General features: G+C 59.9%; 57 protein-coding genes, 2 tRNA genes and 1 pseudogene (1 of these 60 running past the window's edge). 36 read left to right on the top strand and 24 right to left on the bottom strand.

The genetic code is table 11. The annotated features are described in order from the left end of the window. The 7 genes from AKV04_RS08850 to AKV04_RS08820 all read left to right on the top strand — a co-directional run. On the top strand, positions 1-606 hold the 3' portion of the coding sequence (locus AKV04_RS08850; RefSeq protein ID WP_054006090.1) for an alpha/beta hydrolase. It extends 54 nt beyond the left edge of the window; only the last 606 of its 660 coding nucleotides appear in the window; its start codon lies beyond the left edge, outside the window; the stop codon is at positions 604-606. After that, positions 607-867 carry a hypothetical protein gene (locus AKV04_RS08845; protein ID WP_054006089.1) on the top strand — a complete coding sequence of 87 codons (261 nt, stop codon included), beginning with the start codon at positions 607-609 and terminating at the stop codon, positions 865-867. Further along, a complete protein-coding gene (locus AKV04_RS08840) occupies positions 864-1448 on the top strand; it encodes an HD domain-containing protein (RefSeq protein WP_054006088.1) in 585 nt (194 codons plus the stop codon). Before AKV04_RS08845 ends, AKV04_RS08840 begins: the two co-directional genes overlap by 4 nt. Positions 1449-1544: 96 nt before the next feature. Beyond that, on the top strand, positions 1545-2759 hold the full coding sequence (locus AKV04_RS08835; RefSeq protein WP_054006087.1) for an NADP-dependent isocitrate dehydrogenase: 1215 nt from the start codon (positions 1545-1547) through the stop codon (positions 2757-2759). A gap of 97 nt (positions 2760-2856) precedes the next feature. After that, positions 2857-3459 (top strand): YitT family protein, encoded by a 603-nt coding sequence (locus AKV04_RS08830; protein WP_054006086.1) that lies wholly within the window; start codon positions 2857-2859, stop codon positions 3457-3459. 75 nt (positions 3460-3534) lie between these two features. Beyond that, positions 3535-5352, top strand: coding sequence for a translational GTPase TypA (gene typA, locus AKV04_RS08825; RefSeq protein WP_054006085.1), 1818 nt, complete (start codon positions 3535-3537; stop codon positions 5350-5352). Between the two features lie 103 nt (positions 5353-5455). After that, positions 5456-6316: a glycosyltransferase family 2 protein gene (locus tag AKV04_RS08820; RefSeq protein WP_054006084.1), complete on the top strand. Its 861-nt coding sequence runs from the start codon at positions 5456-5458 to the stop codon at positions 6314-6316. A 15-nt stretch (positions 6317-6331) separates the two neighbouring features. Here AKV04_RS08820 and AKV04_RS08815 read toward each other — a convergent pair whose 3' ends face one another. The 6 genes from AKV04_RS08815 to AKV04_RS08790 form a co-directional block, all read right to left on the bottom strand. Further along, positions 6332-7162, bottom strand: a complete 831-nt coding sequence (locus AKV04_RS08815; protein WP_054006083.1) for a class II glutamine amidotransferase — start codon at positions 7160-7162, stop codon at positions 6332-6334. A gap of 106 nt (positions 7163-7268) precedes the next feature. Continuing rightward, positions 7269-7562, bottom strand: a complete 294-nt coding sequence (locus AKV04_RS08810; protein WP_054006082.1) for a DUF1330 domain-containing protein — start codon at positions 7560-7562, stop codon at positions 7269-7271. Position 7563: 1 nt separating this feature from the next. Further along, positions 7564-10218, bottom strand: a complete 2655-nt coding sequence (alaS, locus tag AKV04_RS08805) for an alanine--tRNA ligase (protein ID WP_054006081.1) — start codon at positions 10216-10218, stop codon at positions 7564-7566. Positions 10219-10353: 135 nt separating this feature from the next. Then, positions 10354-11421, bottom strand: coding sequence for a recombinase RecA (gene recA, locus AKV04_RS08800; RefSeq protein WP_054006080.1), 1068 nt, complete (start codon positions 11419-11421; stop codon positions 10354-10356). 212 nt (positions 11422-11633) lie between these two features. Next, on the bottom strand, positions 11634-13805 hold the full coding sequence (locus AKV04_RS08795; protein WP_156317439.1) for an ATP-binding protein: 2172 nt from the start codon (positions 13803-13805) through the stop codon (positions 11634-11636). 236 nt (positions 13806-14041) lie between these two features. Next, entirely contained in the window at positions 14042-15196 is a 1155-nt protein-coding gene (locus AKV04_RS08790) for an RsmB/NOP family class I SAM-dependent RNA methyltransferase (protein ID WP_054006078.1), read from the bottom strand. 124 nt (positions 15197-15320) lie between these two features. Here AKV04_RS08790 and AKV04_RS08785 point away from each other — a divergent pair, with 124 nt between their 5' ends. Then, on the top strand, positions 15321-15929 hold the full coding sequence (locus tag AKV04_RS08785; protein ID WP_054006077.1) for an exopolysaccharide biosynthesis protein: 609 nt from the start codon (positions 15321-15323) through the stop codon (positions 15927-15929). Between the two features lie 47 nt (positions 15930-15976). Here AKV04_RS08785 and guaB read toward each other — a convergent pair whose 3' ends face one another. Beyond that, complete coding sequence (gene guaB / locus AKV04_RS08780) at positions 15977-17425, bottom strand: IMP dehydrogenase (RefSeq protein ID WP_054006076.1); 1449 nt, start codon at positions 17423-17425, stop codon at positions 15977-15979. Between the two features lie 138 nt (positions 17426-17563). Here guaB and AKV04_RS08775 point away from each other — a divergent pair, with 138 nt between their 5' ends. Next, positions 17564-18259, top strand: a complete 696-nt coding sequence (locus AKV04_RS08775) for a type 1 glutamine amidotransferase (RefSeq protein WP_054006075.1) — start codon at positions 17564-17566, stop codon at positions 18257-18259. 178 nt (positions 18260-18437) lie between these two features. On the opposite strand, the gene AKV04_RS08770 is transcribed toward AKV04_RS08775, so the two are convergent. Continuing rightward, positions 18438-19442 (bottom strand): TDT family transporter, encoded by a 1005-nt coding sequence (locus tag AKV04_RS08770; RefSeq protein ID WP_054006074.1) that lies wholly within the window; start codon positions 19440-19442, stop codon positions 18438-18440. 163 nt (positions 19443-19605) lie between these two features. Next, positions 19606-20391, bottom strand: a complete 786-nt coding sequence (locus tag AKV04_RS08765) for a phytanoyl-CoA dioxygenase family protein (RefSeq protein WP_054006180.1) — start codon at positions 20389-20391, stop codon at positions 19606-19608. Between the two features lie 87 nt (positions 20392-20478). Between AKV04_RS08765 and AKV04_RS08760 the strand changes: the two genes are divergently transcribed. From AKV04_RS08760 to AKV04_RS08750, 3 genes are all read left to right on the top strand, one after another. Then, positions 20479-21399, top strand: a complete 921-nt coding sequence (locus tag AKV04_RS08760; protein WP_156317428.1) for a LysR family transcriptional regulator — start codon at positions 20479-20481, stop codon at positions 21397-21399. A 151-nt stretch (positions 21400-21550) separates the two neighbouring features. Next, positions 21551-22585: a LacI family DNA-binding transcriptional regulator gene (locus tag AKV04_RS08755; RefSeq protein WP_054006179.1), complete on the top strand. Its 1035-nt coding sequence runs from the start codon at positions 21551-21553 to the stop codon at positions 22583-22585. A gap of 39 nt (positions 22586-22624) precedes the next feature. Beyond that, positions 22625-23599, top strand: coding sequence for a glucokinase (locus tag AKV04_RS08750; RefSeq protein WP_162232847.1), 975 nt, complete (start codon positions 22625-22627; stop codon positions 23597-23599). On the opposite strand, the gene AKV04_RS08745 is transcribed toward AKV04_RS08750, so the two are convergent. Continuing rightward, positions 23596-24255: an alpha/beta hydrolase gene (locus AKV04_RS08745; protein ID WP_054006071.1), complete on the bottom strand. Its 660-nt coding sequence runs from the start codon at positions 24253-24255 to the stop codon at positions 23596-23598. The genes AKV04_RS08750 and AKV04_RS08745 overlap by 4 nt on opposite strands. After that, entirely contained in the window at positions 24252-24881 is a 630-nt protein-coding gene (locus tag AKV04_RS08740; protein WP_202905589.1) for a DNA-3-methyladenine glycosylase family protein, read from the bottom strand. Before AKV04_RS08740 ends, AKV04_RS08745 begins: the two co-directional genes overlap by 4 nt. Before the next feature lie 83 nt (positions 24882-24964). Here AKV04_RS08740 and AKV04_RS08735 point away from each other — a divergent pair, with 83 nt between their 5' ends. Continuing rightward, entirely contained in the window at positions 24965-26170 is a 1206-nt protein-coding gene (locus AKV04_RS08735) for an MFS transporter (protein WP_054006178.1), read from the top strand. Between the two features lie 3 nt (positions 26171-26173). After that, complete coding sequence (locus AKV04_RS08730) at positions 26174-26626, top strand: GNAT family N-acetyltransferase (protein ID WP_054006069.1); 453 nt, start codon at positions 26174-26176, stop codon at positions 26624-26626. Positions 26627-26695: 69 nt separating this feature from the next. Here AKV04_RS08730 and AKV04_RS08725 read toward each other — a convergent pair whose 3' ends face one another. The 3 genes from AKV04_RS08725 to cysS are packed head-to-tail and all read right to left on the bottom strand — an operon-like array spanning position 26696 to position 30491. Beyond that, positions 26696-27457 (bottom strand): squalene/phytoene synthase family protein, encoded by a 762-nt coding sequence (locus AKV04_RS08725; RefSeq protein WP_054006068.1) that lies wholly within the window; start codon positions 27455-27457, stop codon positions 26696-26698. Beyond that, positions 27454-29076, bottom strand: coding sequence for a citramalate synthase (gene cimA, locus AKV04_RS08720; protein ID WP_054006067.1), 1623 nt, complete (start codon positions 29074-29076; stop codon positions 27454-27456). The genes AKV04_RS08725 and cimA overlap by 4 nt, the downstream gene beginning before the upstream one ends. Continuing rightward, positions 29073-30491 carry a cysteine--tRNA ligase gene (cysS, locus tag AKV04_RS08715; protein ID WP_054006066.1) on the bottom strand — a complete coding sequence of 473 codons (1419 nt, stop codon included), beginning with the start codon at positions 30489-30491 and terminating at the stop codon, positions 29073-29075. The genes cimA and cysS overlap by 4 nt, the downstream gene beginning before the upstream one ends. Positions 30492-30723: 232 nt before the next feature. Between cysS and AKV04_RS08710 the strand changes: the two genes are divergently transcribed. From AKV04_RS08710 to AKV04_RS08700, 3 genes are read left to right on the top strand one after another with little or no spacing between them, the layout of a single operon-like run. Beyond that, positions 30724-32109, top strand: a complete 1386-nt coding sequence (locus AKV04_RS08710; RefSeq protein WP_054006065.1) for a pyridoxal phosphate-dependent decarboxylase family protein — start codon at positions 30724-30726, stop codon at positions 32107-32109. Further along, the gene (locus AKV04_RS08705; protein ID WP_054006064.1) at positions 32110-32967 is read left to right on the top strand and encodes a TPM domain-containing protein; all 858 of its coding nucleotides are present in this window, start codon (positions 32110-32112) and stop codon (positions 32965-32967) included. It begins immediately after the preceding gene. 25 nt (positions 32968-32992) lie between these two features. Continuing rightward, a complete protein-coding gene (locus tag AKV04_RS08700) occupies positions 32993-33463 on the top strand; it encodes a hypothetical protein (protein WP_156317426.1) in 471 nt (156 codons plus the stop codon). Here the strand turns inward: AKV04_RS08700 and AKV04_RS08695 are convergent. Together AKV04_RS08695 and AKV04_RS08690 are read right to left on the bottom strand one after the other, a co-directional pair. Then, on the bottom strand, positions 33460-35271 hold the full coding sequence (locus AKV04_RS08695) for an ABC-F family ATP-binding cassette domain-containing protein (protein WP_054006062.1): 1812 nt from the start codon (positions 35269-35271) through the stop codon (positions 33460-33462). The genes AKV04_RS08700 and AKV04_RS08695 overlap by 4 nt on opposite strands. Before the next feature lie 110 nt (positions 35272-35381). Next, complete coding sequence (locus AKV04_RS08690) at positions 35382-36131, bottom strand: GNAT family N-acetyltransferase (protein ID WP_054006061.1); 750 nt, start codon at positions 36129-36131, stop codon at positions 35382-35384. Positions 36132-36236: 105 nt separating this feature from the next. On the opposite strand from AKV04_RS08690, the gene AKV04_RS08685 reads away from it, so the two are divergent. Continuing rightward, on the top strand, positions 36237-36827 hold the full coding sequence (locus tag AKV04_RS08685; protein WP_054006060.1) for a fused DSP-PTPase phosphatase/NAD kinase-like protein: 591 nt from the start codon (positions 36237-36239) through the stop codon (positions 36825-36827). A gap of 18 nt (positions 36828-36845) precedes the next feature. Here AKV04_RS08685 and AKV04_RS08680 read toward each other — a convergent pair whose 3' ends face one another. Beyond that, positions 36846-37328, bottom strand: coding sequence for an outer membrane protein assembly factor BamE (locus tag AKV04_RS08680; RefSeq protein ID WP_054006059.1), 483 nt, complete (start codon positions 37326-37328; stop codon positions 36846-36848). 234 nt (positions 37329-37562) lie between these two features. On the opposite strand from AKV04_RS08680, the gene AKV04_RS08675 reads away from it, so the two are divergent. From AKV04_RS08675 to AKV04_RS08600, 16 genes are all read left to right on the top strand, one after another. Beyond that, entirely contained in the window at positions 37563-38135 is a 573-nt protein-coding gene (locus AKV04_RS08675; RefSeq protein ID WP_054006058.1) for a YceD family protein, read from the top strand. Positions 38136-38309: 174 nt separating this feature from the next. Then, positions 38310-38513: a 50S ribosomal protein L32 gene (rpmF, locus tag AKV04_RS08670; RefSeq protein WP_054006057.1), complete on the top strand. Its 204-nt coding sequence runs from the start codon at positions 38310-38312 to the stop codon at positions 38511-38513. Between the two features lie 17 nt (positions 38514-38530). After that, complete coding sequence (gene plsX, locus AKV04_RS08665; RefSeq protein WP_054006056.1) at positions 38531-39661, top strand: phosphate acyltransferase PlsX; 1131 nt, start codon at positions 38531-38533, stop codon at positions 39659-39661. After that, positions 39658-40629: a beta-ketoacyl-ACP synthase III gene (locus tag AKV04_RS08660; protein WP_054006055.1), complete on the top strand. Its 972-nt coding sequence runs from the start codon at positions 39658-39660 to the stop codon at positions 40627-40629. Before plsX ends, AKV04_RS08660 begins: the two co-directional genes overlap by 4 nt. Positions 40630-40729: 100 nt before the next feature. Next, complete coding sequence (gene ihfA, locus AKV04_RS08655; RefSeq protein ID WP_054006177.1) at positions 40730-41029, top strand: integration host factor subunit alpha; 300 nt, start codon at positions 40730-40732, stop codon at positions 41027-41029. A 12-nt stretch (positions 41030-41041) separates the two neighbouring features. Continuing rightward, positions 41042-41803, top strand: a complete 762-nt coding sequence (locus AKV04_RS25450) for a MerR family transcriptional regulator (RefSeq protein ID WP_082351577.1) — start codon at positions 41042-41044, stop codon at positions 41801-41803. 63 nt (positions 41804-41866) lie between these two features. Continuing rightward, positions 41867-41944, top strand: a tRNA-Pro gene (locus AKV04_RS08645). A gap of 61 nt (positions 41945-42005) precedes the next feature. Further along, on the top strand, positions 42006-43088 hold the full coding sequence (locus tag AKV04_RS08640) for a 2'-deoxycytidine 5'-triphosphate deaminase (protein WP_054006176.1): 1083 nt from the start codon (positions 42006-42008) through the stop codon (positions 43086-43088). A gap of 2 nt (positions 43089-43090) precedes the next feature. Further along, positions 43091-43531 carry a hypothetical protein gene (locus tag AKV04_RS08635; RefSeq protein ID WP_054006054.1) on the top strand — a complete coding sequence of 147 codons (441 nt, stop codon included), beginning with the start codon at positions 43091-43093 and terminating at the stop codon, positions 43529-43531. Positions 43532-43627: 96 nt separating this feature from the next. Further along, complete coding sequence (locus AKV04_RS08630; RefSeq protein ID WP_054006053.1) at positions 43628-44005, top strand: cupin domain-containing protein; 378 nt, start codon at positions 43628-43630, stop codon at positions 44003-44005. 36 nt (positions 44006-44041) lie between these two features. Then, complete coding sequence (locus AKV04_RS08625; protein WP_054006175.1) at positions 44042-46075, top strand: ASKHA domain-containing protein; 2034 nt, start codon at positions 44042-44044, stop codon at positions 46073-46075. A gap of 32 nt (positions 46076-46107) precedes the next feature. Continuing rightward, entirely contained in the window at positions 46108-46647 is a 540-nt protein-coding gene (locus tag AKV04_RS08620) for a sigma-70 family RNA polymerase sigma factor (RefSeq protein ID WP_054006052.1), read from the top strand. Then, the gene (locus AKV04_RS08615) at positions 46644-47297 is read left to right on the top strand and encodes an anti-sigma factor (protein WP_054006051.1); all 654 of its coding nucleotides are present in this window, start codon (positions 46644-46646) and stop codon (positions 47295-47297) included. Before AKV04_RS08620 ends, AKV04_RS08615 begins: the two co-directional genes overlap by 4 nt. Positions 47298-47442: 145 nt before the next feature. Further along, a complete protein-coding gene (locus AKV04_RS08610; RefSeq protein WP_054006050.1) occupies positions 47443-48003 on the top strand; it encodes a fasciclin domain-containing protein in 561 nt (186 codons plus the stop codon). A 194-nt stretch (positions 48004-48197) separates the two neighbouring features. Then, on the top strand, positions 48198-49859 hold the full coding sequence (locus tag AKV04_RS08605; protein ID WP_054006049.1) for a vWA domain-containing protein: 1662 nt from the start codon (positions 48198-48200) through the stop codon (positions 49857-49859). 65 nt (positions 49860-49924) lie between these two features. Continuing rightward, positions 49925-49998 (top strand) — tRNA-Gly (locus AKV04_RS08600). Positions 49999-50190: 192 nt separating this feature from the next. On the opposite strand, the gene AKV04_RS08595 is transcribed toward AKV04_RS08600, so the two are convergent. Beyond that, positions 50191-50640, bottom strand: coding sequence for a hypothetical protein (locus AKV04_RS08595; protein ID WP_054006048.1), 450 nt, complete (start codon positions 50638-50640; stop codon positions 50191-50193). A 248-nt stretch (positions 50641-50888) separates the two neighbouring features. Between AKV04_RS08595 and AKV04_RS08590 the strand changes: the two genes are divergently transcribed. After that, positions 50889-51239 carry a RidA family protein gene (locus AKV04_RS08590; protein ID WP_054006047.1) on the top strand — a complete coding sequence of 117 codons (351 nt, stop codon included), beginning with the start codon at positions 50889-50891 and terminating at the stop codon, positions 51237-51239. A 78-nt stretch (positions 51240-51317) separates the two neighbouring features. Here the strand turns inward: AKV04_RS08590 and pgi are convergent, their stop codons facing one another. The 5 genes from pgi to AKV04_RS08565 form a co-directional block, all read right to left on the bottom strand. After that, a complete protein-coding gene (gene pgi / locus AKV04_RS08585; RefSeq protein ID WP_054006046.1) occupies positions 51318-52919 on the bottom strand; it encodes a glucose-6-phosphate isomerase in 1602 nt (533 codons plus the stop codon). 14 nt (positions 52920-52933) lie between these two features. Beyond that, positions 52934-53605, bottom strand: coding sequence for a 6-phosphogluconolactonase (gene pgl, locus AKV04_RS08580; protein WP_054006045.1), 672 nt, complete (start codon positions 53603-53605; stop codon positions 52934-52936). Further along, on the bottom strand, positions 53602-55056 hold the full coding sequence (gene zwf, locus AKV04_RS08575; RefSeq protein WP_054006044.1) for a glucose-6-phosphate dehydrogenase: 1455 nt from the start codon (positions 55054-55056) through the stop codon (positions 53602-53604). The genes pgl and zwf overlap by 4 nt, the downstream gene beginning before the upstream one ends. Before the next feature lie 135 nt (positions 55057-55191). Then, a complete protein-coding gene (locus AKV04_RS08570; protein ID WP_054006043.1) occupies positions 55192-55884 on the bottom strand; it encodes an MgtC/SapB family protein in 693 nt (230 codons plus the stop codon). Between the two features lie 71 nt (positions 55885-55955). Beyond that, positions 55956-56450 carry a hypothetical protein gene (locus AKV04_RS08565; RefSeq protein ID WP_156317425.1) on the bottom strand — a complete coding sequence of 165 codons (495 nt, stop codon included), beginning with the start codon at positions 56448-56450 and terminating at the stop codon, positions 55956-55958. A 164-nt stretch (positions 56451-56614) separates the two neighbouring features. Here AKV04_RS08565 and AKV04_RS08560 point away from each other — a divergent pair. Further along, positions 56615-56893: pseudogene (locus AKV04_RS08560) on the top strand (transposase); the annotation flags it as partial. Positions 56894-56929: 36 nt separating this feature from the next. Here the strand turns inward: AKV04_RS08560 and istB are convergent. After that, entirely contained in the window at positions 56930-57652 is a 723-nt protein-coding gene (istB, locus tag AKV04_RS08555) for an IS21-like element helper ATPase IstB (RefSeq protein WP_235815583.1), read from the bottom strand. Positions 57653-57671 lie beyond the last annotated feature (19 nt).

Here is a 57671-nt window from a genome sequence, read left to right as displayed (position 1 = left end):
CCGCAAAAAGAGCGTGATGCGCCGATCGCCATCGTGCTGCACCCGCATCCCGCTTACGGCGGCACGATGAACAACAAGGTTGTCTACAACCTGCATTATGCGTTCTACAATCTTGGCTTCACCGTGATGCGGTTCAACTTCCGTGGTGTTGGGCGTAGCCAAGGCGAATATGACATGGGCATCGGTGAGCTGTCGGATGCAGCCAGCGCTTTGGATTACCTGCAAAGCATGAACCAAAACGCCAAGCATTGCTGGGTGGCTGGCTTTTCGTTCGGTGCGTGGATCGGCATGCAACTGCTGATGCGCCGCCCGGAAATCACCGGCTTTATCTCGGTCGCCCCCCCGGCGAACCTGTATGATTTCAGCTTCTTGGCACCCTGCCCAGCTTCTGGCTTGATCATCAACGGCACCGCGGACAAGGTGGCACCGCCGAAAGATACCGTCAATCTGGTGAACAAACTGCACGAGCAGAAGGGCATTACCGTCACCCATACCCAGATCGAGGGTGCCGATCACTTCTTCAAGGATGAGGAAGCCCATATGAAGCCGATGATCGACACGGTTTCTACTTATGTGAAGCGTCGTCTGACGGAAGTGACCCGCTAAATGGGCGTCGTCGAGGATATGGGCGATGCGCTCGCCCGCGACGTGATCGCCGCGATGGAAGAACTCGACGACCACCGCCTGCCCGATAAGGTGTCCAAAGTGCTGCTGGATGCCTCGCCCACCATGCAAGAGGCGTTCCTGACCGCCTACCGCGTCCGCGTCGCTGAGCAGCGCGGCCGCAAATATATTGATGCTTTGCTGAAAGCCAAACGCGAAGGCACCGCCCCACCGCCCGGCCCCCATATGCAGAGCGGCCATTGAGCCCGCGGCTGGAAGCGCAATTCGCGTTTCTGAATGAGGCCGATCGCCTGAAATCGGTGCTGCGCGCCACCACCTTGTGCGATGGCTCGCGGGTTGAAAATTCCGGCGAACATAGCTGGCACCTCGCACTTTACGCGCTGGTGCTGGCCGACCAAGCCGCCCCCGGTGTCGATATCTCCCGCGTGATCAAGATGTTGCTGGTGCATGATCTGGTGGAAATCGACGTCGGCGACGTGCCGATCCATTCCGCCAATGGCCTCGCCCATGCGAGCACCGCCACCCAAGCCGCCGAATCCCGCGCCGCAGATCGGATCTTCGGCCTGCTTCCCGCCGATCTAAGCTCCGATCTCCGCGCTATCTGGGACGAATTCGAAGCAGCCGAAACCCCCGACGCCATCTTCGCCAAATCGCTGGACCGCGTGCAGCCCGTGATGGCCAACCTGCAATCGGGTGGCGGCACTTGGATCACCTACAACGTCACCGCCGAACAGTTGCAAACCCGTGTTGGGGCCAAAATCGCCAAGGGCGCGCCGAGGCTATGGGATTGGGTGCGCGAAAAGACCCACAGGTTCTTCAAATAACCCGCGACATTTCGGTATACCGTCGCATACCATCTTTCCTTTTACCGCATTTTCACATACACCCAGCATAAGCGAATCCAACCATAAGGGGCCGACATGACCAAGATTAAGGTAGCCAATCCCGTTGTCGAACTCGACGGCGACGAGATGACCCGGATCATCTGGGACTTCATCAAGCAAAAGCTGATCCTGCCCTACCTCGACATTGATCTGAAATATTACGATCTGGGCATTGAAGAGCGTGATCGCACCAACGACCAGATCACCATCGACTCGGCCCACGCGATCCAGAAATACGGTGTCGGCGTCAAATGCGCCACGATCACCCCGGATGAGCAGCGGGTTGAGGAATTCGGCCTGAAACAGATGTGGAAATCGCCCAACGGCACCATCCGCAACATCTTGGGCGGCGTGATCTTCCGCGAGCCGATCATCTGCAAAAACGTGCCCCGTCTGGTGCCCGGCTGGACCAAGCCCATTGTTGTGGGCCGTCATGCCTTTGGCGATCAGTATAAAGCCACCGATTTCCGCTTCCCCGGCGCGGGCAAACTGACGATGAAATTCGTCGGTGACGATGGCACGGTGATTGAGAAAGAAGTCTATCAGGCGCCGTCCTCTGGCGTGTTCATGGGCATGTACAACCTTGACGACTCGATCCACGACTTCGCGCGCTCGTCGTTCAACTATGGTTTGCTCAAAGGCTGGCCGGTGTATCTGTCGACCAAGAACACCATTCTGAAAGCCTATGATGGCCGCTTCAAAGACATCTTCGCAAAGGTCTATGCCGAGGAATTTGAAGACCAATTCAAAGCCAAAGGCATCCATTACGAACACCGCCTGATCGACGATATGGTCGCATCGGCAATGAAATGGTCGGGCGGCTATGTCTGGGCTTGCAAGAACTATGACGGCGATGTGCAGTCCGATACGGTTGCCCAAGGCTTCGGCTCGCTCGGCCTGATGACCTCAATCCTGATGACCCCCGATGGCCAGACGGTCGAGGCTGAAGCCGCGCATGGCACCGTCACCCGCCACTTCCGCGAGCATCAGAAGGGCAAGGCGACCTCGACCAACTCGATCGCCTCTATCTTCGCTTGGACTGGTGGTCTGAAGCACCGCGCCAAGTTGGACAGCAATGAACAACTGATGCGCTTTGCCAGCACGCTGGAAAAAGTCACCGTCGATGCGGTTGAAGATGGCTGGATGACCAAGGATCTGGCTTTGCTGGTCGGCCCCGATCAGAAATGGCTGACCACGATGGGCTATCTGGAAAAGGTCGACGAATATCTGAACAAAGCCCTGCAAGGTTAAGCTACAAGGGCCCGGACGATGGTTCCGGGCCTTTTTCTTACGGCAATTATAGGTCAGCATTATTGACACAGATGCCGCAGCTGCATTACAAAGCGACATGACCGACGCCAACCACCATTCCGCCATTGAGGACGCCCAAGGCATCGCCTTCGGCGTCTGCATGGCTGCGGTCGGGATGCACATCCTCACGTATATGGGTTTCATCGCAGGCCAAACCACCGGAGTCGCAGCCCTGATCAGTTATGCCACCGGATGGCCGTTCTCGGCGGTGTATTTCAGCATATCCTTGCCGTTCCTTTGGTTCGGCTACAAGCGCATGGGGCTGGAATTCACCCTGAAAACCTTCCTCTGCGTCGCCCTGCTATCCCTCGCCATCGCCATCCTGCCACGTTGGCTGTCGTTCTCGCACATCCAGCCCGCCTTCGCCGCCGTCCTCTTTGGCATCCTGTTCGGCATCGCCGCCCTCGCCGTCGTGCGCCACGGCGGCAGCTTTGGCGGCATCTCGATCCTCTGGCTAATCCTGCAAGACCGCACCGGGTTCCAAGCAGGCTACGCGCAGCTGATCTTCGACGCGGTCCTATTCACTGTCTCACTGCTGTTTCTTGATTGGCATATTCTGGGCTGGTCCTTCCTCGGTGCCGCCGTTTTCAACATTTTCCTCGCAATCAACCACCGCCGCGACCGATACATCGCAACCTGACAAGGTTCCTCTGGCCTTTCCGGCCTATCTAGGCTATCGCCGCGCCAAAGCTGACAAAAGAAAGAGACCTCCCCGATGGAGCTTCGCAACATCGCCATTATCGCGCACGTCGACCATGGCAAGACCACCCTCGTTGATGAATTGCTGAAACAGTCCGGTTCGTTCCGCGACAACCAAGCGGTTGCCGAGCGCGCAATGGACAGCAACGACATTGAACGCGAGCGTGGCATCACCATTCTTGCGAAATGCACCAGCCTGGAATGGGGCGGCGCGCGCATCAACATCGTCGACACCCCCGGTCACGCCGACTTTGGTGGCGAAGTCGAACGTATTCTGTCGATGGTTGACGGTGTTGTACTGCTGGTCGACGCTGCAGAAGGCCCGATGCCGCAAACCAAATTCGTCACCGCGAAAGCCCTCGCCTTGGGTCTGCGCCCAATCGTGGTGCTGAACAAAGTTGACAAGCATGATGCAGAGCCCTCGCGCGCACTGAACGAAGTCTTCGATCTGTTCGCCAACCTCGGCGCCGATGATGATCAACTCGATTTCCCGGTGCTTTACGCCTCCGGTCGCTCTGGTTGGGCCGATGTTGAACTCGACGGCCCGCGCAAGGATCTGAACGCGCTCTATGAGCTGGTGATCAAGCACGTCCCCGAGCCAAAACAAATCGCCCGTCGCGCCGAGCCTTTCCAGATGCTGGCAACCACTCTGTCGGCTGACCCGTTCATCGGCCGTATCCTGACTGGCCGGGTTGAGGCTGGCACCCTGCGCGCGGGCGAAACCATCAAAGCTCTGTCGCGCGATGGCACCAAGATCGAGCAATTCCGCGTCTCGAAAGTGCTGGCCTACCGTGGTCTGGTAATGACGCCGATTGACGCCGCAGAGGCCGGCGACATCGTGACCCTGTCGGGCATGACCAAAGCCACCGTGGCTGACACGCTTTGCGCTTTGGAAATCGAAGCCGCGATCCCGGCACAACCGATTGATCCGCCGACGATTTCGATCACCTTCGGCATCAATGACTCGCCACTGGCTGGCAAAGAAGGCTCGAAAGTGCAGTCGCGCATCATCCGTGAGCGTCTGATGAAAGAGGCCGAGATCAACGTCGCGATCAAAGTCACCGACACCCCCGGCGGCGACGCCTTTGAGGTTGCCGGTCGCGGTGAATTGCAGATGGGCGTGCTGATCGAAAACATGCGCCGCGAAGGCTTTGAGCTGTCGATCAGCCGCCCGCGTGTGCTGTTCCAAGACATCGACGGCGTGAAATCCGAGCCGATTGAAGAAGTCACCATCGACGTCGATGATGAATACACAGGTGCCGTGATTGAAAAACTCACCGGTCCCCGCAAGGGCGATCTGGTCGAGATGAAGCCAGCAGGCGTTGGCAAAACGCGTCTGATCGCGCATGTGCCGTCGCGCGGCCTGATCGGCTATCACGGTCAGTTCATGACCGACACCCGCGGCACCGGCGTTTTGAACCGCGTGTTCCATGATTGGGCACCACACAAGGGCCCGATTGAGGGCCGCCGTCAGGGCGTGTTGATCTCGATGGAATCCGGCATTTCGGTCGCCTATGCGATGTGGAAACTGGAAGATCGCGGCCACTTCTTCATTGGCGTGCAGGAACCCGTCTACACTGGCATGATCATTGGCGAACACTCCCGCGATAACGATCTGGAAGTGAACCCGCTGAAGGGCAAACAGCTGACCAACGTCCGCGCCTCGGGCACCGACGAAGCCGTCCGCCTGACCACCCCGGTGAAACTCAGCCTTGAGCAATGCATCGCCTATATCGACGATGATGAGCTGGTCGAAGTGACGCCAAAATCGGTGCGGATGCGCAAACGCTACCTTGATCCGAACGAACGCAAACGCAACTCGCGCTCGGCCTAAAGAAAAACCCGCCGCAAGGCGGGTTTTTTCATTGTCAGAGCCAGCCACCTCAAAAGTTGATTATTGTTGCGTCACCTCACCCCAGATGTAAAATATTTGGATCATGTCGATTGGGAAATCACGCTTGCTTGCACGGCTGAAGAACACGCTTCGCAGTTGGAACCGCAATCGCATTGAACGGTTGCGCAACAAACGTGAATCCCAAACCGCATATGGTTTCAACTTGGGTGTTCTCGGCATCATGAAGAATGAAGCGATGAACATCGACGAGTGGGTGCAGCATTATCTGTCGATGGGCGCTGGGAAAATCTTTCTAATCGACAACGGCAGCTCCGATGACACTGTCCGCAAAGCCAATGCTTGGGTCGCCAAAGGGGTGGTCGAGTTGGTGGAATACCCCGAACGCTATCGCCAACGCCAACATTATTGGACCGCCTTCAACCAGTTGAACATCGCGCGTAAGTGCCAGTGGCTTGTCGTCGCTGATCTTGATGAATTTTGGTTCTGCCCCTCGGGCCAAACCCTTGCCGAACAGTTGAAGGGTTTTCGCGACATTGACGTGATCTATGGCAACTGGCGGATGTTCGGCAGCAGCGGCCACGAAATGCATCCCGCCAGCGTGCGCCAAGGCTTCACCTTGCGGGAACCGCATCTATATTCTCATGGCTTTCGCAAATATATCTGCCGCACTGCCATTGTGAAAACCCGCCGCAGTTTGGGTATACATGTGGTGACGGGTGCGCGATCCGAGCGCACGGTGTCAGATAATGAGCGGTTTCATCTCAACCACTACCCGATCCAAAGTCTTGAGTATTTTCAAAAGGTCAAAATGACCCGTGGCGATGCCACCAAAAGCAGCAACGATTTGGTCCGGGATATGCAATATTTTCACCGCTATAATGCAGATTGCAGCCAGCAAGATCAACTCTTGGCAGATTTGGTGGCCAGCGGCAAAATAGACTAGGCCCCGCTTCAGCCGTTACTCTGCCGCCAGATGGGTTACAGCCGCGCGGGAAGCATAGTGCGGCACCAGTTTGCAGGGCATGAATGCATCCACTTTCACATCTGCGCCGTCAAAGGTGCAAAAGGTGTTCGATGCAATTTCGTTCCAACCGCCCTCCTCCGCCTCCAAGGGCTCCGAGACCACCGCCATGCCGCCGCGCGTCTCGGACCAGCGGTAATACAGCGACGGAGCTGCATCGTCCGTCGCATAGCGCACCGCATACAGCCGCTTGCCATCCGACAAAGCCGCAGTCATCCGCAGATGTGGCAGCGCGCCCTTCGCCTTGGCCACCGCGATAAACCGCGCCGAGGCCCGCTCTAAAGCGGCCCTCGGATCCGCGTCCATCCCTTCCGCCAAAGCCACCAAAAACAGCGCCTCGGAATCCGTCGCACCCTTGCGCGCCGCATAGAGATTGTCTGGAATCATCATATCGGCATCACGGCGAAACTGCTCATAGCCACCGACTTGCCCGTTGTGCATGAATGACCACACGCCATGTACAAACGGATGACAGTTGTTGCGGCTGGTCGCGGTGCCAGTCGAGGCCCGCACATGCGCCAAAAACAGCCCCGATTTCACCTGCGCCGTCAGACTGCGCAGGTTCGGATCACTCCACGCGGGCAGCACATCGCGGTACAGCCCCGGCTCGGGTCGATCACCATACCAGGCCACGCCAAACCCATCGGCATTGATGGTTGAGTGGCACTGCGTCGCGCCATGACTTTGATGGATCAACGAATGCCCCGGACGGCTGATGATCTCATCCAAAAAGATCGGTGCGCCCGCGTAAGCTGCCCAACGGCACATAATCCGCCCTCACATTCCCGGACCTGACTGGCCTCTTAAGGAAAACATACCACAAAATGCACCGACTGCAGCACATTTTTCCGTCAAATTTACGCGAGGCAAAACACTATTCGCCCAGCTCCTCCACCACCACCAGATCGCGATGCGAGGCACCTTTGGCATGAGACAGTGCGGCCTGATAGGCAGGTGAGTGATAGCACTCCACCGCCGCCTCAACGCTGGGAAAGCGAGCCACCACATTGCGCGCCCGGTCGTTGCCCTCAAGCTGAACATAACGCCCTGATCTGGCAAGGAAATTGCCACCGAAAGAGGCCAAAATCGGCCCTGCCAGCACGGCATATTTGCCGTAAGCCTCGGCGTCGATCACCTCAACATGCGCAATCCAAAGTGCCGTCGCCATGTCACACCTCCAAAGCGGCATGCACCGCCGCAATCGCCGCATCGGCCAGCGCAATATCCGCGCCGCCGCCCTGCGCCATGTCCGGGCGACCACCGCCACCCTTACCACCCAAAGCCTCAACGGCCGCCTTTGCCAAAGTCACCGCAGAAATCCGGCCGGTCAGATCCGCCGTAACGCCCGCCGCCACCGCAGGTTTAGCCCCGGTATCGGCAATCAGCACAATTGCACCCGAGCCAATCTGCGCCTTCATCTCATCAATCAGCCCCGGCAAATCCTTGCCCGAAACCCCGAAAAGCACCTGAGCAATCAGCTTTACCCCGTTGATTTCCTTGATCTCTGGTCCACCAGATTTGCCACCCATCGCCAGCTCCCGCCGCAACTGCGCGACTTCATTGACCAAAGCCCGGCGTTCGTCCTGCAGGGCCTTCACCCGATCCAAAACATCGCCCGGATGGGTTTTCAAAGCCACCGCAACAGTCGCCAATCGTTTGTCTTGCTCAAGCAGATGGTTCAGCGCCGCTTGCCCCGTCAAAGCCTCAATCCGCCGCACCCCCGAGGACGAGGCTGAATCGCTCAGCAGCACAAACGCGCCGATATCCCCTGTCCGCCCGACATGGGTGCCGCCGCAAAGTTCCAGCGAATAGGTCCGCCCCTCGCTGCCCTTACCCGAACCGTCCAAGCTGCCCATCGAGACAACCCGAACCTCATCGCCGTATTTCTCACCAAACAACGCCTGCGCGCCCAGGGCCCGCGCATCATCCGGCGTCATGATCCTTGTATCAACCACCGAGTTTTGTCGAATGAATTCATTGACCTCCGCCTCAACAGACGATTGCTCAACCTCAGACATCGCCGCCGAATGGCTGAAGTCAAATCGCAACCGATCCGCCGCATTCAAAGACCCGCGCTGTGCGACATGATCGCCCAAAGCCCGCCGCAACGCCTCATGCAGCAAATGCGTCGCCGAGTGATTGGCCCGGATCGCCCCGCGTCGCCCATGCGACACCTCCAGTTTCGCTGGTTGGCCACGCAAAATCGTGCCCTCCAGCACGGTGGCGATGTGCATGAACACTCCCGCCGATTTCCGCGTGTCGGTCACTTCCGCAAGGCCCGTCTGGGTGCGGATCAGCCCAGTATCGCCGACCTGCCCGCCACTTTCGGCATAAAACGGCGTCTGATTCACCACGATCTGCACCGAAGTCCCAACCTCAGCCGCCCCAATCAGCGCGCCGTCGCGCACCAAAGCATCAATCTGGCCCTCGGCGGTTTCGGTATCATAGCCGAGGAATTCCGTCACGCCATGCGCTTCGGCAATCTCAAACCAGATCTTCGCGTCCGCCGTGCCGCCCGCGCCCGACCAAGCCGCCCGCGCTTTGGTTTTCTGCTCCTGCATTGCGGCATCAAAACCAGCCACATCCACCGCACGCGCCTGTTCGCGCAGCACATCTTGTGTCAGATCCAGCGGGAAGCCATAGGTGTCGTAGAGCTTGAAGGCCACGCCGCCTGGTAAATCGCCGCCTTCCGGCAGGCGATCCAATTCGTCATTCAGCAGCCGCAAGCCCCGATCCAGTGTGGTTTTGAACCGGGTTTCCTCCAGCAACTGGGTTTCTTCGATCAGGCTTTGCGCCCGTGCCAGTTCGGGATAAGCCGTGCCCATCTGCTGCACCAGCGCCGGAACCAGACGGTGCATCACCGGATCTTGCGCGCCCAACATATGTAAGTGCCGCATCGCCCGCCGCATGATCCGCCGCAACACATAGCCGCGCCCCTCATTGCTGGGCATCACGCCATCGGCAATCAGGAACGATGTCGAGCGCAAATGGTCGGCGATCACCCGATGGCTGGTTTTGCCCGGACCATCCGGGTCGGAATTGGTTGCATGCGCCGAAGCCTCGATCAGACTGCGCATCAAATCCGTGTCATAATTGTCGTGCTTGCCCTGCAACAGCGCCCCGATCCGCTCGAGCCCCATGCCGGTGTCGATCGACTGCATATCTAAGGGGCGCATCGTGCCATCGGCGAACTGTTCGTTCTGCATGAACACATTGTTCCAGATCTCAATGAAGCGGTCGCCATCTTCTTCGGCCGAGCCCGGAGGGCCGCCCCAGATATGATCGCCATGGTCATAGAAAATCTCGGTGCAGGGTCCGCACGGCCCGGTCGGCCCCATCCGCCAGAAATTGTCATCGGTCGGAATGCGGATGATCTTGTCATCAGAAAGGCCTGCGACGTTTTTCCAGATCGACGCCGCCTCATCATCGGTATGATACACCGTGACCAGCAGCTTGTCTTTGTTCAGCCCAAAGTCTTTCGTCAGCAATTCCCATGCAAAAGCAATGGCTTGATCTTTGAAATAATCGCCAAAGCTGAAATTTCCCAGCATCTCAAAGAACGTATGGTGCCGCGCAGTGTAACCAACGTTGTCGAGGTCATTATGCTTGCCGCCCGCGCGCACGCATTTCTGCGCCGTGGTCGCACGTTTGTAATCCCGCGTCTCAACCCCGGTGAAGCAATTCTTGAACTGCACCATACCGGAATTGGCGAACATGAGCGTCGGATCGTTGCGCGGCACCAAGGGCGAGCTGTCCACCCGTTTGTGACCGTTGCGCACGAAGAAATCGAGATAGGTTGAGCGGATGTCATTCAACGAAGCCATAGGCTTGGGCCTCCAAAAAGCGAGAAAAACTGGTCCCGCCCCGTTTATCCGCCCCTGCGCGGGCTGTCCACTAGGGATGCAAAAAGGCCGGAAACTTGCTGTTTCCGGCCACATTTTCAACTGCTTGGTCAAAGATCAGTCGTCGAGAACCGGGCCCGCATCTGGGCTGACCGAGAAATCCAAGCCATTGGCGGCGCGGATCCTGTCTTCAATGTCCAGCGCCATCGCCGGGTTTTGTTTCAGGAACGCCTTGGCATTCTCCCGCCCCTGCCCGATCCGCTCATCCTTATAGGAATACCAGCTGCCGGATTTCTCAACCACCCCGGCCTTCACGCCGATATCGACCAGTTCGCCGACCTTGGAGATGCCCTCGCCATACATGATGTCGAATTCAACTTCCTTGAACGGTGGGGATACTTTGTTCTTCACCACTTTCACCCGAGTCGCGTTGCCGACAACCTCGTCGCGGTCCTTGATCGCCCCGGTGCGGCGGATATCCAGACGCACAGAAGCGTAGAACTTCAGCGCATTGCCGCCGGTGGTGGTTTCGGGTGAGCCGAACATCACGCCGATTTTCATCCGAATCTGGTTGATGAAAATCACCATGCAGTTCGATTTGCCGATGCTGCCAGTCAGCTTGCGCATCGCCTGAGACATCAGACGCGCTTGGCTGCCCATCTGCATATCGCCCATATCGCCTTCAATCTCGGATTTCGGCACCAGTGCCGCCACCGAATCGACCACGATCAGACTGACAGCGCCAGAACGCACCAGCGTATCGACAATCTCCAGTGCCTGCTCACCTGTATCGGGTTGGCTGATCAACAGCTCATCGAGATTGACGCCGAGTTTCTTGGCATATTGCGGGTCCAGCGCGTGCTCGGCATCGACAAAAGCGCAAACCCCGCCTTTTTTCTGCGATTCCGCCACCACATGCAGCGAGAGCGTGGTTTTGCCCGAGCTTTCCGGCCCGTAAATCTCAATAATCCGGCCCTGCGGCAAACCGCCAATGCCCAAAGCGATGTCCAGCCCCAGCGATCCGGTCGAGGTCGCCTCGATCTCCATCACCGGATTGTTCTGGCCGAGCTTCATGATCGAGCCCTTGCCGAACTGCCGTTCAATCTGTGCCAGAGCGCTTTCCAGCGCCTTTGCCTTGTCCATATCGCGCTTCCCGTTCAACTCGATCAGATTTGCCGCTGCCATTGCTTTGCCCTTATCCCATGGTTGTCTTCAGGCGGCAATCGCCCAAGATGTTCTGTGTTTGTTTACCCTGTATGAGGGTAAAGCGGGAACATTTCAATCAAATTGTCGCAAGCCCAGTTTTTCGCAACAGGATTAAGGATTGGTTACCAGCGAACGGAGGCAGAACTTTTTTTTCAACCCGCACTCAGCCGCGGCAAAAGAATCGCCCCGGTTCAATGCAACTGGTCCTGCACCGTCGCGGTCAGATCGCTGAGCGAAAACGGCTTTGGCAGGAAGGTCGAATTCGGAATCCGCGCCTGGCCCTCCGACAAAGCCTCTTCAGCATAGCCCGAGACGAAAATCACCTTCACATTCGGCCGGGCTTTCAATGCCTCGCGCACCCAACTCGGGCCATCCATACCCGGCATCACCACATCGGTGACGAAAATATCAACCTCCAAGGCAGGGTCTTCCAATTGTTTCAGCGCATCCTCGGCATTTTCGGCCTCTAGCACCGTATAGCCGCGCATCCGCAGTGCCCGGCTGGCAAAGGCGCGCACCGGGGCTTCATCCTCGACCAGCAGCACCACGCCCTCGCCTTGCCGCAGCACGACTTTTTTCGGCAGCGTGGCCACAACCTCACCCGGTGCAGCACCTGCGAAGATCGGGAAATACAGCTGAAACACCGAGCCTTCGCCTTCGGTCGAATCGACGAAAATAAAGCCGCCCGATTGTTTGACGATGCCGTAAGCCGTCGACAGACCCAGACCCGTGCCCTCGCCCACCCGCTTGGTGGTGAAAAACGGCTCAAAAATCTTCTGCAACCGTTCAGGCGGCATCCCCACCCCAGAATCGCTGACCCGGATCAAGGCATATTCCCCCGCAGGCACAATCGCCCGATCGCGCCGCATCTCGTCGCGCAGGGTCAGCGCCTCGGTCTCAATCCGAATGGTGCCACCCTCGGGCATCGCATCGCGGGCATTGACCACCAGGTTCATGATCACCTGTTCCAACTGCCGCTTATCGGCCCGGATCGCCCCCAAATCCGGCGCATGTGCCAGCCGCAAGCGCACCCGTTCGCCGACCAGACGGTTGAGCAGATGCGCCAGATCTGACAGCACATCCTGCAACTCGATCCGTTCCGGTTTCAGGGTTTGTTTGCGCGAAAACGCCAGCAACTGCCCGACCAAGGCCGCTGCGCGATTGGCATTCTGATGGATCTGGATCAGATCGGCATAGGCGGGATCGGTGCTGTTATGGCGCAACAACAGCAGATCGCAATGCCCAGAAATAGCGGTCAGCAAATTGTTGAAATCATGCGCAACCCCACCTGCAAGCTGGCCAATCGCCTGCATTTTCTGGCTTTGCACAAACTGCGCTTCAAGCGTTTTCAACTCCGTCGCGTCCTGCAATACCGCCAGCACGCCGGGGCGCCCCAAATCGACGATGCGGCGCAGGGTCACCTGCAAGAACACCTCACCCCCCAGACGCCGCGCGCACAACACCTCGGCCCCGCCGGGGATACGCTCATTCACCACATCTGACAGCCAATCCGAGACCGGGCGGCCCAGCCCTTCGAACAGATCGTGCAGCATCTCGGGCGCATCATCCAGATGCAGCAGGTCGCGTGCCGCTTTGTTGGCCTGCCGCAATGCGCCATTCACCTCAAATTTCAGCAGCGCCACCGGCACATGCTCAAAATCCGCCGACATGCTGGCGTCATTCGGATGCCGCGCCACCGGCAACAAGTATATCTCGCGCCGCTCACCCAAGCCCTCAACCTCAGCCAGAATCGCCCGTACCGGCCCGGTGGCAGCCGAAACCTCAACCTCCTCACCCGAATGTAGAATGGCCGAGGTGAACACCCGGTCCAGCCGCTTCGGTCGCCCGCCCAAAAGCCTGCGCATCGCGTCATTGGTGAACAGCACCACGCCCGCCTTGTTGGCGGTCAACATCGGCAGGCTCAGCGTTTCTGCGCCACGCGCCGCCGTCGCGCGATCCTGAAATTCTTCCAGCCGCCACAAATAGCGCGTCCGGGTCAGCCGATGCACCGACAGCCGCAGATGACCGCGCCGTGTCGCCACATCTTCGCGCGCCGAGCCAGAGTGACTGGCGCGGGTCTGCAGCCGATACAGCACCGCCGAGGGGGCGGCAAAATGGTCTTTCAGCACCGAAATCAAGCTGCCGCCGCTCACAGCGCCAAAGCGCGCGCCGGTGGCCGCGTTTTGGTAGCCGATTTGACCATGGGCATCGCTGGTAAAACAGGGGGTTGCATCCAAGCCCACCAGCGCAATCAACCGCGCCTCAAGCTGACTTTGCGCCCGTTCCGCCCACCAGCCAGAGCTTTGCTGCAACATCGCCAGTGCGGCAAAGGTCAGGCCCGCCGCCAGAAACATCAGCTGCATCACCAGTTGCGCCGACAACAGAATGCCCACCGCACAGCCACTGGCGGCAGCGATCAGCACCCAGAGGCCAAAATGCTGCTGTCTTGGGGCAAATACCTTGGCCAAGCTTATCGTCGAACTGGCCACTCTGTCCTCCGATCCGGGATTCGTTTCGCCCCATTTGGCGGGCAAAGTGTTAAGAGGCGCTTAACCGCCTCACAAATAAAGCGAAAATCACGCTTAAGTTGTGTACGAATTCAAACTTCGCGCGTCAACAGCGCCACAAAAAATCCATCCGCGCCCTGCAGCGGTGAAAACCGCCGCTGCAAGCGGTTACTCCAACCGGGATGACGGGCGAGAAACGCCGCAATTTGATCCTCATTTTCGGCGTTCAGCATCGAACAGGTGGCATAGGCCAGCGTGCCTTTGGGGGCCAAAAGCCCGGCCACATCGTCTAAAATCTGCGCTTGAATCTGGCACAGCGCTGCCAGCCGCGCCTCGGTCAGCGCCCATTTGCCCTGCGGATCGCGCCGCCAACTGCCCGAGCCAGAGCAGGGTACATCCGTCAGGATCACATCGTAATCCGTTCCAATCGCTTGGGTTTCCGCCACCGTGATCTTAACCCCAGCCCGCGCCGCCCGCGCTGGAATATCCCGCATCCGGCGCGGATCGACATCATGCGCCGCCAGCTTGACCTGCGCCTGCGCCGCCATCGCCAAAGCCTTGCCGCCGCCACCGCTGCAATAATCCAGCACGCGCTGACCATCCGCCAAGGGCAAGGCTTCAATCACCGCTTGGCTGGCGGCATCCTGCAATTCCACCAAGCCGGAGAGATAGGCCTGAGAATTCTGTATTTTTCGTGCGTTCTCTGTAACTTCTAAGGCAGTCTTCGCAAGTTGGTTTAACGCGCACACAATACCTTCCGCCGCCAAAGCCGCTATGGCAACCGCAACCGTGCCCTTCGCCAAATTCACCCGCAAAAACACCGGAGCCCGCCGCCGCAGCGCCTGCATCACGGCGGCAAAATCATCGCCCAATGCCGATTGCAGCGGCCCCGCCAGCCACTCTGGGCAATCCAAGGCCACATTGCCCGCGGGCGTAAAGCCTGCATCGGCATCGCTTAAAGCTCCGGGCGCATGGCCCTCCCCGGTAAACCACTCCGCCGGGTCCAAGCCGCGATCCCGCAGCCCGCCGAGAACCAGCCCGCGCCCCGTTAAAGCCCCGCCCAACGCCGCATAAGACCGCTTGCAGCGCAACGCATCAAACACCAGATCGCGCACAGCCGCCCGGTCGCCGGAGCCTGCAAAGCGACTGCCACGGCCCCAGTTGGTCAAGGCCTGCTCGGCTGGCGCCCCCGCCAAAATCCGGTCCAGCACGTCAATCGCGGCAGAAAGCCTAGCTTGCGGTGTCATATGCTGCCCCTTTTGCCCCGACCCGCTATTCCCTACAGCGCGCGCGGAAATCCCGCAACCAAGCCCCGGCGCTCTGGCAATTTTCCCCCTCACGCCCCATCTTCAGCCAGAGCTAAGAGGTGACATGACAGCCCCCATCCCACTTTCCCAACAACTGCTGCGCCTTGTCGAAACGGGCGACAGCGAGCGTGTCAGCCTCGGCGATTTGGTGAACGGCATCAAAACCCACGCCCGCGCCACCCTGCTGATCTTGTTCGCGCTGCCGAACCTGTTGCCCGGCCTGCCCGGCACTTCGGCAGTGACCGGCCTGCCCTTGGTTTACCTCACCTTGCAAATGATGCTCGGTCGCCCGGCTTGGCTGCCCGGTTTCATCGCCAACCGCTCGCTGTTGCGCGCCAACCTCTTGGCGCTGCTGACCCGCGCAGCACCCTATCTCGCCCGCGTCGAGCGCATCCTGCACCCGCGCCTGCCCGCCTTAAGCAGCGAGAACGCCCAGCGGATCATCGGCGCCATCGGCATGCTCCTGAGCCTGCTGGTGATGTTGCCGATCCCCTTGGGCAACTTCCTGCCCGCCTTGGCGATCCTGATCGCCGCCCTGGGACTACTGGGCAATGACGGCGCTTTCATCATTGCCGCCGCCGTCATCGCGGTAAGCGCCGTGATCGTCTTGGTCGGCGTCTATTGGGCAGTGATCACCGCCGTGATCTATATGGCGTTCCGCACCAGAGCCTGAATGCAAAATGGCCCCACGCGGGGGCCATTCCATCCGATCTAACCGCCTCACCCGACCCGATAATTCGGGCTTTCGCGGGTGATCTGCACATCATGCACATGGCTTTCCTTCAGCCCCGCCCCAGTGATCCGTACAAACGTACAGTTCGCCCGCATCTCGGCCACCGTCGCACAGCCCGTATAGCCCATCGCCGCGCGCAGCCCGCCGACCATCTGGTGAATAACCTGCGCCGCCGTGCCCTTATACGGCACCTGACCCTCGATGCCCTCCGGCACCAACTTGTCGCTCGCCGCATCCTTCTGGAAATACCGATCCGCCGAGCCGCGCGCCATCGCCCCCAAAGATCCCATGCCACGGTACGATTTATACGACCGCCCGTTGAACAAGATCAGCTCACCCGGAGACTCGTCCGTCCCCGCAATCGCCGAGCCAACCATTGCGCAAGACGCCCCCGCTGCAATCGCCTTGGCGAAATCGCCCGAGAACTTAATCCCACCATCGGCGATAATCGGCACATTCCCAGCAGCCCCCGCCGCATCCATGATCGCCGTCAACTGCGGCACACCGACGCCCGCAACAATCCGCGTCGTACAGATGCTTCCGGGACCAATCCCGACCTTCACCGCATCCGCGCCAGCCCCGATCAGCGCCCGCGTAGCCTCCGCAGTCGCCACGTTCCCGGCCACCACCTGCACCTTGTTCGAGGCCTTCTTGATCCGCTCCACCGCAATCGCAACGCCCGCCGAGTGGCCATGCGCGGTATCAATCACCACCATATCGACGCCCGCTTCAATCAAAGCCATCGAGCGTTCAAACCCGGCATCCCCAACGGTCGAGGCCGCAGCCACCCGCAGCCGCCCCAACTCGTCCTTGCAGGCCTGCGGGTTCAGAACGCTTTTCTCGGTGTCCTTCAGCGTCAACAACCCGGTCAATTTGCCCGCGCCGTCGGTCACCAGCAGCTTCTCAATCCGCCGCGCCTTCATCAAAGAAATCGCCTCGTCGCGATCAATCGGCTCGCGCAGCAGCGCCAGATTTTCAAACGACATCATCGCATGCACCGGCGTTTTATCATCCGACGCAAACCGCATATCGCGGTTGGTCACGATGCCCAGCACCCGGCCTTCTTTATCCACCACCGGGAACCCGGTGATCTGATAGCGCTCCATCAGCAGCTTGGCATCGCCTAGGGTCTGATCTGGCGTCAACGTGATCGGCTGATACACCACGCCAGACTCAAACCGCTTGACCCGCGATACTTCCCGCGCCTGCGCCTCAAGGTCCAGATTGCGATGAATAACCCCAATTCCGCCCGCCTGCGCCATAGCAATCGCCATCCGGCCTTCGGTCACCGTGTCCATCGCGGACGACAGCAGCGGAATGTTCATCCGAATGGACTGGGTGACAAAAGTGGAGGTATCAGCCTCCGACGGCAGCACCGAGCTTGCAGCTGGCACCAGCAAAACGTCATCAAATGTGAGCGCCTCGCGAATCTCCATGTTCACCTCCAACGGGGTCTAAGGGGAGTGTTCGTTTGACACGTCCCACTTTCACGGGTGACGCGGAATGGCAAGGCCGAAACGGCGCTTGCACACAAAATCCCAACATGCAGACTGCGCCAAAACCGAGGGGCCTTCATGCGCGTCGCCATCATCGAAAATACCGCCGTCACCCATCACGGCCAAGTCGGCGTAGCACTGCACGAGGCCGCCGCCACCATCGACCTCTATAAACCGTGGCTCGATGGCAAACTGCCCGCGCCCTCCAGCTTCGACGCGCTGATTTCCTTTGGCGGCGAGCAGACGGCTTTATCCGATCACAGCCACCCCTACCTGCCCGATCTCGCCGCCTTGCTCTATGATACCGCGCTATCGGGCAAAGCCACCCTCGGCATCTGCCTTGGCGCGCAAGCCCTCGCACGCGGCGCAGGCGCTGAAAACACCATCGGTAGCAATCCCGAGTTTGGCTGGTGCCAGATCGAGCTTACCGATCAAGGCCGCGCCGATCCGGTGTTAGGCCTGTTGCCGCAGCAATTCCCGATCTTTGAATGGCACTCCGACCATTTCACCCTGCCACCCAAGGCGGTGCATCTGGCGACCAATCCTAGCGCCCAAGTGCAAAGCTACCGTATCGGTCGCGCGGGCTACGCCACCCAGTTCCACTTCGAGGCCAGCCGCGCCGTCGTCGCCGATTGGATGCGCCGCTTTCCAGACGTGATTGAGCAACAAACTCCCGGCTTCACCGCCACCCTCGCCGCTGAAGCCGAGCGCCACGGCCTCGCCGCCGACGCCCACGGCCTTGCCATCGCGCGGGCATGGGTGGCGCTGATCTAGCCTTGAACCGAAGGAAAACGCTCCAGTGGAGCGTTTTCCGGTTCGTTGCTCAAAAGGCTGAAGGCCGTTGAGCAAGGGGCGTTGTGCAGCAAACTGTCGCTATGGAGATCGGGGCGCGCCTGACTGGACTGGCGCGAACTCGCGCCTGTCAAGGAGCAGGCAGGCGCTGCCCCCAACCTCACGCCTCCGCCGCGTTGGTCTTGGCCGCCAATTTTCCCGTCGGCCACATCGCAAGCACCTTCCAGGCAATGCCTACGACCACCACCGCGGCAGCCGCCAGCAGCCCCAGCCCGATCTGCTCAACCTGACCGCCCAACCCGATCAGCGCCGCCGCAAAGCTGACCAACGGAAAGGTAAAGCTGCCCCACAAAGCCGAAAACCCCGCCGCCGTCACCCAACGCAACCCCAGCAGCAGGGCCAAAAAGATCACAGCACCAAAACCTGCAAAACTCTGCGCCAGCACATCCTGCCCCAAGCCGGTCGCCACCAGCGCAAACAAAGCCGCAGGTGCCAGATGGATCACCAGCAAAGGCCGCAACGGCGCAGGTGGTATCCGCCCGATCAGTTGCGCCAGCGAAGCCCCCCAGATCAGCCCCGCAATCGGCATCGCGCCCCACAACAAAGCTTGCGCCAACTCCATCCGCCCCAAAGCCAGCGCCGGAATCGCCGCGACAATCCCGCCAACAAAACTCAGATGCCACACCGGAGTAACAACCCGCTGTTCTTTCGGCGCCTGCAAAAGCCCCCAGATCACCAGCCCCGCCAACACGCCATGCACCAAAAGCGCACCCACCATCAGCCCATAGGCTATCCCCGGCACATAGGGCACCAGCACCGAAGCCGCCAGCATCGCGCTCATGCTGCACGCAGCCATCCCCGCCCGCCCCGGCAATACCCGCAAATCCTCCAGCAACACCGCAGGCCGCCGCGCGATCTTGGACAACAGGGCGACAGTGGCAAAGCCCCAAAACGCCAGCACCGCCCCCAAGGCCGCCTCAACCAGCCCCCCCGGCAGCCCCAAAACCACCGCCGCCTTGCGCAAAGCCAGCCCAAGGCCGAGCAGGCCCAACACCACAGAAAACACCGCAGGCGGCGTCTTGGCGAACAACTTCGGTTTCCGAGGCGGAAACTCCGGCGGCGGATAGGCCTTCGGGCGGTGCTGCACGGTCGGACTTCGGGTCATGGCAATCTCCTTGCCCCCTTGTCCCACCGCCAACCCCGCCCGACAAGCCTGATGCTTGGGACCAATCAGCGCACCAAAGCTTAATAGATCCTGAACAGCCGATCCTAACCCATTGATTTTACAAAGTCTCGAAATGGTCCCGAGTCGGGACCATTCCAAACCCTCACTTCAAAAACGGAAACCAATCCTCCCGCAACACCTGCCCCGCGACCATCTCATGCCCCGGAAAGGGAGGCGAGGTCCGCCCCGGCCGCTCCACATACCGCGCATCATCGCCCAAAACCCGCAGCGAAAACGCCCGCCGTCGCGTCCCCGCCTCATTCCCCCGCGCCCCATGCAGCGTGCGATAATTGAACGCCACCGCGTCACCCGGCTCCATCTGCCACTCCCGCACCGGCATCCCCTCCGCATCCGGGTCCGGCACGGCCATGTACAACTCGGGGTTCGGATAAAACGAGGTTTCCGACAGCCAACGCGTCGGCAACACCTCTTTCGGCCACAGATGCGACCCCGCCACGCAGCGCAACGACGCCTGTGTCACCGGATCCAGCGGCGACCAGAACGACACATTCTGCTGCCCCTCGACAAAGTAATACGGCCCATCCGTATGCCAAGGCGTCGCCCGCGACGTCCCCGGCTCCTTCACCAGCACATGATCATGAAACATCTGTACCCGCTGCGAGTCCATCAGCTTGGCGGCCACATCCGCCACCTCAGACTGCTTGATCACCCGCTCAAATTCCGGGATGCGTTGCCAGTTGCAATAATCGTCAAAGAACCGCCCCGAGTCGCCCGGACGCAGATTCTCTGCCGCAAACGGCCCCGGCTCCGCCATGTTGCGCGCCACCCCGGCCTGCAACTCCTCGACCCAATCGGCCCAAAGCCCCTTGATCAGCACCACGCCATCGCGCTGATACGCCTCAATCATCTCATCGGTTACGTCTACCATGCTGGCCTCCTGATTTCGCTTGGCTTGCAACATGGCGCGACTTAATCATAGCCGCAAATAATACCTTTCAATGCAGGTCATAATCCAGTGCTATCCCTTACCCTCCGCCAGTTGGAATATGCCACCGCCGTCGCCCGCCATGGCGGCATGACTGCGGCCGCCGAGGCGCTGCATGTCAGCCAGCCCGCGCTGTCGGTCGCCCTCGCCCAACTCGAATCCCTGCTGCAACGCCCGCTGTTCCTGCGCCGTGCCGGAGGTCGCCTCACCCCCACTGCCTTCGGGCGCGGCTGGCTGGAACTGGCCGAGGCGCAACTGACTGCGCTGACCCGCCTCACCGATCCCAACGCCGCAGCCGAGGATATCCGGCTTGCGGTGTTCGAAGACCTGGCGCCGAGTTGTTTGGCACCAATCCTCACTTATGCGGAAAAGCTCGCGCCACACCTGAAGATCACTACGCAAGTCATGGATTTTGCAACACTTTCCGATGCACTTCACAAAGGAAAAGTCGATCTCGCTTTGACATGGGATCTTGGCCTACAATCCGACATGGCCCGCCAAAGCCTTGCCCGAATCGCCCCACATGCCATCCTGCCGCCTGATCACCCGCTCGCCAAAAACGCCAGCTTGACCCTCTCCCAACTCGCCCTCGAGCCGCTGATCCTGACGGATCAAGGCCTGTCGCTTGGCCATATGCGCGGGCTGTTTGCGCAAGCGGGCCTCACCCCGCAAATCCGCCACCGCACCGCCTCGATGGAACTGATGCGCAGCTATGCCGCCAATGGTCTGGGACTAGGCCTGTCTTACACCAATCCCGCCGCCCGCCTCAGCCCCGATGGCAAACCGCTAGTCACCCGCCCGATCCGCGATGCCGGGACCGAGCCGCTGATCTTGACCCATTTGGCGCAGAACCCTCCCTCTGCCGCAGCGCAGCAACTCAGCGCATTGATCCCGCACGCGCTGCCAGCGGCGTTACAGGGTGAATCTTCCGTGCATTTGATACCGCTTTGAAGCTTTTACACTTCCCGCAACCCACTGAAAAATAATAACACCCTTAAAAACTCGTAACGATTGTGCAAATCAAGCCTCAAACACTTTGACCACCCCGGCCCGCGCGGTTAGTGTCCCTGCGCAACCTGACCCCATGGGCACCCGAACCTCGATGAACCTCAAAGAACTGGCGCAAAAGCTGAACCTCTCGCCCACCACCGTCAGCCGCGCGCTGAACGGCTACCCCGAGGTCAATGATGTGACGCGCGAGCGTATCGTTGCCGCCGCCAAGCGCTACAATTACCGTCCCAACACCCGCGCCATCAGGCTTGCGACAGGCCGTGCCATGGCGGTGGGCCATGTGTTTCCGGTTGCCACCAAATCCGAAATCATGAACCCGATCTTCGCCGATTTCATCGCCGGCGCTGGCGAGATTTACGCCGCCAACGGCTATGATATGCTGCTGTCCGTCGTCGCCGATGATGCCGAAGCCGCCGCCTACCGTGACCTGAAATCCCGCGGTGCCGTCGATGGCGTCATCGTCCATGCCGTGCGCACCTATGATCCGCGCATCGCCAGCCTGCAAGATTTGGGGCTGCCCTTCGTCACCCATGGCCGCGCCACCGGGATTGAGACCGACTATTCTTGGGTCGATGTCAACAACCGCCGCGCCTTCCTGCGCGCCACCGAATTTCTGCTCGATCTCGGCCACAACCGCATCGCTTTGGTCAACGGCAAAGAGGATATGGATTTCGCCATCCGCCGCCGCACCGGCTATGTTGATGGCTTGGCTGGACGCGAAATTGCGCCAGATGCAGCCCTTATGGCAAGCGATGAGATGACCGAGCTTTCCGGCTACCGCGCCGCTAAGCGTATGCTGGCGCTGGATAATCCACCAACCGCCTTCGTGGCCGCCTCGATGCTGTCGGGCATGGGCGTGCGCCGCGCGATTGAAGGTCAGGGCCTGAAACTGGGTCGCGATGTCTCTGTTATCATCTTTGACGACGAGCTCAGCTATCTGCGCAATGGCGACGATGTGCCGATTTTCACCGCCACCCGCTCATCGGTGCGCGATGCCGGGAGGATCGCCGCCGAGATGCTGCTGGCGCTGATCGCCGACCCCTCCCAAGGCCCGCTGCATCGTTTACTAGAGGCTGATTTGATCATTGGCCAGTCCACCGGCCCTGCCCCACGTAAATCCATCTAAATCAAAAGCCTGCGGGCTAAAGTTAAGACAATGAGGTCACTGATGTCTACCCCTCTCGCCCTCGTTGCCGATATCGGTGGCACCAACACCCGCGTCGCTTTGGCCGATGGCAAAGTCGTGCGCCAAGCCAGCATCCGCCGCTATGCCAATGCCGAATTCACCAGTTTGGAGCCGGTTTTGACCCGCTATATGGTCGAAGAAGGTCTGAAATCGGTGGATGGTGCCTGCGTCGCCGCCGCAGGCCCGGTCCGCGATGGCGTGGCGGTGATGACCAATCTGTCTTGGGTGATTGATGCTGCCTTGTTGATCCGCGCTACGGGGGCGGGCCAAACCGCGATCCTCAACGATCTGCAAGCCCAAGGCCATGCCTTGGGACACATAGCACCGGAATTCCTGCGCCCACTGATCCCTGGCACCCAAGTGGCAGGCGCCGCGATGCTGGTGGTCGGCGTCGGCACCGGGATGAACGCCGCCCCGGTGCATGACACCGCTTGGGGTCGCCTCGTGGCACCCTCGGAATGTGGCCATATCGCGATGCCAGTGCAGACCGAACAAGACTTCCGGTTGTCGCGCTTCGTCGCCCATACCGGAGCCAATGCTCACGGTTATGCCGGGGTTGAGGACGTCCTCGCGGGGCGTGGTCTGGAGCGTGTCCACGCCTTCATCAGTTCTGAGGCCGGCCAGCCGCAAGATCTGAAGGCTGCCACGATCATGGACGCCCTGGCTGCGGGAGAGCCTTTGGCGCGCGAAACCACCAAGCTTTACATGCACTTACTGGGGCAGGAACTCGGCAATCTTGCATTGATCCACCTGCCATTCGGCGGCATCTACCTGATCGGCGGCGTCGCCCGTGCGATGGTGCCCTATATGGACGAGATGAATCTGGCGCAGGCCTTCCGCACCAAGGGTCGATTCGCCGAATTCATGCAAAGCTTCGCCGTTTTCGCGGTTGAGGATGATTTCGCCGCCCTCACTGGCTGCGCCGCCTTCCTCGCCAGCGGTGGCCGGGACTAAACCCCCAACCGATCCGCGATGAAACTCAACGCCACCTGCAAGCCATCCGGCGCAATCCCGTGCCCGGTGCCCTGCATCACATGACCATAGGTGGCAAACCCAGCCGCGACCAGTGCATTGCCCGCCGCCTGCATTTCTTCAAACGGCACCACCAGGTCTTGATCGCCATGCATCAGCAAAACTTTAGGTTTGACCTTAGCTTCTGCCTGCAACACTTCAGGAAACATCAACTTCCCTGAAATCGCCACAACCCCGGCAATTGCCACCTCCCGCCGAGGCGCCACATGCAAACTCATCATCGCGCCCTGTGAAAACCCGACCAGCACCAGCGCCTCTGGCCCCAGTCCCTCCTCAGCCAGCCGCGCATCGAGAAACCCGTTCAGATCCTCCGCCGCCTGCGCCAACCCCGCCTTAGCCTCCGCCTGACTTGAGCCATCAAACCGCGGAATCCCAAACCACTGCCGCCCAAACGGATTGCCCGCGCAAGCCTCGGGCGCATCCGGCGCATAGAACACTGTATCGGGCAAATGCGGTGCCAAAGCATCCGACAGCCCCAGCAAATCCGCGCCATCGGCGCCATAGCCATGCACAAACACCACCATAGACCGCGCAGCCCCCGACACAGCCGCCACCCGCCCGAATTTCAACGCTCTCATCGAATACCTTCCCGCGATTTTGACACATGATAATAAGCCCATAGCACCCGCGCCGCAACCGCGCGCCACGGGCTCCAAGCCTCTGCCATCCCCCGCAACGCCTTTTCCGTGGGCCGCTCCGATAGCCCGAACAGCAACCGCGCGCCTTCCTGCAAGGCCAAATCCCCCGGCGCAAACACATCCGCCCGCCCCAGCGCAAACATCGCATAAATCTCGGCAGTCCAACGGCCGATCCCCGGCACCGCCACCAATTCCGCGATCACCACCTCATCAACTTTGCTGCGCAAGCCAATGAAATCAATGCCAGAACCCGCCAGTGCCTTGGCATAACGCGCCTTCTGCCGCGACAACCCCGCAGACCGCAAATCCTCGTCCGTCGCAGCCAGCACCCCGTCCAAGCTGACCACTCCCGCCGCCTCCATCCGCGCCCAGATCGCATTGGCAGAGGCCACCGAGACCTGCTGCCCCACAATCGCATCCAGCAACGCCGTGAATCCGTCGGCATGGCGGCGCAATGGCAACGCCCCCACCACGCCCAAAGCCTCGGCGAACCGCGCATCTGATGCGCTCAGCCAAGCCGCCCCCTCCGCCACGCAATCCAAACTCTGAATAATCCGCCCGACCATCACCCCTCCAGCCCACGCAATCCATAAGGCCAGAGCGAATCTCCCTTGCCCCCGCCAAAACCGATGCCTACCGATGGCACATGATGACAGATCAAGACAGCCTCGCCCGCCGCAACGTTTTTGTGCTCGTTGCTTCCCAAGCCGTCCTAGGCGCGCAACTGCCGATGATGTTCATCATCGCGGGTTTGGCCGGCCAAAGCCTCGCCCCCAACCCGTGCTGGGCGACCTTGCCGATCTCGGCCATGGTGATCGGCTCGATGCTGACTGCGACACCGATTTCCGCCTTCATGGCGCGCTATGGCCGCCGCGCGGGCTTTATCGTCGGCACTTTGGGCGGCACCTTGGGCGCTGCCATCAGTGCAGCCGGGCTGCTCTACAGCTCCTTCGCTTTATTCATTCTGGGCGGGTTATTCTCCGGTATCTATATGTCCGCCCAAGGCTTTTACCGCTTTGCCGCCGCCGATACCGCATCAGACGCCTTCCGCCCCAAGGCAATTTCTTGGGTGATGGCAGGCGGTCTCTTGTCCGCCATCGTCGGGCCAGAACTGGTGAAACTGACCAATGATGCCATGGTGGTGCCGTTTCTGGGCACCTACCTCACCGTCATTGCGTTGAATTTCTGCGGTGTTTTCCTGTTCGCTTTTCTCAAAATCCCAAAACCTGCTGCAGCAAGCCATGGCTCTGACCAAGGCCGAAGCCGCACGCAACTGATCCGCACCCCCGCGATTGCCGTCGCGGTGATTGTCGCCACTGTATCCTATGCCTTGATGAATCTGGTGATGACCTCATCGCCTTTGGCCGTGGTTGGCTGCGGCTATCTGAAATCCGATGCCGCCAATGTGGTGATGGGCCACGTTCTGGCGATGTATGCGCCGTCCTTCGTCACCGGCCATATCATCGCCCGCTTCGGCACCCAGCGCGTAATGGCCACCGGCCTCATGATCCTCGCCGCTGCCGGAGCGGTCGCGATGGCCGGGGTCGATCTGTTCAACTTTTTCGCCGCCCTAATGCTTCTGGGCTTCGGTTGGAACTTCGCCTTCATCGGCGCCACCACCATGCTGACCACCTTGATTACCCCGGCCGAGCGCGGCCGGATGCAGGGCATGAACGATCTGATCGTTTTCGGCGGTGTCACCATGGCCAGCTTTTCCTCGGGCGGGTTGATGAACTGCTCGGGCAGCTCGGTGCAGGCCGGTTGGCAAGCCGTGAACATGGCCATGCTGCCGTTTCTGGTGCTGGCAGGCGGTGCGCTGATCTGGCTGGCGCTGCAGCCAAAAGAGACGCGTTAGGCGATGATCCGCCCTGCGACCCCCTCTGATCTGCCGCAGCTTTGCAAGATGGTTCACGCCCTTGCCGAATATCACGGCGATACCGCGACGGCGACGGTCGCCCACCTGCAACGCGACCTATTTGGCGCAGCGCCCTGGCTGCACGCCTTGGTGTTTCAGGCAGGCCGCCGCCTGCTCGGATATGCCGCCCTGACACAGCTTGCGCGGGTGCAATACGGCCAACGCGGCATGGATTTGCATCATCTGTACGTTTGTACCGATGCGCGCGGCGATGGTATCGGCAAGGCGCTGCTGGCCGCCAGCCTAGACTATGCCCGCAGCAAAACCGCAAGTTATGTGACAGTGTCGACCTTGCCGGGCAATGACATCGCTAAGGCGTTTTATCTGGCACAGGGCTTCGAACCGGCCCCGGTTTCTGGCCTGCGCTACGCGTTCGACCTTGCGGGAACGTCTTAACAGAACCTTACCAGACCACCGTTAAGCCATTGATTTACCATGCAGGAAAACCTGCCCACGCGTGGACACTCACCACCGCCCGGAAAATCCCTGCCAGAGCAACCGCCGCCGCCGCCCAAATTCCGACAACCCCATCCGACCCTCGGCGACCACTATCGGATCGGCCACAACTTGTCTCAAAAGCGCCTCCGCCTGCCACCCCGCAAGCAAAGCCGGGGCAGCTCTGCCAACCAATCCCCGCCCCACTCGCGCCTTCGAAATCTTCTCCAGCCCCCGCGCCGCCAGTTCCCGCACCGCCTCCGGCCGCCCATCCACCAAGGGCCGCCGCCCGCGTTCCTCCAACACCGGAATCGCCCGCAAATAGGCCGCCAACCCCGCAGCCCAGCCATAGGCCCGCACAGTTTCCTCGGCCCGATCACCCGCCCCACAAGCCCGCGCCGCCAGCCACATCAGCCCACCTGATGTCTCGTCCAGATACAAATCAAACGCCGCCTGATCCTCAAACGGCTCCGAATAAACGTCCCAAACCCGCGCCGCCGCCATCTTATCGAGGACCGTGACATCCAACCCCGCCACCCTGATCAGATCATGCAACGGCCCCGCCACCTCATGTGCCCGTGCGCCCGGTTCGGCCACCACATCGCGCCACCATTGCAGCCGCATTTCCGCGATCATCGGCTCTTTCGTCACCCAGGGCGCGCGGGCGATTTCCAGATTGAACGCATAAAGCGGCCACAGCCGCGCCCTCAAACTGACCGGAGCCGCCATCACCGCCGCGAACCGATCAGGATCGCCGCGGTCCACCAGATCAGCGCAGGCCTGCAAGCTCACACCGGGGCTCCAATATCGCGGATCAGTTTCCAGTTGATCGCATCCAACAACGCCTCAAAACTGGCGTCCACTATGTTCGCCGAGACGCCCACGGTGGACCAGCGCCGGCCTTGGCTGTCTTCACTGTCAATAATCACCCGCGTGACCGCCTCAGTGCCGCCTTGGGTGATCCGCACCTTGAAATCGACCAGACGCAGATCGTCAATCACACCCTGATAGGGGCCGAGATCCTTCGCGAGCGCTTTCGACAAAGCATTCACCGGACCGCGATCGGTGCCGGTTTCATCCATGCTTTCCGACACCGACAGCATCTTCTGATCGCCGATTTTCACCACCACCACGGCCTCGGACAGGCTGACCATGCGGTCGTATTTGTTCTTGCGCCGCTCGACCGTCACCCGGTAGCGCTTGACCTCGAAGAACTGCGGCAGCAGGCCGAGTTCGGTGCGCGCCACCAGTTCGAAACTGGCTTGCGCGGAATCGTAGGCATAGCCCTGATCCTCGCGCTCCTTGATGATCTCTAGGATGCGCCCGAGACGCGGATCACCTGCCGCCACCTCAATACCCGCCGAGATCAGACGCGCCCGCAGGTTGGATTGCCCGGCTTGGTTCGACATCGGGATGATGCGCTCATTGCCGACTAGCTCTGGCGGGATATGCTCGTAAGTGCTTGGGTTCTTTAGGATAGCGCTGGCATGTAGGCCCGCCTTGTGGGCAAATGCGCTGGCACCAACATAAGGGGCGGCGCGGTGCGGCACGCGGTTCAGGATGTCATCGAGCATGCGGGACAAACGTACAAGGCCCGCCAAGGCCTCGGTTGAGACGCCACATTCAAGCTGGTGGGCAAAGGGTTCTTTCAGCAGCAGGGTTGGGATCAGGGTGATCAGATTGGCATTGCCGCACCGCTCTCCCAAACCGTTCAGCGTACCTTGTATCTGCCGCGCGCCCGCCTCGACTGCCGCCAAAGAATTGGCCACGGCGTTGCCGGTATCGTCGTGGCAATGGATGCCGAGGCGATCACCGGGGATGCCAGCGGCAATCACTTCGGCCACCACGCGGCCGACTTCCGAGGGTAAGGTGCCGCCGTTGGTATCGCAGAGGACGATCCAACGCGCGCCTGCATCCAAGGCCGCGCGCAGGCAAGACAGCGCGTAATCCGGGTTGGCGCGGTAGCCGTCGAAGAAATGCTCGGCGTCAAACAGCGCCTCACGTCCCTTGGCGGTGACGTGTTTGAACGAGGCCGCAATCGCCTCGCGATTTTCCTCAAGGGAAACACCCAAAGCGGTTGTAACGTGAAATTCATGAGTCTTGCCGACCAAACAGACCGCAGGCGTACCCGCATCCAGCACCGCCGCCAGCACATCGTCATTTTCCGCCGAGCGCCCGACCCGCTTGGTCATGCCAAACGCCGTCATCGTGGCGCGGGTTTTCGGCGCATTGGCGAAAAACTCTGAGTCGGTCGGGTTCGCGCCCGGCCAACCACCCTCAATATAATCCACCCCTAACTGATCGAGCGTCGTGGCAATCTGGCGTTTTTCAGCGGTGGAGAATTGCACGCCCTGCGTCTGCTGGCCATCGCGCAGGGTGGTGTCGAACAAGTAGAGGCGCTCGCGGGTCATTTGAGGACTTCCAACTTAGTCACGTCGAAATCCATTTCTGGACGAAGAACGACTTCTTCCTTGCTCATCATCACTGAAACATTTGCCTCACTTATCGCTTTTCTTAAGGCATCTACGTGGACGAAATTTTTACTGACCTTTGCTTCTTCTCGTAGTTTCTGAATTTGGATTGCCAGGGGTGCAAGAATTTCGAGCGCCCGCCGATACTGCAGCGTTTTTGATGCAAGTTGCTCCCAATTCAAAATTCCCAGAAATTCGATATTTCGGCCGAGGTCGTTAGCATCGGATGAACCATTTAATGTTCCAAGAATACGCAACGCTTCGTGCGTATTCAGATCATCACTCAGCGCGTCAACTACTTCGATTTTCGGTTCAAGTAGCTTGGCCACATCCAAGTCGCCGTACCGCGCAATCATCTCTATATAGCCGAAGAGTTTAACTTCCGCCTCGATTGCCTTTTCCATGGTCCAGTCCATTGGCTTGCCGTAATGCGTCCCCAAATACACCATGCGGATCACCTCGCCCGGATAGCCCTGATCCAGCAAATCCCTGACCGTAAAGAAATTGCCCAAGCTCTTGGACATCTTCTTGCCCTCGACCTGCAACATCTCATTGTGCATCCAGACATTGGCGAAGCTCGCCTCGGGATGGGCGCAGCAGCTTTGGGCGATCTCGTTTTCGTGGTGGGGGAACTGCAGATCGAGGCCGCCGCCGTGAATGTCAAACGACGCCCCAAGCAGTTCATAACTCATCGCGGAACATTCGATATGCCAACCGGGACGGCCCCGACCCCAAGGGCTTTCCCAGCCGGGCTCATCCCCCGAGGACGGCTTCCACAGCACGAAATCCATCGGGTCTTCTTTATAGGGCGCGACCTCAACCCGCGCGCCGGCGATCATGTCGTCAATCGAGCGGCCCGAGAGTGCGCCATAGTTCTTGTACGAACGTACACGGAATAACACATGGCCTTCAATGGCATAGGCGTGACCCTTGGTGATCAGATCAGCGATCATCGCCACCATTGGCCCGATATATTCGGTCGCGCGCGGCTCAAAATTCGGCCGCAGCGCGCCCAAAGCATCCATATCGTCGTGATACCACTGGATGGTTTCCTCAGTCCGCTCGCGGATCAAAGCCTCCAAGGGCCGCGGGTCGCCTGCTTGTTGACGGGCCAAAGCGGTGGCGTTGATCTTGTCATCGACATCGGTGAAATTGCGGACATAGGTGACGTGATCCGGGCCATAAACGTGCCGCAACAGGCGGTAGAGCACGTCAAACACCACCACCGGGCGGCCATTGCCAAGGTGGGCGCGGTCGTAGACCGTCGGGCCGCAGACATACATCCGCACGTTTTTGGCATCAATCGGGGTGAAGATTTCCTTCGCCCGTGTCTTGGTGTTGTGCAGTTTGATCATCGCAACCCTCGTCCCTAGCGCTCGCATTTGCCTGCGGCGGGTCTATCAGCTTGATCCGGTTGAGGGAATGAGGTGATGGCCCGCCTGACGGAAAGTCAGCAGGTCATGCAGCAAATGATGATGCCCATCGTGTTCATGCCGATGTGATAACGTTGAATTTGCCCGCCGCCAAGGGGGTTTTGGTTGTGCTGCTTAGTTCACAGGTTAAGATTGTGAAAACCGGGAGGCCAAGATGAACCATGACGATCTGAACCATTGGTCAAAGCGCGCCGCCGATTGGGTGACGGACTATCATCGGAGCCTGCGGGATCGTTCGGTGCGGGCGGATCTGACGCCGGGGGCGATTGCGGCGCAACTGCCGCGCGAAGCCCCGGATGCAGCGGAACCGATGGAGCAGATTTTTGCCGATTTTGAACGGATTGTGCCGCAGGGCATGACGCATTGGCAGCACCCGCGGTTTTTCGCCTATTTTCCGGCCAATGCCTCCCCCGCGTCGATGCTGGCCGAGCAGTTGGCCAATGCGATGGCCTGTCAGGGCATGCTGTGGCAGACCTCGCCCGCCGCGACCGAGATTGAGCAGGTGATGGTCGGCTGGCTGCGGGAGGCGCTGGGATTGCCCGAGGGGTTTGTCGGCACGATCCACGATTCGGCGACGACGGCGACCTTGTCAGCGATCTTGACAATGCGCGAGCAGGCGATGGAATTTCAGGGCAATATCAAGGGGATGCACGGGCACGCCCCGTTGCGATTCTATGCTTCGGCGCAGACGCATTCCTCGGTGGATAAAGCCATTCGGGTGGCGGGGATTGGGCAAGACAATCTGGCTAAGATCGCCACCGATACCAGTTTCTCGATGCAACCCGAGGCACTGCGGGCGGCGATTGTGGCGGATCAGGCGGCAGGGATGCTGCCTGCTGGGGTGGTTTTATGTGCTGGTGGCACCTCGATTGGGGCGTTTGACAGGATTGCGGAGTGTATCGCGGTGGCCAAGGCGCATGGGTTGCCTGTGCATGTTGATGCGGCTTGGGCGGGGTCGGCGATGATCTGCCCCGAGTTTCGCGATCTGTGGAAAGGAGTGGAAGATGCTGATTCCATTGTGTTTAATCCGCATAAATGGCTGGGGGCGCAGTTTGATTGTGCCATCCAGTTTCTGCGTGATCCGACGGCTCAGGTGAAAACCTTGGGCCTGCGCCCGGCCTATTTGGAGACCGCTGGACGCGAGGAGATCGTGAATTTCAACGAATGGACTGTGCCTTTGGGGCGGCGATTTCGGGCGTTGAAGCTGTGGTTCACGTTGCGGGCTTATGGATTGGACGGATTGCGGGCGCGGATTCGCAATCATGTGGCATGGGCGCAGGAGTCGGCTCTGGCTTTAGCAGCTATTCCTAACGTGAAGATTATCACGCAACCCATTCTGTCACTTTATAGTTTCGCACTTCCCGATGATATCAAAACCGAAAACCTGCTGAACCGCATCAATGATGATGGCCGGATTTATCTAACCCAGACCCGGCATGAGGGCCGCTATGTGATCCGGGTGCAGGTCGGTCAGTTTGACTGCACGCGCGAGGATGTCATGATGATCCCGCGCATTGTTGCGGAATTGATCGGACAGTGAATGATTCGAGGACTAATTCGGACCCTGCTGTTGCTGGTGTTTTTGCCCGTTGCAGCAATGGCGCAGGGTTTGCCGCAGCCACTCTCCGATACTGTCTCGGATTTTGCAGGTGTGCTCAGTCCCGATGAGGAAACCCGGCTGAATGCTACGCTGCAAAAGGCCCGCGATGAGACGGGGGTGCATATCAGTGTCGTCACGATGGAGCGCAAGGCAAGTTATGGTGGATCAGGGCAAAATATTGAGATTTATGCGAAAAAGCTGTTCAATGCTTGGGGGATTGGCGACAAAAAGCGCAATGATGGCATTCTGATCCTGGTCGCCAAGGGCGATCATGAGATGCGGATCGCGCTCGGGACGAGATTTGATGCGGTCTATGACGGCTTGGCGCAGCGGGTGATCGACCGTGACATGCTGCCCGCCTTTCGCGACAACCGCTATGCCGACGGAATTGAGGCCGGGGCGCAAGCGGTGATCGACCGTCTGGCGCGGCCGTTTGCCATCCACAATCCGCCGCCGATTGAGCGGGACTATTCCGGCCTGCTCGGCGCGATGCCGTATGTTTTCTTTTTCGGGCTTTTAGCAGCTGCGGTGCTACGACGGCAAATTGGCGATGCGACCACGCGGTTTCGGGCCTGTCCAAAATGTGGTCGCAAGGGGCTGTCACGCAGTCGCGTCGTCGATGTTGCCGCAGACACGACGAAGTCTGGCAGCGGCAGCCAAACCACGCTTTGCAGCTATTGTGACTATTCAGAACACGAAATCTATAGCATCACGCGCATATCCAATTCCTCGTCAGGGTCATCTGGTGGATTTGGTGGCGGGGGATCGTCCGGGGGTGGCGCGTCCGGGCGGTGGTAGGCGTTTTAATATTAAGGTGAGGAAGATGGGTAAACTCATTGCTATGCTTGTGCTTTTACCCTGCCCGCTGCTGGGGCAAACTGGCGTGACCGCGATGTTTCCGCCCGAGGCTGCGTGCTTTCAGCGCCACTATGATGCGGCGCATCTGGCAAAACATCCGCAGCAACAGATCACGGATATCGCGCTGACATCTGCCGAGGGGCAAGAGGTCAGCACCTCACTGGTCGTCGATATTTCAGTGAAATTGCGGGGCGGGGCAGACAGTTACATCGGAAGTGCGTATTGCGAACCTGATACTGTCGGGCTGTCTTGTGGCATGGAGGGCGACGCGGGGGCGTTTAGCTTGGCGCTGCGCGATGGTGGTGCATTGCTGCTAAGGGTCGACTCTGGCGGCATGAGTTTTGAAGGCGAACGCGACTTTTTCACCTTGTCCGGCAGCAGCGGCGATGATCGGGTGTTTCTGATGCACCCCGTCGCCGCCGCTGATTGTTTTTAGGCGCGTTCGGCCAAAGCCAGCCACTCGGCCTCGGCGGCAGAAAGCTGCGCCTGCCGTTCGGACAATGCCTCGCCTGCTTTTCGGAATTTGACCGGCTCTTTGGTGAACATCACCGGGTCGGACAGCAGGTCAGAAACCTTACCAATCTCGGCTTCCAGCTTTTCGATCAGCGCTGGCAGCGCCTCCAGCCGTTTGCGTTCGGTGAAGGTCAGGCCTTCGGTCCTCTTCGCATCTGACTTCACTTGTGCGCCGAAACCCCCTGATTTGGCAGAGTTATCCGCCGTCAGCGTGCCACCGGAAACCACGCGTTGGTTCTGGTAATCGGTCCAACCACCCGGATAGACCGAAGCCCGGCCCCGGCCTTCCAGCGCCACGGTAGACGTCGCAATCCGGTCGATGAAATCGCGGTCGTGGCTTACCAAAAGCACAGTGCCGTCGTAATCGCCAAGAATATCCTGAAGCAAATCAAGGGTTTCAACGTCGAGATCGTTGGTCGGTTCGTCCATGATCAACAGGTTCGACGGCAGCGCCATCAGTTTGGCCAGCAACAGACGCGCCTTTTCGCCGCCCGACAGCGAGCGCACCGGGGCGCGGGCTTGGGCTTCGTCGAACAGGAAATCTTTCAGATACGCCACAACATGCTTCGGGTTACCGCGCACCATGACCTGATCGGAACTGCCCGACACCGCCATCAGCGGATCATTGGTCAGGCTGTCCCACAAAGTCGCGTTCGGGTCCAGCCGGGCGCGGGCTTGGTCGAACACCGCGATTTCCAGATTGGTGCCAAGCTGCACCGTGCCGGAATCAGGTTGAATCTCACCCGTCAACATCTTGAGAAGTGTGGTTTTTCCGACACCATTGGGGCCAACAAACGCCACCCGGTCGCCGCGCTGCACCCGCAAATCGAAGCCATTCACGATGACCTTGTCGCCGAAGATTTTGGAAATCCCCTTCGCCTCGATCACCCGCTTGCCGGATTGCGTGCCGGAATCGAGTTCCAACTGCGCGGTGCCTTGGCGGCGGATTTGGCTGCTGCGTTCATCGCGCAACGCGGCCAACGCGCGCACCCGGCCTTGGTTGCGCTTGCGCCGCGCCGAGATGCCTTCGACCGCCCATTTCGCCTCGGCTTTGATCTTGCGATCCAGCTTGTGGCGAGCATCGTCTTCTTCGGCCCAGACGGTTTCGCGCCATTCTTCAAAGCCGTCAAAGCCGGCCTCACGGCGCTTGATCTGGCCGCGATCAATCCACAGCGTTGCCCGCGTCAGGGCGCGCAAGAAAGCGCGGTCGTGTGAAATCAAAACGAAGGCGGTGCGGGTGCCTTTGAGTTCTTCTTCAAGCCATTCAATGGCTTGGATGTCGAGATGGTTGGTCGGCTCGTCCAGCAGCATCAGTTCCGGCGCTTCGGCCATCAGCTTGGCCAAGGCGGCCCGGCGACGCTCACCGCCCGATGCGATGGAGACGAGGGTTTCGGGGTTGAACTTCAGCCCCTCGGCGACCATCGCCACTTTATACTCTTCGCCCTCGGGCAGCATCGAGGCCGCGTAATCGCCCAACGTTTCAAACCCCGACAGATCCGGGTCTTGCTCCATATACCCGACATGCACGCCGGGGGGGACCACGCGGATGCCGCGGTCGGGTTCCACAAGCCCCGCCATCACCTTCATCAAGGTAGATTTGCCAGAGCCATTGCGGCCGACCAGCGCCACCCGATCACCGGGTTGGACGACAAGATCAAGCTCGTCAAAAACAGGATTGCCGCCGAAAGTCAGCGAGATGCCAGAAAGCTGGAGAAGGGGTGCGCGTGCCATGCCGCCTGCTAGGGCACCTTTTGGGCGGCGTCAATCGGCGATGGCACGTAAAGCGCGCGCAGAGCTATTCGCAGAGCTATTCAGAAATTGCGAGCAAAGCACCCGCAGGCCTATTCAGCAATTGCGCGCAAAGCACGCGCGCGTGCGGGCGGAATTTTCGCGATCTCAACGGCAGTGAACACATGCAGGGTGTCGAGTTTTAGGTCGATCACAGCATGATCGCTGACCCAACCACCCATCGCCAGATAGGTGCGCAGCAAGGGCGGCAGACTTTGCAGGGCATCGCGCAGATCGAAGGGCAGATCGCACAACGCCTCGGCAAAACCGAATACTTCGGGGACTTTTTGCACAGGCATCCAAGCGGTTGGCGCAAGATGACCGCGCAGCAGCGCCAAGGCTTTGGCATGAGGTTGCCAATCCGCGCCCTCAAAGGAGGAGCAGCCAAACAGCAGACTGACCTGCCCCGCATCCACGATCTGCGCCATCGCGCCCCAAGCCAGCCGCAGAATGTCGGGGTCATGCCAATCGGGATCAAGACAGAAGCGGCCCAGTTCCAGCTTGGCACCGGCAAAACTATCCAAGGCGCTCAAGCCATAGACCTGCGCTGCATAGCTGGTGGCAAGCGATTGATCGGCACCGAAAGACATCAACCGATAGCAGCAGACCAGCCGACCACTGGTACGCTCCTCAACCAAGACATGCTGGCACAGCGCGTCAAACGCATCGGCATCGCGGCCAAGCGCCTGCGCAATCCCACGCCGGGCGAGAAAGCTGCGGTGGCGTAGGGCTTGGGCTGCCGCCACATCTGCGCTGGTTTCGGCCAGACGGGCGGTGTAGCGGCCTTTGGTCAATGCAAACATGCGGAGCGTAACCGGGGTTGGAGAAGCGATCTGACCGCTCTACCCTTGCGCAGCAGCCAAGCCGGACGCAAGCCTGATCGCATCCAGTCCACCAAGGAGACAGCTATGCCGGTGCAAAACCTGACACGACGCGGCGCGCTAGGCCTGATGGCTTTGGCGCTGCCAACGCGGGTCTGGGGCAAAACCACGGCGCGGGATTGGGCAGAGCCCGTTGATCTGGCCGGAGCGCCCAATCTCTATCGCGTCACGCCCCTGATTTATCGCAGTGCCCAGCCAAGCGCGGAGGGTTTCCGTAACCTTGCCAAAATCGGTGTCAAAACCGTGATCAACCTGCGCCGCAAAGTGGATGATTCGCCACTTGCCCAAGGGACGGGCCTTGCGCTGATCCATATCAAGATCACCACCCGCCATGTCACTGATGAGAATGGCGCTAAGATCGTGCTGGCCTTGCGGGCGCTGCGCGATGCCCAAAGCACCGACCCGGTGCTACTGCATTGCACGCATGGCGCGGACCGCACCGGCATGATCATCGCCCTGTGGCGGATGCTATATCAGGGCTGGAGCCGGGCCGAGGCTTTGGATGAACTGCAACAGGGCGGCTTTGGCTTTCACGCCGTCTGGATCAACATTCCGCAGTATCTGCGGCATGTTGATCTGAACGATCTGAAAGCCCGCATTGCGTCGGGGGCGAACTAAGCCCCCCAGACGCTTGGCTTATTTCAGCAACTGATCCGCGCTCAGGCCACCAACGTTGCCGAACAGCTGCTGCAGAATCCCAGCGGCTTTGACGTTATCTTTGGTGACACGGCGCGACAGAGGCACGATCTGGCCTTTCTCAAGCCCGAAACGCTCAATATTCTCAACCACCCCGGCTTCGGTGAAGCTGATCGCTACAACCTCACGATTGACCTCTTTCGGCATAAAGGCGCCCTTGGTCACAAAGCGGCTTTCGACATAATACCAGCCGACATCGTTCAGCAGGCCCGAGGCCGAAGGCCGTCCGATCTTGGTCGCCACAGATTCGCGGGTGTCTTTCGCCACGGTGATCAGCGCCAGCTCTTCATCGGTCGGGATATAACCGTGGTCCCGGGTGATGGGCGCGCAGGCGGCGATCAGCACCATAGTCAGGCCGATCACCCAAGCGCGAATTGGGCCGCCAGAGGCGATCCGAGCCGATTTACCGAAAAGCTGCGCCATTCCTGCCCTCATCCTCGTGGTCTTGCCCGCACCTATGCCCCAGTCACTCTTGCGCCAGCCTGTTCGGGCCAGTATCGCAGGGAAAAGGCAACGGTTGCCAAGGCCCGTTGCTTTTGGCTTACAGAAGGACGCGGCTCTGTTCAAGAATGGAACGCGGATGCGACCGAAAACACCGGAATAACCCGCATGACCGGGTGGGATAGGCCGGGAAAGATCAGGATAGGGGAAATCTCGATGACCGATGCAACTGCTTCCAACCCGGGCTTGCCCAGCCAACCCTACCGCTCTGCTTTGGTGTCAGGGCGCAAAGCCCTGCGGTTCAGCTTTGCGCCCGATGAGGCCGCGCGCCGCCAGATTGCCAACGCGCTGGATTTGATTGATCTGCCAGAGTTCAGCTTTAAGGGCGAATTGACCCCGTTGGGCCGCGCCGATGTGATGCTGCGGGCTGATCTTGCCGCACTGGTGATCCAGCCCTGTTCCGTCACCCTCGCCCCGGTGCGCAGCCGTTTGGCTGACACAACAGAGCGGCGCTATGCCTATGACTACGCCCAACCTGACGCGGATGAGCTGGAAATCCCTGAGGATGATACTGAGGCTTTGCCGGAAATCATCGACATCGCCGCCGTCGCGATAGAGGCTTTGGCGCTCGCCCTGCCGCTCTACCCCCGTGCGCGCGGCGCTGAATTTGCCGAGGCCGCTTTTGCTGCCCCCGGAGTAGAGCCTTTGCGGTCCGCCGACCTGAAACCTTTTGCCGGATTGGCGGCATTGGCGGATAAGCTGAAAAAACCTGAGGAGCCAGAGACTTAATCGGTGGTTTAGCCCGATCCGCAGCCCCTTGCAGAAAGGGGGTTGCGCGTGGCGGGAATCTGACTATGTTCCGCGCCTCATTGAGAGCTTTGTTGCGCAGACGTTCTATGTGTAATAAGGCTCTGAAATCAAACTAAAATCCGGGGCCTGTCCCCCACTATCCGAGGTCGTGACATGGCTGTCCCGCAGAACCGCACCACCAGCTCCAAGCGCAACATGCGTCGCTCGCATGACGCATTGGTTGCAGGCAACCCGCAAGATTGCACCAACTGCGGCGAATTGAAGCGCCCGCACCACGTTTGCCCGTCTTGCGGTCATTACGATGCGCGCGAAGTTGTCGCCACCAAAGCTGTGGAAGTAGACGAGGACGCGGCGTAAGCCGCCCTTAGCCCTGCTTGCGCCTCGTGGAAACCGGATCAGAAACTCCGTCTAAGCTTGGTGCAAGTGGCATCGTCATTTCTGTTGATGCGATGGGATCAGATCGCGGACCGGGGGCAGTTGTCGCCGGTCTCGTGCTATCTGCCGCGCAGCTGCCAGACGCCAGCTTTCTGCTACACGGTGATTCTGCGATAGTCTCGCCTCTGCTGGCAAAGCATCCAGAATTGGCGTCTCGGGTCACTCTGCGCCACGCCCCGCGCGTGGTGTCGATGAGCGATAAGCCAAGCCAAGTGATGCGCAGCGGTCAAGGCACCTCGATGTGGTCGTGCATTGATGCGGTGAAGGATGGCGAGGCGACGGTGGCTGTCAGCTGTGGCAACACCGGGGCGCTGATGGCGGTGTCAATGATCCGCCTGCGCAAGCTGCCCGGCGTCAATCGTCCGGCGATTGCCTGCATGTGGCCCTCGCGCAATCCCGGCGGCTTTAATGTGATGCTGGATGTTGGCGCGGATATCAAAGCCGAGGCCGCCGATTTGCTGCAATATGCCGCGATGGGCGCGTCTTACGCCCGCAATGGCATGAAACTGACCCGCCCGCGCGTCGGGCTTTTGAATGTGGGCACCGAAGAACACAAAGGCCGCGCCGAGTTGAAAGAGGCCAACGATCAGTTGGCTGTGGCTGCTGAGGCAGGTGGCTATGACTATATCGGCTTTGTCGAAGGCGGCGATCTGCCGTCTGATCGGGTGGATGTGATTGTCACCGACGGTTTCACAGGCAATATCGCACTGAAAACCGCTGAAGGTACTGCCAAGCTGATTTCCGACTTTATGAAAGAGGCGTTCAACGCGGGCATACTGTCGAAATTCGCGGCCCTTCTGGCGCTGAATTCGCTGAAACGCCTGCAGCGCCGGATGGACCCGCGCCGGGTCAATGGCGGGATTTTTCTGGGGCTGAACGGCACCGTGATCAAATCGCATGGCTCTGCCGACGAAACCGGCGTCGCCGCTGCCATTGCGCTGGCCTATCAGCTCTCCAGTGCGGGCTTTCTGGAACGGCTTGCGGCACGGGTTGCATCCACTGGGCGGGCGGGGCAGGATGCCGTCGCCGAGATCGGCGCAGATGGGGCGGAGGCAAAATCCAACAAATGACAATACGCGCCGTTGTAAAAGGCGTTGGGCATTACCTGCCCGACCGGATCGTGCCGAACGCAGACCTTGAAGCCTTGGTTGAGACAACCGACGAATGGATCAGAACCCGCTCGGGCATTGAGCGCCGGCATTATGCCGCCGAAGGTCAGACGACGGCTGATCTGGGCACGCGGGCGGCTTTGGCAGCCCTCGCCGATGCGGGCCTGCAAGCCGCTGATATTGATGCGATTATCGTCGCCACTTCGACCGCTGATTTCACCTTTCCGTCCTGTGCGACGACGATCCAAGCCAATATTGGCATGACGCGTGGCTTTGCCTTTGATGTGCAAGCCGTCTGCGCGGGCTTTGTGTTTGCTTTGACCAATGCCAATGCGCTGATCCTGACCGGGCAAGCCAAACGCGTGCTGGTGATCGGGGCCGAGATCTTCAGCCGCCTGATGGATTGGAAAGACCGCTCCACCTGCGTGCTGTTCGGCGATGGCGCGGGGGCATTGGTGCTGGAAGCCGCGACCGGCACGGGTGAGAATACCGACCGTGGCATCCTCGCCACCGATCTGAACTCCGATGGCCGCTATGGCAAGCTGCTGTATGTTGATGGTGGCAGCTCGACCGGCACGACGGGTCATCTGCGGATGGAGGGTAAGGAAGTCTTCCGTCACGCCGTCGAAAAGCTGGCCGAAACCGCCCACACCGCGCTGGATAAAATCGGCATGACGGGTGGTGATGTCGATTGGATTGTGCCGCATCAGGCCAACATCCGCATCATCGAAGCCACGGCCAAACGCATGCAGGTGCCGATGGATCATGTGGTCGTCACCGTGCAGGATCACGGCAACACCTCGGCTGCATCGATTCCCCTCGCCCTGTCGGTCGGCAAGGCGCGCGGCCAGATCAAGACGGGTGATCTGCTGGTTACAGAGGCAATCGGTGGTGGTTTGGCTTGGGGCTCGGTGGTTCTGCGCTGGTAATCTGCTGAAATGCGCTTTTAAGAACGTCTGCCAAGTCACTGTTATTGACTCGCAATTCCAGACAACGCATCGTATCCCAAAATAACCCTGGGGGGATATGATGAGCGAGAAGACCCTAACGCGTATGGATCTGTCCGAAGCGGTGTTCCACGAAGTGGGCCTCAGCCGCAACGAATCGTCCGAACTGGTCGAGTCGGTGTTGCAGCACATGTCGGATGCTTTGGCATCTGGTGAGACAGTGAAAATCTCGTCCTTCGGCACGTTTTCCGTGCGCGACAAGACCGCCCGCGTCGGTCGCAACCCGAAAACCGGCGATGAGGTTCCGATCTCGCCACGTCGCGTTTTGACCTTCCGCCCCTCGCATCTGATGAAAGACCGCGTGGCGGCTGGCAAGAAGTAAGGATTGCAGCGGGTGGAAAAGTCGCCAGACGCCTTCCGCACCATTTCCGAGGTGGCAGATGACCTTGAAACCCCAGCGCATGTGCTGCGGTTCTGGGAAAGCCGTTTCCCACAAATTCGCCCGGTGAAACGGGCGGGCGGGCGGCGCTATTACCGCCCCGCCGATGTGGCTTTGCTGACCGGGATCAAACGGCTGTTGCACGACGAAGGTCTGACCATCCGCGGCGTGCAGAAAATCCTGCGCGAACAGGGCGTGCGGCATGTGGCTGGTTTGTCCGGCCAGCCTGTACCGGACGATATCGACATGGATGCAGAAGCGGCTTTGGAAGCGGCGTTGGCGTCGAATTTTGGCGCACGCGACGAAGTCGATCTGCCGCCTGAAAAGGCCAAGACCGCCACCATCGTCGCGCTGGAAACCGCCCTGCGCCGCAGTGAGCCGAAATCAGAACCCGAGCCCAGCTTCAACTTCGCCGATCTGGTCGGCGATGCGAGCGATGCGGCAGAGGTTGAACTGCTTGAGGTCGAGCCTGAAAGCGCCGAAGTTGTGACGCTGGTGACCACGAGTATCGCCGTGGAAACCATTGACGGCGCGGCAGAATCACCCAGCCCAGCCAAGCCACCGCTCTGGCCTGCTGACGCCCCATTGATCCAGCGCCTGCGCGTCCTGCCCCCGCACGCCCTGCAAGATCGCCAGACCGATCTGCATGTCTTGCGCGCGCGTTTGATTTCGCTGCGCGCGCGTTTGCGGGCCGCCCCACGCTACCCCGCAACATAGCATTGATCGCCTTGCGCTTTCCTGCTTGCTCCTGCGCGGAATATCAGTATGAAGACCGCGTGTCGGGCCATAGCGCAGCCTGGTTAGCGCGTCCGTCTGGGGGGCGGAAGGTCGAGAGTTCGAATCTCTCTGGCCCGACCAAATCGAAAACCGCCCGCCTGCCAACCAGCAGCGCGGGCGTTTTCGTTTAGAGGATAAAGTGATGAGCCAACCCGGCGTGCTACCTGCCCAAGCCCTGCGCGGCCTGATCGCCAGCGGCGCGATCACCGCCAGCCCGGCGATCATCCCCGAGCAAATCCAGCCCGCCAGCCTTGATCTGCGTCTTGGTAACGTCGCCTACCGTGTCCGCGCCTCGTTCCTGATCGGCAAAGGCCGCAAAGCCTCTGACCGCATTGCAGAATTTGAGATGCACCGCATAGACCTCACCCAAGGGGCGGTGCTGGAAAAAGGCTGCGTCTATGTCGTGCCCTTGATGGAAAGCCTTGCCCTGCCCCCAGGCATCACCGCCGTCGCCAATGCCAAATCCTCCACCGGCAGGCTTGATCTGCTGACCCGCCTGATCACCGACGGCGGCACCGAATTTGATCGCATCGCCGAAGGTTATCACGGCCCGCTTTATGCCGAGGTCTGCCCGAAGTCGTTCTCAGTGCTGGTGCGCGCCGGCCAACGCCTAAACCAGATCCGCTTCCGCCAAGGTCAAGCCGTGCTGTCGGACGCCGAGTTGACCGCGCTAAACGCCCAAGAACCGCTTGTGTCGGGTGAAGCCCTGATCTCCGAAGGCCTCGGCTTCTCGGTTGATCTCAAGCCATCCAAAGGCGATCTCGTCGGCTACCGCGCCAAACCGCATACCGGCGTCGTTGATCTCGACAAGATCGGCCATTACCAAGCCTCGGAGTTTTGGGAGGAAATCCACTCCCAAAACGGCCGCATCATCCTCGACCCCGGCGCGTTCTATATTCTGGTCAGCCGCGAAGCCGTCACCATACCACCGGATTATGCCGCCGAAATGGCCCCTTTCCTTGCCATGGTCGGCGAATTCCGCGTGCATTACGCAGGCTTCTTTGACCCCGGTTTCGGCCATGCCGAGGCGGGTGGTGCGGGCTCGCGCGGTGTGCTGGAAGTGCGCTGCCACGAAGCTCCCTTTGTGCTGGAACATGGCCAGATCGTCGGCCGCCTCGTCTATGAAAAGATGGCCGAGCGCCCTGAGTCGTTGTATGGTCGAGAGATCGCCTCGAACTACCAAGGACAGGGGTTGAAGTTGGCCAAACAGTTCAGAACCGATTAGCCATGCACTCCGGGGCAGCGATCATAGCGCTCGCCCTTGCAACGCCCGCCCCGGCGCAGAGCATCATTGTGCAGTTTGTGCCCAATCCCAATCCAGATGCAGTGATCTACTGCGCGATACGTCTGCAAGATCGTCAGATCAACACCATAGCCACCAAAGGGCTCGGGTTCCAAAATCTGCGCAGCTATCATTGGTGGGCCAACGAAGACGAGGATCAGGCGCTGCTGCACGGTGTTGCGGGCTTTCTGACCGGTGAAATCCCCTCTGCCAACCCGTTGACGCTGCCGCGCCTGCAACCGCCCTATCTGACGGTGGACTGGCGGGCGAATGTCGATGGCAGCCTTGCCTCGGGCCGCTATCAGGCGCAGGGCACCACCCTGCCCTTGCCACTGCAACAGCTGATCGCCACGGTGATGCCCGGCAGCTATTGCGCCACCCGCTAGCGCCAGACGGCGCGGACCGGCGCTGTAATGCCGCGAACAGGCATGTGACCGCCCCGCCGCCGCGTAGAGTTGCTAAAATGAAAGCATGAGGTTCGTATGTCTGCCCCGGTTCTGGTCGATCAAGCCGACTGCCCTACCGAGACATGGGCTGATCCGGCGCGTGGCAAAATTGCCTGGAAAACCCTGATCTCTGGCGATGTCACCAACAGCACATCCATCGTCGCTGGCATCGCCATCATGGCCAAGGGTGACACTTTCGCCCTGCACTCTCACCCGCAGCCAGAGCTCTATTTCGGCCTTGAAGGCGAGGTCGATGTGCAGATCAACGGCGCCGCCCACTGCCTCAAACCCGGCGTGGCTCTTTTCATTCCCGGCGATGCCGTGCATGGAGTGCTGGCCGCCGACCAACCGGTGCGCTGGTTCTATACGTTCGCCGCCGATGCCTTCCCCGATATCGCCTATACGTTCGCCTGAAGTGAGGATGCCATGACCGAAGCCGCACAAGTCACCATCGAAGACGCACTCGTCATCTTCACCCCCTCGGGCAAGCGCGGACGCTTTGCGCATGGAACGCCAGTGCTGACCGCCGCCCGGCAGTTGGGCGTCGATCTGGACAGCGTCTGCGGCGGGCGCGGGATTTGTTCGAAATGCCAGATCACGCCGGGCTATGGCGAGTTTTCCAAACATGGCGTCACTGTTGAGGCGGATGCTTTGACCGAATGGAATAGCGTTGAAGAGCGTTATAAATCCAAGCGTGGCATGATGGAGGGCCGTCGTCTGGGCTGTCAGGCTTGCGTGATGGGCGACGTCGTCATCGACGTGCCGCCGGAATCTCAGGTGCATAAACAGGTGATCCGCAAGTCGGCCTCGCAGCGCGATATCGTGATGGACCCGGCCACCCGTGCGCTTTACGTCGAAGTTGCCGAGCCCGACATGCACGAACCCTCCGGTGATTTCGAACGCCTTGTCACCGCGCTGCAAGAGCAATGGGGCGTCGGTGAAGTGGCGGCTGAACTGCCGATTCTGCGCCGTTTGCAACCGGCTTTGCGCAAGGGCGCATGGAAAGTCACCGTGGCGCTGCACAAGGGCAATCACGACGCCCGCCACCGCATCCTTGATATCTGGCCGGGCTTTCATGAGGGAGCGCTGTACGGCCTTGCCGTTGATATTGGATCGACCACAATCGCCGGCCACCTTTGCGACTTGCGCGACGGCTCGGTTCTGGCCTCGTCAGGCGTGATGAACCCACAGATCCGCTTCGGCGAAGATCTGATGAGCCGGGTCTCCTACGCGATGATGAACCCCGGTGGTGACGTCGAAATGACGGCCGCCGTGCGCACTGCGCTGAACGGTCTTGTGCAGTCGGTCTCGACCTCGGCAAAGATTGATCCCGCTTCGATTTACGAACTTGTGTTTGTCTGCAACCCGGTGATGCACCATTTGTTGCTGGGGATTGATCCGGTCGAATTGGGTCAAGCGCCGTTCGCGCTGGCAACATCTGGCAGCTTGGTGCTGGATGCGGCTGATCTCGACATTAAGGCTGTCAACCCCGCCGCCCGCGTCTATATCCTGCCCTGCATCGCTGGCCATGTCGGTGCTGATTGCGCTGCGGTGGCTTTGTCGGAAGAACCCAACAAGTCGAAAGACATGGTGCTGATCGTCGATGTCGGCACCAATGCCGAACTGCTGCTTGGCAACGAAACCCGCGTTCTGGCCTGTTCCTCGCCCACCGGCCCCGCCTTTGAGGGTGCGCAAATCTCAAGCGGTCAACGCGCCGCCCCCGGTGCGATTGAGCGGGTGGAAATCGACCCGATCACCAAGGAGCCGCGCTTCCGTGTGATCGGCTCTGATCTGTGGTCAACTGATGCGGGCTTTGCCGCTGCCACCGCTGGCACCGGCATCACCGGCATCTGCGGCTCGGGTATCATCGAGGCGGTGGCTGAGATGCGCATGGCGGGCCTTGTCGATCAGGGCGGCCTTGTCGGTGGAGCCGATCAAACCGGAACGCCGCGCTGTATTCCCGAAGGCCGCACCCATTCCTATGTGCTGCACGATGGCACTGCCACGGGCGGCCCGATGATCACTGTCACCCAAGGCGATATCCGCGCCATCCAACTCGCCAAGGCGGCACTTTACGCCGGGGCCAAGCTGTTGATGGATGAGATGGGCATTGAAACCGTGGAAAAGGTCGTGCTTGCAGGCGCGTTTGGCGCGCATATCAGCCCGAAACACGCGATGGTTTTGGGCATGATCCCGGATGTGCCGTTGGATAAGGTGATCTCGGCAGGCAACGCCGCAGGCACCGGCGCGCGCATCGCTTTGTGCAATGTCGCCGCCCGTGATTATATCGAGGCCACCGTGCATCAAATCCACAAGGTCGAAACCGCCATCGAGCCGCGCTTTCAGGAACACTTCGTCAACGCCTCTGCCATCCCGAACGCCGTCGATACCTTCCCAGAGCTGTCGAAAATCGTCACCCTGCCGCATGTCAGTTTCAACACCTCGGGCTCGGGCGGTGCAGGCGGGCGGCGCAGGCGGGGTTGACCTCGGCACTGGCTACGCTAGCTTCAGCGGCTATGGATGATCCGATTGCTGACTTGCTGGGAAAGATCGCCGCACAAGACCGTGCGGCGTTCCGTGCGATCTATTCCGATGCTTCCGCGAAACTTATGGGCGTACTCTTGCGTATCTTGGGAAACCGGGCAGAAGCGGAGGATGCGTTGCAAGAGGTGTTCACACGGGTATGGCTGCGGGCAAATCGGTATGACGCCGATAAAGGCCGTGGCATGACCTGGCTGATCGCCTTGGCCCGCAACCATGCGATTGACCGGCTGCGGTCGCGGCGTGAAATCCAATCCGATGATGAAGATGCGATGAACGCGGTGATCGACACCACCCCCCGCGCCGAAACCCGGCTAATTGCCGTAGGTGAGGCCAAACGCATCAACCAATGCTTTGAGACGCTGGAGGCCGACAAAGCCGCCGCCCTGCGTGGGGCCTATCTGACGGGCACCTCCTATCTCGACCTCGCCGCCCAGTTTAACGTGCCCTTGAACACCATGCGCACTTGGCTGCGGCGCAGCCTGCTGAAACTGAAGGAGTGCATGGAGCAATGACCAGCACTCCCCTTGATCTGCCCGAAGATGAGGCTCTGGCCGCCGAATATGTGCTGGGCAGCCTCGATCTGGCCGAACGCAGCGCTGCCGAGGCGCGGCTGCGCCTTGACGCAGGCTTTGCCGCCTTGGTCAATGACTGGCAAAACCGCCTGTCCGATCTGAACGAAGACTACGCCGAGGCCGAAGCCCCCAACCTGCTGCCGCAAATTGAGGCGCGGCTGTTCCCGCAAGCGCCGAAATCCCGCCGCTGGTTTGGTTGGGTTGCGGGCGCTTTGACCGCAGGTGCGATTGCCGTCGCTGCCTTTGTCATGCTGCCCCCGCCCGCGCCTCCTGCCCCGACCATGACCGCCGAGCTTTCCGCCGAAGCCTCTCCGCTGCGCTACGCAGCCGCCATTGCGGGTGATCAACTGACCTTGACCCGCACCGCTGGCACCGATGCCGAAGCGGGCAAGGATTACGAGCTGTGGATTATCGAAGGCGACAAGGCTCCGGTCTCACTCGGCGTGCTGTCCGAAGCGTCGGTGACGATCCCCGCCCCCAAAGCTGCCGCAGGTTATGTGCTGGCGATCACGCTGGAACCCAAAGGTGGCGGGCCGGATGGCAAACCGACCGGGCCGATCCTTGCGGCAGGGCCACTGAAGAACATCTGAAAAGCCAAGCGTTTCAGATAAAAACTTATCTTCTGCAAAAATAATCAAAAATAAATCCGGGCGGCTGAAACTTCTCAGCCGCCCCTTTCGTTACTTCGGCATGAGGCAAGACGGTCTTGCCCTAAAACCAACAAGAGGTAACACGATGAACGCTTCCAATATGGTCAAAGCCGCAATGGCAACCGCGTTTCTGGCGCTCTCGTCCGGCATGGCGCTGGCCGAAAATCCGATGGTCGGTGGTGCCGAGATGTTCCCCGAGAAAAACATTGTTGAGAACGCGGTGAACTCGAAAGACCACACCACCCTCGTCGCAGCCGTGACCGCCGCTGGTCTGGCTGAAACCCTGTCGGGCGCAGGCCCCTTCACCGTTTTCGCGCCCACCAATGACGCTTTCGCCAAACTGCCCGCAGGCACCGTTGAGACCCTGCTCAAGCCCGAGAACAAGGACACACTGGTCAAAATCCTGACCTGCCACGTTGTCGGCAAAGAAGTGATGTCGGACGCGCTGAAGGGCATGATCGCCGATGACAAGGGCACCCATCCGGTGCCGACTTTGGGCGGCTGCACCCTGCAAGCCACCTACGAAGGTGACATGATCAAACTGACTGATGAGATGGGCAATGTCGCCACCGTCACCCAAGCGGACGTGAAACAGTCGAACGGCGTGATCCATGTGATCGACACGGTGATGCTGCCGAAGATGTAAACAACCCAAAAAACGGCGGGCCAGCTCCCAGCACACCCGCCGTTTCAGGTGCAACACAGGTCGGCCTGTCCAAAGTCCCCACTTAGTCCGGCCAGTGGAAGGGTCTTGCAGCGCAATCTGCAAGGCCCTTTGCGTTTGCTGCAAGCTTGGCTAGTCTGACGCCATTCCGCTGTGTCATTTCCAAGGATTCTGTGATGCGACTTTTTGCCATTCTGCGCACTATTGCGTTGTTTTTACTATGCCTGCCCGCCCTCGCGGCAGCCGATGGCCGCACCATCATCGTTCTGGATGGCTCAGGCTCGATGTGGGGCCAGATCGACGGAAAACCCAAACTTGAAATCGCGCGTGAGGCTTTGGCCGAAGTGCTGAAAACCATTCCCGCCGATACCGAACTCGGTCTGATCGCCTATGGTCACCGCGATAAAGGTTCTTGCGACGACATTGAAACCATCGTCGCGCCAGCCAAAGGCACCGCGCAGGCGATTTCCGATGCCGCTTCCAAGATGCAATTCCTCGGCAAAACCCCGCTGACCGAAGCCGTGCGCCGCGCCGCCGCCGAGTTGCATTCCACCGAAGAAAAAGCCACCGTGGTGCTGATCACCGATGGCATTGAGACCTGCGAAGGCGACCCTTGTGCCTTGGCGCAAGAGCTTGAATCCTCTGGCGTTGATTTCACTGCGCATGTGGTGGGCTTCGGTTTGACCAAGGACGAAGGCAAGCAAGTCGCCTGCCTCGCCGAAGACACAGGCGGCCAATATATCACCGCCGATGATCTGGATAGCCTGACAGTCGCGCTACAAGCCACTGTGATCTCCGCGCCAGAACCAGCGCCTGCGCCCGAACCCGTTCCAGCCCCCGAACCCACAAAGCCCACGCAGTTGGAAATCAACTTCGCCCCCAAAGCACTACTGGCCCCCGGCATCCCGAAACCCGATGACAATTCGCAAGTGAATTGGGAGCTTTATGCAATCAATCCCGATGGCACCACGGGCGACCGCGTCACCACCGAATACAATGATTTCAAAGGCTATATCGAGCCCGGCACTTACCGCCTGATCACCACCCTCGATTCGGCGCAGACGACCAGCGACATCACCCTCACCGCCGATACCCTCAGCGCGCCAGAAGTCGTGGTCAACGCCGCCCGCGTCATCCTGCACCCGAAAGGCACCGAAGGTGGGGAGATTGAACCCGACGCCAGCTTGAAATTCACCACCACATCCGGCGTCAACACCACCTATTACGGCGATACCCGCGTCTATCTGCCCGCAGGTGAGGTCACACTGACCGCAGGTTTGGGACTTGCCAGCCAAACCGAAACCCTGACCCTCACCCCCGGCCAGCTGCTGGAAAAGGATGAAATCATCCAAGTCGGCCTCGCCGCGATTGAGGGCTATTACGTCGAGGGCATGTTGATCGAAGGCAACGCGCATCAGGTCAGCATCCGCTCAGCCAAGAAAAGCATTGATGGCAGCCGCGAAAACCTGACCACCTCTTACGGCACCGGCAATCAAACCAAACTCTCGCCGGGGGATTACATTGCCTATGTCGAACTGGGTGCGGCCTCTGCCGAAGTACCGTTCAGCATCAAAGCGGGCGCGCGGACTGATGTCGCAGTGATCCTAGAGGCTGGCGTTCTGGCCTACACCGCCCCCGGTGCCAGCGAAGCGCAGATTTTCTCCGCCAAGAAAGACATCAACGGCAATCGCAAATCGGTGTTCCACAACTACAACGCTGAAGACCAAACCACCCTGCCCGGCGGCGATTACAGCATTGTCACCACCAAAGACGGCATCGAGACCGAAACCCCCGCCAGCGTGAAACCCGGCGAGCGCACCGAGATCATCGTGCCATAAACCAAACCCCCGCCGCGCCAAACCGTCTTGACGGCGACGCGTGGCTGGCATACCTGAACGACGACGCGGGTGTAGCTCAATGGCAGAGCAGCAGCTTCCCAAGCTGAATACGAGGGTTCGATTCCCTTCACCCGCTCCAATCCCTCCATAGATGAGTAAGCAATTTCAATGGCTTGTTGCCAGTTTTTGAAAATTGGCACTGATGGGTTTTCAGAAAAAGGGAATGTAACGGGCATTTTGGGCTATCGAGTCACGTACAAAGTCCCAGAGTGACCAATAAAAATGGCGGCCCACAAAGGACCGCCACAGTGAGTCAAAAGCCCGTCAGACCCTAAAACAGCAGCTTATAGGTATTCCCGCGCGTATCCGTGGCCGTCCCCGTGCCGCTGGTGGTGCTGGAACCCATCACGAATTTGCCTTGCACGACAGTGCCGTCTTTGCACACCGCGTAAATCTCGCCGGTGTTGATACCGCCCACCGATTCCGTGCTGTTGTCGTATTTGCCACCCGGCCCGCCGCGCAGGGTCAAGGAAACGCCGCGGGTCTTTGACACCACTTTCGGCGCAAGCGCTGACCATGTGCCGCTGCATTTGGTCCGGTCGGACAGCTTAAAGGTCAAAGCGCCCGAGGTTTCCTCGGTCGTCTCCGCCTTGGCATGGATCACCGGCGGCGGTGTCTGCAATGCCAAGGGTCCGGCGGTCGGATAAAGCTGCATATCGCTGCTGGAGCCGCAGGCGGTCAAAGCGAGCGTTGCGATCAGGCCAAGGGCGCGCAGGGACATGGGCTTTCCTTTCGAGTCAACGAAGTATCCGGCCGGTCAACAGCGTATCCGGCTTGCGCCGTCCTAAGCCATCCTTTGCCCCCACGCAACGCACCCCGCCCGACTTCACCGCGATTTGCGTGTCCTGAACGGCGCGATCCCGCCGCGCTCTCGCTTTGCCATTCGCGCTCTACACCGCCTCAAACGCCACCCTTCCCCTTTGCCGCCGCCTAGGCTAGCAATCAGCAGCTTTCAGGAAAGGAAACCATATGAGCGAGATCAAACGTATCGGCGTAGGCGCACGGATGTCCGAGGCGGTGGCCTATAACGGCATCGTCTGGCTGGCAGGCCAAGTCGGCACCCCCAGCGCAAGTGTTGCGCAGCAGACCAAAGATTGCTTGGCCGAAGTGGATCGTATCCTCGCCGAAGCGGGCACCGACAAAACCCGCATCCTGTCGGTGCAAATCTGGCTGGCCGATATCGCAACCTTCGGCGAGATGAACGCGGTCTGGGACGCTTGGGTGCCCGCAGGCAACACCCCGGCCCGCGCCACCGGGGAAGCGAAACTCGCGACGCCAAAATATCTGGTGGAAATCATCGTCACGGCTGCGTTGAAGTAAAACAGGAAGGGGGGCTTTCCGCCCCCCTCGCCTTATCAGGCTCACCCCCTTGAGGATATTTCAGCGCAGAGGATGACCTCAACCGCGCAGATACTCCACCAGCGCCTGCGTTGAGCCATCTTTGCCACTGGCATCGCCGCCCTCAAGGATCGGCTGCAAGGCCAAAGCCAGTTCCTTGCCCAACTCGACCCCCCATTGGTCGAACGAGTTCAGGCCCAAAATCACCCCTTCCACAAACACCCGATGCTCATACAAAGCGATGATCTGGCCCAGCACGAACGGCGTCAGTTTTGGGTAGACCAGCGTGGTCGAAGGCCGGTTGCCGGGGAACACCCGGTGCTTTGCTTGCCGCTCTAGCTCCTCGCTGACAGCGCCCTTTTTCTGCATGATCGCGCGGGCTTCATTCAACGACCGTCCCCGCATCAAAGCCTCCGATTGCGCGAGGCAGTTTGACACCAAAAGCAAATGCTGATGCGCCAGATCCGGCTCATGTCCGGCCTTGGCCACCATGAACTCACACGGCACCACCCGGGTGCCTTGGTGGATCAGCTGATAAAACGCGTGCTGACCGTTGGTGCCGGGTTCACCCCAAACCACCGGGCCGGAATGGGTGGCCAAATCGCTGCCATCCATCGCCACCGACTTGCCGTTGCTTTCCATTTCCAACTGCTGCAAGTAAGCAGGCAAGCGGCTAAGCCGTTGATCATAGGGCAGAACCGCCCGTGAGGCATAGCCGCAGATCTGGTTGTGCCAAATGCCCACCAGCGCCAGCAGCACCGGCATATTCTGCGCAAAGGGGGCTGCCACGAAATGCTCATCCATCGCCCGCGCACCGGCAAGGAAGTCTTCAAACGCCTCGGGTCCGACCGCCATCATCACCGCCAGACCGATCGGGCCCCAGACCGAATAGCGCCCGCCGACCCAGTCTTCAAAGCCGAACACCCGGGCAGAATCAATGCCAAACGCCGCCGTTTTGTCTGCCGCGGTGGACACAGCTGCGAACTGCGCTGCGGGGATTTTCACCTTAGTCGCCATCCAAGCCCGCGCGGTTTCGGCGTTGGTCATCGTCTCAATTGTGGTGAAGGTTTTAGAGGCCACGATCACCAAAGTGGTTTCCGGGTTCAGCCCCTTCAACACATCCGCGATATGCGCGCCATCGACGTTGCTGACGTAATGCACCCGTGGCCCATCGTGATAAGGTGCCAGCGCCAGCGTCACCATCGCCGGGCCAAGATCAGAGCCGCCGATGCCGATATTCACCACATCAGTGATTTTTCCGCCTTGTCCGGTAAACTTGCCCGTCCGCACTTCGCGGGTGAAAATTGCCATCCGCGCCTTGGTTTTGCGAATCTCCGGCATCACATCGACGCCGTCGCACATCACCTTGTCTTCAATGCCCCCGCGCAACGCAGTGTGTAAAACCGCTCGGCCTTCGGTGACGTTGATCTTTTCGCCGCCAAACATCGCCGCGCGCTTTTCCGCCACACCGGAAACCTCGGCCAGCGTCAACAGCATCGCCTTGGCCTGCTCATCAATATTGGTTTTCGAGTAATCCAACCGCGCATCGCCCACCTCGACGCTAAACGCCTGCGCCCGTCCCGCGTGCTCGAACAGCGACAGGATTGGCCGCCGTGCCACGCTCAGCGCGTGATCTCTCAATGCTTGCCATTTTTCCGACATGACCTACTCCGCTGTTATTCGGCCCAATGAACCGTTGCATTATCCAGCACCACCCGCACCGGAGCCTCCAGCGCAGGCAGGTTAGCCGCAGCCTCAATCGCCGCGCGCTTCTCGGCCCCGGTGATCAGGATATGGATGTTCTTCGCCTCGGTCAAAACCGGGGCAGTCAGCGTCACGCGCGGCTCGCCCGCAGCCTCAGCCCGCAGCGCAAGCAGGATCGGCGCATTCGGCGCGAGTGCTTCGGCCAGCAAATCCGCACCGGGAAACAGGCTGGCGGTGTGCATATCATTGCCCATACCCAGCAGCAAAACTGTCAAAGGCAGATGCGGGGCGATGGCTTCCGACAGGCTTTGCAACATCAACTCCGGCTCGGAAGCCTCTGCATATAAGGGAATAAGCGTGGCCGCCGCAGCCTTAGCGACCAGCAACCGTTCCTTCAACAACCGCGTGTTCGACCGAGGGCTATCCTCGCCCACCCAGCGCTCATCATTCAGCATCACCGCGACATTGGCCCAATCGAGGTTCACCCCCGACAGAATGTCGAAAATCGGCCCTGGAGTCGTCCCACCCGGCACCGACAAAGACGCCCGGCCATACATGTTCAATTCTTCCGAAAGCTGGCCGGCAATCTTGCCAGCCACATCCAGCATCATGAATTCGCGGTCTGGGTATGCGATAAAATTCAAACTTTAATCTCCCGCCAGCGCCGCCCATCGCGGTGCATCAGCATCAAAGCATCCTCTGGCCCCGAAGACCCCGGATCATAGCCCTGCGGCTTATCCCCGCGCGCCTCCCAACCCTCAATCAGCGGATCGGTCCAAGCCCAAGCCGCTTCCACCTCATCGCCACGCATGAACAGCGTCTGGTTGCCGCGGATCACATCCATGATCAGCCGCTCATAGGCATCCGGCACATCCTCGGCATCCGGCCCCAAAGCATCGGCAAACGCCATGTCCAAGGGCACTTGCATCAAACGCATCCCCCCCGGCCCCGGTTCCTTGATCATCACCTTCAGGTTCATCCCCTCATCGGGCTGCAACCGGATCACCAAGACATTCTCAAGCCAGCCCTTGGCATCGTCAAAGATCGAATGCGGCGGCTGCTTGAAGGTGATCGCAATCTCCGACGCCCGCGCCCGCAGCCGCTTCCCGGTGCGCAAATAGAACGGCGTGCCCTGCCAGCGCCAGTTGGAGATCTTCACCTTCAGCGCGATATAGCTTTCGGTCTTGCTGGCCGGATTCTCGCTATGCTCCAGATAGCCGCCCTCGCCATTGCCCGCCAGATACTGCCCCCGCACGATATGCTCGGGCTTCACCGGGTCCAGCGCCCGGATCACCTTCAGCTTTTCATCGCGCACCGCATCGGGGTCAAAGTGATATGGCGGCTCCATCGCGATTAGGCACAACAGCTGCATCATATGGTTCTGCACCATATCGCGCATCGCCCCGGACTTGTCGTAATACGCCCCTCGCCCATCGACCCCAACTGTTTCGGCCACGGTGATCTGCACATGATCGACGTATTCCGCCTTCCAGAGCGGCTCGAACAAAATATTGGCAAACCGCACCGCCATCAGGTTCTGCACGGTTTCTTTGCCAAGATAATGGTCGATCCGGTAAATCTGCGTCTCAGCGAAGTGCTTTGCCAAAACCGCGTTCAACGCCTTGGCCGAGGCCAAATCGCGCCCAAACGGCTTTTCCACCACGATCCGGCTCCAGGCGTCCGCAATCCCATGCAGATGCAAACGCTCCGCAAGATCGCCAAACAACGAAGGCGCCACCGAGAAGTAAAATGCCCGCACCACGTTCTCGCGCATCAGGGCTTTCAGCTTGGTCCAACCGCCCTCACCCGTGGCGTCAATCGAGACATAGTCAATCTTTTCAAGGAATTGCGCGATAACCGTCTTGTCCTGCCGGTCTTTCGGCACAAACTCGGCAATCGCCTCCGCCACCATCGCCCGAAACGACTCATCATTCAGATCGGCACGCGCCGCCCCGATGATCCGGCTGTTTTCGGTCATCTGCCCGGCCATGAAACGGCGATACAGCCCCGGAAGGATCTTACGCTTGGCCAGATCGCCGGTGCCGCCAAAGATCACCAGATCAAAGGCATCTACCGGAATGACTCGCGAAACCATTGGCTTACCTCGCAGCTTGGGCCAGAACAGAAGCGTTGTTAGCGCTAACGACGCTCTTTTAACGCCGCAACTGCCGCAAGTCTAGCACTGCTTGCACCCCGCCCGAAAGCCATTGCTGCACGGCAGCACCGCTATTCAGACCTCATCGGCGACCATCCACCGCACCCGCACCACCCCAATCTCTGCCGCCATGCGTTGCACGGCCTGTTCCACCGCGTGATCTGGCGCGTCTTCGCCGCCGACCAGCGCCGAAATCTCTAGCCCATCCTCTTGCGTTTGCACGGCAATTTCATGCACATGCAACCCGCCCAAGCTGAGGCAGCGCAGCAACAACGCCCGCATCGCAGCCTCTTGATCGCTGGCACAGCTCAACACCACCCGATAAGATCGCGTCAGCGGCACCCCGGCCTTGGTATGCCGCTTGAGAAATTTCACCAAAGGCCGCAGCCCAAGGTTCACAAATACCACCAACCCGGTCAGCACCAGCGCAAACGGCCAAGCCCCCACGCCTGCAAGCAAGCCAACCCCCGCCGAGCACCACAAAGTCGCCGCCGTATTCAGCCCCTGCACATTGAAACCATCGCGAAAAATGATGCCTGCGCCTAAAAAACCGATCCCCGACACCACTTGCGCCGCCACCCGGCTGGGGCTGGCGTCATGCTCGATCAACTGGCTGAAAACCACGAATCCCGCCGCGCCCAACGCCACCAGAGCATTGGTGCGCAGGCCCGCCATGCGCTGGCGCACCTGCCGCTCTGAGCCGATCAACGCGCCACAAGACAATGCAACGGCCATATTCACAGCGGCGGCGGTAAGGGCAATGGCCATGCGGGCTCCTGTCAGTTTGTAACATTTTTATGACGGAAATTTAACCACTGTGACAAGAGGTTAACGACCGATCATGTAGTCACCATCATAAAAAGCACAATTTTAAACGTAAGTAACTGATTTACACAGGGCCCGGAATGACCCGACGAGCAATGTGACACATCGGATTCACCAAAGAGATCACTTTCCGCAAAATCCGCTGATTTTTGGCGAAAAACGGCACGAATTCTACGAAATTTTTCGGGCTCCCCCGTGCTACCGCTTTCAGCCATAAAACCAGCCACATCCGACTTTCGATAGATCACTGATCCAAGCCACGCAGGATCGAACGTCGGCTGGATGATGCGCTGCGCAAGTAAGCGCTTCACAGCACAGGCGTGGACGCCAACAGTGCGGGCGATCATCCCGAGCGTGGCGTATTCCGTCTCAAATCTATTGATTTCGGTCAAGGATACATAGGCCCCACCGGCCAGCCCTGCAACGATCTCTGCGGCTGTCGCGTTCAACCATGGACCGCCATCACCAAACGCAACTAACTTTTTCACCGCATTGAGCGTGATACCCAAGATGAGCGCCACAGACGCGAGGCAGGGCAATTCAGGGCACAGGCGCGCCGTGATAAGGGCCTTGGCAACGGCATGGTCGAAGCGAAGGTGGTCAAGCCTTGGCACCCCGTTATGAACCGCCCCTTGTTTACCGGAGACCTTCAACCTGACTAAGGATGAGGGCTATGGAAAAGAGTAAGACATCAAACCGTTATTCACCGGAGATGCGGGCGCGTGCCGTTCGCATGGTGTTGGAGCATCAAGGCTCCTATGAAACGCAATCTGCGGCAGTTGCTGCGATTGCCCCTAAGATTGGCTGCATCCCGGAGACATTGAGGGTCTGGGTTCGGCAGGCGGAAAAGGACAGCGGAGCACGGGAAGGTGCGACCAGTGCTGAGCGTGACAAGATCAAAGAACTGGAACGCGAGGTGCGCCAGCTTCGGCAGGCAAACGAGATCCTGCGTGTCAATCAGCGTCGAATATTGAACAGGTAACAGCGTTCAATATTGATCAGTTTGGTCGCTGATTTTCTTGCGCTGTTTGAAGCGCCAGGAGTCGTTTCCGGTTTCGAGAATGTCGCAGTGGTGAGTTATGCGATCGAGGAGCGCAGTGGTCATCTTTGGGTCACCGAAGACCGTGACCCATTCGGCGAAGCTGAGATTGGTTGTGACGATGAGGGATGTCTTTTCGTAGAGTTGGCTGATGAGATGGAACAGCAGGGCGCCGCCAGAGGCCGGGAATGGCAGATAGCCCAACTCATCAAGAATGACCGCGTCGATCTGGGTGAGTTGCTTGGCCAGATTTCCGGCTTTGCCCTGAGCTTTTTCCCGTTCCAGAAGATTGACCAGATCGACGGCGTTGTAAAAGCGTATGCGCTTGCCGTGATGGATGGCGGCGACACCGAGTGCGATGGCAAGATGGGTTTTGCCGGTGCCTGTTCCCCCAACCAGGATCAGGTTGTGTGCCGTTTCCAGATAGTGACCCTTGGCCAACTCCTGAATGCGGGCACCGTCCAAGGGGGTTTCGCTCCAATCAAAACCGGTCAGATCACGATGGATGGGGAACCGCGCAGCTTTTAGCTGATAGCGCAGGCTGCGCGCCTGACGATCGGCTTGCTCGGCATCCAGCAACCGTAGCAAAAGGGCTTCGAGCGAGAGGGATTTGTTGCGCGGCGATTCCGCTTGCAGTTCTCGCCACGCGATTGCCATTCCGAACAATTGCAGGGACTTAAGCCGTGAGACG

Source organism: Cypionkella psychrotolerans, from assembly GCF_001294535.1.
Classification (GTDB): domain Bacteria; phylum Pseudomonadota; class Alphaproteobacteria; order Rhodobacterales; family Rhodobacteraceae; genus Cypionkella; species Cypionkella psychrotolerans.
The sequence above is the reverse complement of the archived record's forward strand: the minus strand, read 5'-3'. Positions and strand labels throughout refer to the sequence as shown.

Coding starts and splice junctions, on each gene's coding strand:
- AKV04_RS08845 (WP_054006089.1), top strand. CDS start 607: ATGGGCGTCGTCGAGGATATGGGCGATGCGCTCGCCCGCGACGTGATC.
- AKV04_RS08835 (WP_054006087.1), top strand. CDS start 1,545: ATGACCAAGATTAAGGTAGCCAATCCCGTTGTCGAACTCGACGGCGAC.
- AKV04_RS08830 (WP_054006086.1), top strand. CDS start 2,857: ATGACCGACGCCAACCACCATTCCGCCATTGAGGACGCCCAAGGCATC.
- typA (WP_054006085.1), top strand. CDS start 3,535: ATGGAGCTTCGCAACATCGCCATTATCGCGCACGTCGACCATGGCAAG.
- AKV04_RS08820 (WP_054006084.1), top strand. CDS start 5,456: ATGTCGATTGGGAAATCACGCTTGCTTGCACGGCTGAAGAACACGCTT.
- AKV04_RS08815 (WP_054006083.1), bottom strand. CDS start 7,162: ATGTGCCGTTGGGCAGCTTACGCGGGCGCACCGATCTTTTTGGATGAG.
- AKV04_RS08810 (WP_054006082.1), bottom strand. CDS start 7,562: ATGGCGACGGCACTTTGGATTGCGCATGTTGAGGTGATCGACGCCGAG.
- alaS (WP_054006081.1), bottom strand. CDS start 10,218: ATGGCTTCGTTGAATGACATCCGCTCAACCTATCTCGATTTCTTCGTG.
- recA (WP_054006080.1), bottom strand. CDS start 11,421: ATGGCAGCGGCAAATCTGATCGAGTTGAACGGGAAGCGCGATATGGAC.
- AKV04_RS08795 (WP_156317439.1), bottom strand. CDS start 13,805: ATGCAGCTGATGTTTCTGGCGGCGGGCCTGACCTTTGCCGCACTGGCG.
- AKV04_RS08790 (WP_054006078.1), bottom strand. CDS start 15,196: ATGACACCGCAAGCTAGGCTTTCTGCCGCGATTGACGTGCTGGACCGG.
- AKV04_RS08785 (WP_054006077.1), top strand. CDS start 15,321: ATGACAGCCCCCATCCCACTTTCCCAACAACTGCTGCGCCTTGTCGAA.
- guaB (WP_054006076.1), bottom strand. CDS start 17,425: ATGGAGATTCGCGAGGCGCTCACATTTGATGACGTTTTGCTGGTGCCA.
- AKV04_RS08775 (WP_054006075.1), top strand. CDS start 17,564: ATGCGCGTCGCCATCATCGAAAATACCGCCGTCACCCATCACGGCCAA.
- AKV04_RS08770 (WP_054006074.1), bottom strand. CDS start 19,442: ATGACCCGAAGTCCGACCGTGCAGCACCGCCCGAAGGCCTATCCGCCG.
- AKV04_RS08765 (WP_054006180.1), bottom strand. CDS start 20,391: ATGGTAGACGTAACCGATGAGATGATTGAGGCGTATCAGCGCGATGGC.
- AKV04_RS08755 (WP_054006179.1), top strand. CDS start 21,551: ATGAACCTCAAAGAACTGGCGCAAAAGCTGAACCTCTCGCCCACCACC.
- AKV04_RS08745 (WP_054006071.1), bottom strand. CDS start 24,255: ATGAGAGCGTTGAAATTCGGGCGGGTGGCGGCTGTGTCGGGGGCTGCG.
- AKV04_RS08740 (WP_202905589.1), bottom strand. CDS start 24,881: ATGGTCGGGCGGATTATTCAGAGTTTGGATTGCGTGGCGGAGGGGGCG.
- AKV04_RS08735 (WP_054006178.1), top strand. CDS start 24,965: ATGACAGATCAAGACAGCCTCGCCCGCCGCAACGTTTTTGTGCTCGTT.
- AKV04_RS08730 (WP_054006069.1), top strand. CDS start 26,174: ATGATCCGCCCTGCGACCCCCTCTGATCTGCCGCAGCTTTGCAAGATG.
- cimA (WP_054006067.1), bottom strand. CDS start 29,076: ATGACCCGCGAGCGCCTCTACTTGTTCGACACCACCCTGCGCGATGGC.
- cysS (WP_054006066.1), bottom strand. CDS start 30,491: ATGATCAAACTGCACAACACCAAGACACGGGCGAAGGAAATCTTCACC.
- AKV04_RS08710 (WP_054006065.1), top strand. CDS start 30,724: ATGAACCATGACGATCTGAACCATTGGTCAAAGCGCGCCGCCGATTGG.
- AKV04_RS08705 (WP_054006064.1), top strand. CDS start 32,110: ATGATTCGAGGACTAATTCGGACCCTGCTGTTGCTGGTGTTTTTGCCC.
- AKV04_RS08700 (WP_156317426.1), top strand. CDS start 32,993: ATGGGTAAACTCATTGCTATGCTTGTGCTTTTACCCTGCCCGCTGCTG.
- AKV04_RS08695 (WP_054006062.1), bottom strand. CDS start 35,271: ATGGCACGCGCACCCCTTCTCCAGCTTTCTGGCATCTCGCTGACTTTC.
- AKV04_RS08690 (WP_054006061.1), bottom strand. CDS start 36,131: ATGTTTGCATTGACCAAAGGCCGCTACACCGCCCGTCTGGCCGAAACC.
- AKV04_RS08685 (WP_054006060.1), top strand. CDS start 36,237: ATGCCGGTGCAAAACCTGACACGACGCGGCGCGCTAGGCCTGATGGCT.
- AKV04_RS08680 (WP_054006059.1), bottom strand. CDS start 37,328: ATGGCGCAGCTTTTCGGTAAATCGGCTCGGATCGCCTCTGGCGGCCCA.
- AKV04_RS08675 (WP_054006058.1), top strand. CDS start 37,563: ATGACCGATGCAACTGCTTCCAACCCGGGCTTGCCCAGCCAACCCTAC.
- rpmF (WP_054006057.1), top strand. CDS start 38,310: ATGGCTGTCCCGCAGAACCGCACCACCAGCTCCAAGCGCAACATGCGT.
- AKV04_RS08660 (WP_054006055.1), top strand. CDS start 39,658: ATGACAATACGCGCCGTTGTAAAAGGCGTTGGGCATTACCTGCCCGAC.
- ihfA (WP_054006177.1), top strand. CDS start 40,730: ATGAGCGAGAAGACCCTAACGCGTATGGATCTGTCCGAAGCGGTGTTC.
- AKV04_RS08640 (WP_054006176.1), top strand. CDS start 42,006: ATGAGCCAACCCGGCGTGCTACCTGCCCAAGCCCTGCGCGGCCTGATC.
- AKV04_RS08635 (WP_054006054.1), top strand. CDS start 43,091: ATGCACTCCGGGGCAGCGATCATAGCGCTCGCCCTTGCAACGCCCGCC.
- AKV04_RS08630 (WP_054006053.1), top strand. CDS start 43,628: ATGTCTGCCCCGGTTCTGGTCGATCAAGCCGACTGCCCTACCGAGACA.
- AKV04_RS08620 (WP_054006052.1), top strand. CDS start 46,108: ATGGATGATCCGATTGCTGACTTGCTGGGAAAGATCGCCGCACAAGAC.
- AKV04_RS08615 (WP_054006051.1), top strand. CDS start 46,644: ATGACCAGCACTCCCCTTGATCTGCCCGAAGATGAGGCTCTGGCCGCC.
- AKV04_RS08610 (WP_054006050.1), top strand. CDS start 47,443: ATGAACGCTTCCAATATGGTCAAAGCCGCAATGGCAACCGCGTTTCTG.
- AKV04_RS08605 (WP_054006049.1), top strand. CDS start 48,198: ATGCGACTTTTTGCCATTCTGCGCACTATTGCGTTGTTTTTACTATGC.
- AKV04_RS08595 (WP_054006048.1), bottom strand. CDS start 50,640: ATGTCCCTGCGCGCCCTTGGCCTGATCGCAACGCTCGCTTTGACCGCC.
- AKV04_RS08590 (WP_054006047.1), top strand. CDS start 50,889: ATGAGCGAGATCAAACGTATCGGCGTAGGCGCACGGATGTCCGAGGCG.
- pgi (WP_054006046.1), bottom strand. CDS start 52,919: ATGTCGGAAAAATGGCAAGCATTGAGAGATCACGCGCTGAGCGTGGCA.
- zwf (WP_054006044.1), bottom strand. CDS start 55,056: ATGGTTTCGCGAGTCATTCCGGTAGATGCCTTTGATCTGGTGATCTTT.
- AKV04_RS08570 (WP_054006043.1), bottom strand. CDS start 55,884: ATGGCCATTGCCCTTACCGCCGCCGCTGTGAATATGGCCGTTGCATTG.